The organism is Synechococcus sp. MU1617 (genome assembly GCF_020514235.1).
Classification (GTDB): Bacteria; Cyanobacteriota; Cyanobacteriia; order PCC-6307; family Cyanobiaceae; genus Parasynechococcus.
Map to the genome: position 1 here is coordinate 164,289 of NZ_VTLB01000003.1, position 56,107 is coordinate 220,395.

Annotated in this window: 54 protein-coding genes, 2 tRNA genes and 1 pseudogene (2 of these 57 only partly in view); 28 read left to right on the top strand and 29 right to left on the bottom strand. The window is 59.8% G+C overall.

Going from position 1 to position 56,107, the window contains the following annotated elements; translation table 11 throughout:
* Nucleotides 1–893: the 3' portion of a circadian clock protein KaiC gene (gene kaiC / locus FZZ90_RS08065; protein WP_226425186.1), read on the top strand. The gene continues 646 nt to the left of window position 1, outside the view; the window shows 893 of its 1,539 coding nt (coding positions 647–1,539); the start codon falls outside the window, past its left edge; the stop codon is at nt 891–893.
* Between the two features lies 1 nt (nt 894).
* Here the strand turns inward: kaiC and FZZ90_RS08070 are convergent, their stop codons facing one another.
* Both FZZ90_RS08070 and purD read right to left on the bottom strand, forming a co-directional pair.
* The gene (locus FZZ90_RS08070) at nt 895–2,961 is read right to left on the bottom strand and encodes an ATP-binding protein (protein ID WP_226425187.1); all 2,067 of its coding nucleotides are present in this window, start codon (nt 2,959–2,961) and stop codon (nt 895–897) included.
* Nucleotides 2,958–4,265 (bottom strand): phosphoribosylamine--glycine ligase, encoded by a 1,308-nt coding sequence (purD, locus tag FZZ90_RS08075; RefSeq protein ID WP_226425188.1) that lies wholly within the window; start codon nt 4,263–4,265, stop codon nt 2,958–2,960. The genes FZZ90_RS08070 and purD overlap by 4 nt, the downstream gene beginning before the upstream one ends.
* Before the next feature lie 58 nt (nt 4,266–4,323).
* Between purD and FZZ90_RS08080 the strand changes: the two genes are divergently transcribed.
* The 8 genes from FZZ90_RS08080 to msrA are packed head-to-tail and all read left to right on the top strand — an operon-like array spanning nt 4,324 to nt 12,118.
* Nucleotides 4,324–5,232 carry a hypothetical protein gene (locus tag FZZ90_RS08080; RefSeq protein WP_226425189.1) on the top strand — a complete coding sequence of 303 codons (909 nt, stop codon included), beginning with the start codon at nt 4,324–4,326 and terminating at the stop codon, nt 5,230–5,232.
* A complete protein-coding gene (gene purC / locus FZZ90_RS08085) occupies nt 5,229–5,981 on the top strand; it encodes a phosphoribosylaminoimidazolesuccinocarboxamide synthase (RefSeq protein WP_226425190.1) in 753 nt (250 codons plus the stop codon). Before FZZ90_RS08080 ends, purC begins: the two co-directional genes overlap by 4 nt.
* 43 nt (nt 5,982–6,024) lie before the next feature.
* Nucleotides 6,025–8,208, top strand: coding sequence for a BamA/TamA family outer membrane protein (locus FZZ90_RS08090; protein WP_226425191.1), 2,184 nt, complete (start codon nt 6,025–6,027; stop codon nt 8,206–8,208).
* Nucleotides 8,208–9,035: a UDP-3-O-acyl-N-acetylglucosamine deacetylase gene (gene lpxC / locus FZZ90_RS08095; RefSeq protein WP_226425192.1), complete on the top strand. Its 828-nt coding sequence runs from the start codon at nt 8,208–8,210 to the stop codon at nt 9,033–9,035. Before FZZ90_RS08090 ends, lpxC begins: the two co-directional genes overlap by 1 nt.
* Nucleotides 9,032–9,487, top strand: a complete 456-nt coding sequence (gene fabZ / locus FZZ90_RS08100; protein ID WP_186513804.1) for a 3-hydroxyacyl-ACP dehydratase FabZ — start codon at nt 9,032–9,034, stop codon at nt 9,485–9,487. The genes lpxC and fabZ overlap by 4 nt, the downstream gene beginning before the upstream one ends.
* Nucleotides 9,488–9,492: 5 nt before the next feature.
* Nucleotides 9,493–10,317: an acyl-ACP--UDP-N-acetylglucosamine O-acyltransferase gene (lpxA, locus tag FZZ90_RS08105; protein ID WP_226425193.1), complete on the top strand. Its 825-nt coding sequence runs from the start codon at nt 9,493–9,495 to the stop codon at nt 10,315–10,317.
* On the top strand, nt 10,317–11,498 hold the full coding sequence (lpxB, locus tag FZZ90_RS08110) for a lipid-A-disaccharide synthase (RefSeq protein WP_226425194.1): 1,182 nt from the start codon (nt 10,317–10,319) through the stop codon (nt 11,496–11,498). Before lpxA ends, lpxB begins: the two co-directional genes overlap by 1 nt.
* Nucleotides 11,495–12,118: a peptide-methionine (S)-S-oxide reductase MsrA gene (gene msrA / locus FZZ90_RS08115; protein WP_226425195.1), complete on the top strand. Its 624-nt coding sequence runs from the start codon at nt 11,495–11,497 to the stop codon at nt 12,116–12,118. Before lpxB ends, msrA begins: the two co-directional genes overlap by 4 nt.
* An 18-nt stretch (nt 12,119–12,136) precedes the next feature.
* Here msrA and FZZ90_RS08120 read toward each other — a convergent pair whose 3' ends face one another.
* Both FZZ90_RS08120 and FZZ90_RS08125 read right to left on the bottom strand, forming a co-directional pair.
* Nucleotides 12,137–12,445 carry a hypothetical protein gene (locus tag FZZ90_RS08120; protein ID WP_226425196.1) on the bottom strand — a complete coding sequence of 103 codons (309 nt, stop codon included), beginning with the start codon at nt 12,443–12,445 and terminating at the stop codon, nt 12,137–12,139.
* A 216-nt stretch (nt 12,446–12,661) separates the two neighbouring features.
* The gene (locus tag FZZ90_RS08125) at nt 12,662–12,814 is read right to left on the bottom strand and encodes a hypothetical protein (protein ID WP_226425197.1); all 153 of its coding nucleotides are present in this window, start codon (nt 12,812–12,814) and stop codon (nt 12,662–12,664) included.
* Between the two features lie 230 nt (nt 12,815–13,044).
* On the opposite strand from FZZ90_RS08125, the gene FZZ90_RS08130 reads away from it, so the two are divergent.
* The 5 genes from FZZ90_RS08130 (at nt 13,045) to FZZ90_RS08150 (ending at nt 14,740) form a co-directional block, all read left to right on the top strand.
* The gene (locus tag FZZ90_RS08130) at nt 13,045–13,335 is read left to right on the top strand and encodes a DUF3104 domain-containing protein (protein WP_226425198.1); all 291 of its coding nucleotides are present in this window, start codon (nt 13,045–13,047) and stop codon (nt 13,333–13,335) included.
* Between the two features lie 154 nt (nt 13,336–13,489).
* Nucleotides 13,490–13,657: a DUF4278 domain-containing protein gene (locus FZZ90_RS08135; RefSeq protein WP_226425199.1), complete on the top strand. Its 168-nt coding sequence runs from the start codon at nt 13,490–13,492 to the stop codon at nt 13,655–13,657.
* A 128-nt stretch (nt 13,658–13,785) separates the two neighbouring features.
* Nucleotides 13,786–13,938, top strand: coding sequence for a hypothetical protein (locus FZZ90_RS08140; protein ID WP_226413453.1), 153 nt, complete (start codon nt 13,786–13,788; stop codon nt 13,936–13,938).
* 227 nt (nt 13,939–14,165) lie between these two features.
* Nucleotides 14,166–14,333 (top strand): hypothetical protein, encoded by a 168-nt coding sequence (locus FZZ90_RS08145; RefSeq protein ID WP_226425200.1) that lies wholly within the window; start codon nt 14,166–14,168, stop codon nt 14,331–14,333.
* A gap of 224 nt (nt 14,334–14,557) precedes the next feature.
* Nucleotides 14,558–14,740, top strand: a complete 183-nt coding sequence (locus FZZ90_RS08150; RefSeq protein ID WP_115010059.1) for a hypothetical protein — start codon at nt 14,558–14,560, stop codon at nt 14,738–14,740.
* 15 nt (nt 14,741–14,755) lie between these two features.
* On the opposite strand, the gene FZZ90_RS08155 is transcribed toward FZZ90_RS08150, so the two are convergent.
* From FZZ90_RS08155 to FZZ90_RS08180, 6 genes are read right to left on the bottom strand one after another with little or no spacing between them, the layout of a single operon-like run.
* Nucleotides 14,756–14,992: a hypothetical protein gene (locus FZZ90_RS08155; protein ID WP_226425201.1), complete on the bottom strand. Its 237-nt coding sequence runs from the start codon at nt 14,990–14,992 to the stop codon at nt 14,756–14,758.
* Nucleotides 14,989–16,458 (bottom strand): leucyl aminopeptidase, encoded by a 1,470-nt coding sequence (locus tag FZZ90_RS08160; protein WP_226425202.1) that lies wholly within the window; start codon nt 16,456–16,458, stop codon nt 14,989–14,991. Before FZZ90_RS08160 ends, FZZ90_RS08155 begins: the two co-directional genes overlap by 4 nt.
* Before the next feature lie 55 nt (nt 16,459–16,513).
* Complete coding sequence (locus FZZ90_RS08165) at nt 16,514–17,086, bottom strand: GIY-YIG nuclease family protein (RefSeq protein ID WP_226425203.1); 573 nt, start codon at nt 17,084–17,086, stop codon at nt 16,514–16,516.
* Nucleotides 17,086–17,655, bottom strand: coding sequence for a hypothetical protein (locus tag FZZ90_RS08170; protein ID WP_226425204.1), 570 nt, complete (start codon nt 17,653–17,655; stop codon nt 17,086–17,088). The genes FZZ90_RS08165 and FZZ90_RS08170 overlap by 1 nt, the downstream gene beginning before the upstream one ends.
* Before the next feature lie 48 nt (nt 17,656–17,703).
* A complete protein-coding gene (locus FZZ90_RS08175) occupies nt 17,704–18,018 on the bottom strand; it encodes a hypothetical protein (RefSeq protein ID WP_226425205.1) in 315 nt (104 codons plus the stop codon).
* A gap of 37 nt (nt 18,019–18,055) precedes the next feature.
* Entirely contained in the window at nt 18,056–18,763 is a 708-nt protein-coding gene (locus tag FZZ90_RS08180) for a response regulator transcription factor (protein ID WP_226425206.1), read from the bottom strand.
* A 200-nt stretch (nt 18,764–18,963) separates the two neighbouring features.
* On the opposite strand from FZZ90_RS08180, the gene FZZ90_RS08185 reads away from it, so the two are divergent.
* Genes FZZ90_RS08185 through pyrF form a run of 3 tightly spaced genes read left to right on the top strand, consistent with a single transcriptional unit; the run spans nt 18,964 to nt 21,309 of the window.
* A complete protein-coding gene (locus FZZ90_RS08185; RefSeq protein WP_226425207.1) occupies nt 18,964–19,293 on the top strand; it encodes a DUF1825 family protein in 330 nt (109 codons plus the stop codon).
* Nucleotides 19,294–19,339: 46 nt separating this feature from the next.
* Nucleotides 19,340–20,587, top strand: a complete 1,248-nt coding sequence (tyrS, locus tag FZZ90_RS08190) for a tyrosine--tRNA ligase (RefSeq protein ID WP_226425208.1) — start codon at nt 19,340–19,342, stop codon at nt 20,585–20,587.
* Nucleotides 20,587–21,309, top strand: a complete 723-nt coding sequence (pyrF, locus tag FZZ90_RS08195) for an orotidine-5'-phosphate decarboxylase (protein ID WP_226425209.1) — start codon at nt 20,587–20,589, stop codon at nt 21,307–21,309. Before tyrS ends, pyrF begins: the two co-directional genes overlap by 1 nt.
* 13 nt (nt 21,310–21,322) lie before the next feature.
* Here the strand turns inward: pyrF and FZZ90_RS08200 are convergent, their stop codons facing one another.
* Nucleotides 21,323–21,631: a hypothetical protein gene (locus FZZ90_RS08200; protein WP_226425210.1), complete on the bottom strand. Its 309-nt coding sequence runs from the start codon at nt 21,629–21,631 to the stop codon at nt 21,323–21,325.
* 332 nt (nt 21,632–21,963) lie between these two features.
* Between FZZ90_RS08200 and FZZ90_RS08205 the strand changes: the two genes are divergently transcribed.
* Entirely contained in the window at nt 21,964–25,221 is a 3,258-nt protein-coding gene (locus FZZ90_RS08205) for a tetratricopeptide repeat protein (protein ID WP_226425211.1), read from the top strand.
* A gap of 56 nt (nt 25,222–25,277) precedes the next feature.
* Here the strand turns inward: FZZ90_RS08205 and FZZ90_RS08210 are convergent, their stop codons facing one another.
* Together FZZ90_RS08210 and FZZ90_RS08215 are read right to left on the bottom strand one after the other, a co-directional pair.
* Nucleotides 25,278–26,447, bottom strand: a complete 1,170-nt coding sequence (locus FZZ90_RS08210) for an autotransporter outer membrane beta-barrel domain-containing protein (protein ID WP_226425212.1) — start codon at nt 26,445–26,447, stop codon at nt 25,278–25,280.
* 51 nt (nt 26,448–26,498) lie between these two features.
* On the bottom strand, nt 26,499–26,702 hold the full coding sequence (locus tag FZZ90_RS08215) for a hypothetical protein (RefSeq protein ID WP_226425213.1): 204 nt from the start codon (nt 26,700–26,702) through the stop codon (nt 26,499–26,501).
* Between the two features lie 267 nt (nt 26,703–26,969).
* Between FZZ90_RS08215 and FZZ90_RS08220 the strand changes: the two genes are divergently transcribed.
* On the top strand, nt 26,970–30,290 hold the full coding sequence (locus FZZ90_RS08220) for an autotransporter domain-containing protein (RefSeq protein WP_226425214.1): 3,321 nt from the start codon (nt 26,970–26,972) through the stop codon (nt 30,288–30,290).
* 41 nt (nt 30,291–30,331) lie between these two features.
* On the opposite strand, the gene plsY is transcribed toward FZZ90_RS08220, so the two are convergent.
* The 5 genes from plsY to FZZ90_RS08245 form a co-directional block, all read right to left on the bottom strand.
* On the bottom strand, nt 30,332–30,943 hold the full coding sequence (gene plsY / locus FZZ90_RS08225; RefSeq protein WP_226425215.1) for a glycerol-3-phosphate 1-O-acyltransferase PlsY: 612 nt from the start codon (nt 30,941–30,943) through the stop codon (nt 30,332–30,334).
* Complete coding sequence (locus FZZ90_RS08230) at nt 30,940–31,959, bottom strand: DUF3086 domain-containing protein (protein ID WP_226425216.1); 1,020 nt, start codon at nt 31,957–31,959, stop codon at nt 30,940–30,942. Before FZZ90_RS08230 ends, plsY begins: the two co-directional genes overlap by 4 nt.
* A 107-nt stretch (nt 31,960–32,066) precedes the next feature.
* Nucleotides 32,067–32,492, bottom strand: coding sequence for a DUF3119 family protein (locus tag FZZ90_RS08235; protein ID WP_226425217.1), 426 nt, complete (start codon nt 32,490–32,492; stop codon nt 32,067–32,069).
* Entirely contained in the window at nt 32,489–33,238 is a 750-nt protein-coding gene (locus FZZ90_RS08240; protein WP_226425218.1) for an ABC transporter permease, read from the bottom strand. The genes FZZ90_RS08235 and FZZ90_RS08240 overlap by 4 nt, the downstream gene beginning before the upstream one ends.
* The gene (locus FZZ90_RS08245; protein ID WP_226425314.1) at nt 33,235–34,563 is read right to left on the bottom strand and encodes an MFS transporter; all 1,329 of its coding nucleotides are present in this window, start codon (nt 34,561–34,563) and stop codon (nt 33,235–33,237) included. The genes FZZ90_RS08240 and FZZ90_RS08245 overlap by 4 nt, the downstream gene beginning before the upstream one ends.
* Nucleotides 34,564–34,694: 131 nt before the next feature.
* Between FZZ90_RS08245 and FZZ90_RS08250 the strand changes: the two genes are divergently transcribed.
* Nucleotides 34,695–34,765, top strand: a tRNA-Gly gene (locus FZZ90_RS08250).
* A gap of 119 nt (nt 34,766–34,884) precedes the next feature.
* Here the strand turns inward: FZZ90_RS08250 and FZZ90_RS08255 are convergent.
* From FZZ90_RS08255 to FZZ90_RS08270, 4 genes are all read right to left on the bottom strand, one after another.
* Complete coding sequence (locus tag FZZ90_RS08255) at nt 34,885–35,151, bottom strand: hypothetical protein (protein WP_226425219.1); 267 nt, start codon at nt 35,149–35,151, stop codon at nt 34,885–34,887.
* A 34-nt stretch (nt 35,152–35,185) separates the two neighbouring features.
* A complete protein-coding gene (locus tag FZZ90_RS08260; RefSeq protein ID WP_226425220.1) occupies nt 35,186–41,650 on the bottom strand; it encodes a YadA-like family protein in 6,465 nt (2,154 codons plus the stop codon).
* Nucleotides 41,651–41,867: 217 nt separating this feature from the next.
* The gene (locus FZZ90_RS08265; RefSeq protein WP_226425221.1) at nt 41,868–42,224 is read right to left on the bottom strand and encodes a hypothetical protein; all 357 of its coding nucleotides are present in this window, start codon (nt 42,222–42,224) and stop codon (nt 41,868–41,870) included.
* Nucleotides 42,225–42,595: 371 nt separating this feature from the next.
* On the bottom strand, nt 42,596–44,701 hold the full coding sequence (locus tag FZZ90_RS08270) for a glycogen-debranching protein (RefSeq protein ID WP_226425222.1): 2,106 nt from the start codon (nt 44,699–44,701) through the stop codon (nt 42,596–42,598).
* 41 nt (nt 44,702–44,742) lie between these two features.
* On the opposite strand from FZZ90_RS08270, the gene FZZ90_RS08275 reads away from it, so the two are divergent.
* From FZZ90_RS08275 to FZZ90_RS08295, 5 genes are all read left to right on the top strand, one after another.
* Nucleotides 44,743–45,402 (top strand): MBL fold metallo-hydrolase, encoded by a 660-nt coding sequence (locus FZZ90_RS08275; protein WP_226425223.1) that lies wholly within the window; start codon nt 44,743–44,745, stop codon nt 45,400–45,402.
* Between the two features lie 133 nt (nt 45,403–45,535).
* Nucleotides 45,536–45,811: an HU family DNA-binding protein gene (locus tag FZZ90_RS08280; RefSeq protein WP_006850925.1), complete on the top strand. Its 276-nt coding sequence runs from the start codon at nt 45,536–45,538 to the stop codon at nt 45,809–45,811.
* 66 nt (nt 45,812–45,877) lie between these two features.
* Complete coding sequence (gluQRS, locus tag FZZ90_RS08285) at nt 45,878–46,759, top strand: tRNA glutamyl-Q(34) synthetase GluQRS (protein ID WP_226425224.1); 882 nt, start codon at nt 45,878–45,880, stop codon at nt 46,757–46,759.
* Nucleotides 46,760–46,825: 66 nt separating this feature from the next.
* Complete coding sequence (locus FZZ90_RS08290; protein ID WP_226425225.1) at nt 46,826–47,014, top strand: hypothetical protein; 189 nt, start codon at nt 46,826–46,828, stop codon at nt 47,012–47,014.
* 218 nt (nt 47,015–47,232) lie between these two features.
* Nucleotides 47,233–47,505 (top strand): hypothetical protein, encoded by a 273-nt coding sequence (locus FZZ90_RS08295; protein ID WP_226425226.1) that lies wholly within the window; start codon nt 47,233–47,235, stop codon nt 47,503–47,505.
* 9 nt (nt 47,506–47,514) lie between these two features.
* On the opposite strand, the gene FZZ90_RS08300 is transcribed toward FZZ90_RS08295, so the two are convergent.
* The 5 genes from FZZ90_RS08300 to FZZ90_RS08320 form a co-directional block, all read right to left on the bottom strand.
* Entirely contained in the window at nt 47,515–48,246 is a 732-nt protein-coding gene (locus tag FZZ90_RS08300) for a prohibitin family protein (RefSeq protein WP_370631044.1), read from the bottom strand.
* A gap of 161 nt (nt 48,247–48,407) precedes the next feature.
* Nucleotides 48,408–49,136: a succinate dehydrogenase/fumarate reductase iron-sulfur subunit gene (locus FZZ90_RS08305; RefSeq protein WP_226425228.1), complete on the bottom strand. Its 729-nt coding sequence runs from the start codon at nt 49,134–49,136 to the stop codon at nt 48,408–48,410.
* The gene (locus tag FZZ90_RS08310) at nt 49,133–51,052 is read right to left on the bottom strand and encodes a fumarate reductase/succinate dehydrogenase flavoprotein subunit (RefSeq protein ID WP_226425229.1); all 1,920 of its coding nucleotides are present in this window, start codon (nt 51,050–51,052) and stop codon (nt 49,133–49,135) included. Before FZZ90_RS08310 ends, FZZ90_RS08305 begins: the two co-directional genes overlap by 4 nt.
* A complete protein-coding gene (locus tag FZZ90_RS08315; RefSeq protein WP_226425230.1) occupies nt 51,049–51,675 on the bottom strand; it encodes a succinate dehydrogenase cytochrome b subunit in 627 nt (208 codons plus the stop codon). Before FZZ90_RS08315 ends, FZZ90_RS08310 begins: the two co-directional genes overlap by 4 nt.
* A complete protein-coding gene (locus FZZ90_RS08320) occupies nt 51,675–52,619 on the bottom strand; it encodes a bestrophin family ion channel (protein ID WP_226425231.1) in 945 nt (314 codons plus the stop codon). The genes FZZ90_RS08315 and FZZ90_RS08320 overlap by 1 nt, the downstream gene beginning before the upstream one ends.
* Nucleotides 52,620–52,699: 80 nt before the next feature.
* Between FZZ90_RS08320 and FZZ90_RS08325 the strand changes: the two genes are divergently transcribed.
* On the top strand, nt 52,700–53,737 hold the full coding sequence (locus tag FZZ90_RS08325) for a hypothetical protein (RefSeq protein WP_226425232.1): 1,038 nt from the start codon (nt 52,700–52,702) through the stop codon (nt 53,735–53,737).
* On the top strand, nt 53,734–54,822 hold the full coding sequence (locus tag FZZ90_RS08330; protein WP_226425233.1) for a hypothetical protein: 1,089 nt from the start codon (nt 53,734–53,736) through the stop codon (nt 54,820–54,822). The genes FZZ90_RS08325 and FZZ90_RS08330 overlap by 4 nt, the downstream gene beginning before the upstream one ends.
* Before the next feature lie 43 nt (nt 54,823–54,865).
* Here the strand turns inward: FZZ90_RS08330 and FZZ90_RS08335 are convergent.
* Nucleotides 54,866–54,938: transfer RNA gene (locus FZZ90_RS08335), tRNA-Thr, on the bottom strand.
* A gap of 139 nt (nt 54,939–55,077) precedes the next feature.
* Between FZZ90_RS08335 and FZZ90_RS12880 the strand changes: the two genes are divergently transcribed.
* Nucleotides 55,078–55,254 carry a photosystem II assembly family protein gene (locus FZZ90_RS12880; protein WP_370631045.1) on the top strand — a complete coding sequence of 59 codons (177 nt, stop codon included), beginning with the start codon at nt 55,078–55,080 and terminating at the stop codon, nt 55,252–55,254.
* Between the two features lie 360 nt (nt 55,255–55,614).
* Here the strand turns inward: FZZ90_RS12880 and FZZ90_RS08345 are convergent.
* A pseudogene (locus FZZ90_RS08345) lies at nt 55,615–56,107 on the bottom strand (low-complexity tail membrane protein) (its annotated part continues 68 nt past the right edge of the window); the annotation flags it as partial.

Genomic DNA, 56,107 nt, shown 5'->3' on the forward strand with positions numbered 1-56,107 from the left:
TTGAAATCCTCAAGCTGCGGGGCACCACCCACATGAAGGGCGAGTTCCCTTTCACCATGGGGACCCACGGCATCAGCATCTTCCCGCTGGGGGCCATGCGCCTAACTCAGCGATCGTCCAACGTGCGGGTGAGCTCTGGTGTGCCCCGTCTGGACGACATGTGTGGTGGTGGTTTCTTCAAGGATTCGATCATCCTCGCCACCGGAGCCACAGGAACAGGCAAGACGATGCTCGTCTCCAAATTCATCGAAGATGCCTGCCGCAACAAGGAACGAGCGATCCTGTTTGCCTATGAGGAATCGCGAGCCCAGCTACTGCGGAACGGCACCAGCTGGGGCATCGACTTCGAGCAGATGGAGCAGGACGGTCTGCTCAAGATCATCTGCGCTTACCCCGAATCAACGGGCCTTGAAGATCACCTGCAGATCATCAAGACGGAGATCAGCCAATTCAAGCCCTCGCGGATGGCGATCGACTCCCTCTCTGCCCTGGCTCGTGGTGTGAGCCACAACGCCTTCCGACAGTTCGTGATCGGTGTGACCGGTTACGCCAAGCAGGAGGAGATCGCTGGTTTCTTCACGAACACTTCCGAGGAGTTCATGGGCAGCCACTCGATCACCGACTCCCATATCTCCACCATCACCGACACGATCCTGCTGCTGCAGTACGTGGAGATCCGCGGGGAGATGGCCCGAGCCTTGAACGTGTTCAAGATGCGTGGCTCCTGGCACGACAAGGGCATCCGCGAATTTGTGATTACGGGCAATGGTCCGCAGATCAAGGATTCCTTCTCCAACTTTGAGCGGATCATTTCCGGTGTGCCCCATCGGGTGACCACCGATGAGCGCAGCGAGTTGTCGCGAATTGCCCGCGGTGTTTCCACCGAGGACTGACCTAGAGCTCTGCGGACTCTGCGATGGCATTGCGGCTGCGTCGTTCCGCCTGCAGTTGCAGCTCATCCTTGTCGGCTTCTGCTAGCGGAAGCTCAAACCAGAAAGTGGTGCCGATCTCGGGCTCGCTCACCATTTGTACTTGTGCACCGTGCTTCTCGAGGATGCCCCGCACGATCGAGAGCCCCAGTCCGGTGCCCACTTCCGTGTGAACGGCATTTTCCACTCGGAAGAAACGATCGAAGATGCGTTCCTGATCGGAGTTACTGATCCCGCAGCCCGTGTCGGCGATCTCCACCCTCAACTTGGGCAGCGGTGAGGTGAGGGCGCAGGTGGGTCCGTCACTTCCCGTGATCGCTGTCCCCTCCACCGAACATGTGTCGGGCCAGGGATAGGCCCGCAGCGCCAGGGGACCACCGGGTCGGCTGAACTTGAGGGCATTGCCCATCAGGTTGTCGAGCACTTGGAGCAGCAGGTCCCAGTTGCCCAACACGTCAGGCAGATCTTCGGGCGCATCGAGAACCAGTTCCACCTGGCGCTCTTCCGCATTCAGCCGGTAAGTGCGCAGGGTCTGTTCCATCGCTGGTCGCATGCTGATCGGTTCGAACTGCAGGGTTCGACCCGACTCCAGCCTGGAGAGATCCAGCACATCGTTCACCAGCCGGGTGAGCCGATCGGTTTCATCGTTGGCAACTCCAAGAAACTCTTTCTGCTCATCGGGGCTGAGCTGGTCGCCGAGGTCATGCAGGGTTTCGACGTAGCTCTTGATGTTGAACAGCGGCGTGCGCAGTTCATGGGAGACGTTGCTGATGAAACGGCTCTGGGCTGCATTCAGCTCCACCTCCCGTGTGAGGTCCTGGATGGTGACGGCGATGCCTTTGAGGGTTTCACCACTGGCATCACGCACGGCCTGCAGAACAATGCGCAGTGTGCGGGCTGGTTCCCCCACGCTGCAGCGAAGGTCTTCACTATCTGAGCCGCCACCGAGCAGGGCATCGAGGGGGCTGTGCAGCTCGATCGCCAACAGTTCAGGCAGTTCCCCCACCAGCTCCTGGCCTTCCAAGCTGCGCCCTTCCCAGCGGAACAGGCGCCGCGCCGTTGGATTGGCCAGCACGATGCGGCCGTCGGCGTCGAGCAGCATGGCGCCATCGGCCATGGTGGCGATCAACGACTGCTGCTTCACTTGCGCGGCCGTGAGCTCCTCGATGTTGGCTTCGTCATATGCCTCGAGCTGGGAGGCCATGGCGTTGAAGCCGGTGAGCAATTCCCCCAGTTCTCCGCCCACCGGCAGGTCAACCCGGGCGCCGAAGTTGCCGGAGGCGACGGAGCGCACCCCCCGCAGCAGTTCCTTCACCGGTCGGGTGATGGTGAGGGCATTGAACACCGCGCCCAGGATCACCAACACCCAGATTGAGATGAACACAGCCACGGTCACCTCCCGGGTGAGGGCGGCACTGGCCAGGGCGGTTTCATTCGGGTTCACCCCGAGGCCGAGAACGCCGTAGTACTGCCCCCCCCGGATCAGGGGGACGAACACATCGGTGACAGCACCCTGGGGCGTGAGATGTTGCCGCACCAGGGGGTTCTGGGGGCGTCGACGCAGCTCATCGGGCAGTTCCAGCCGTCGGTTGAGACGGAGCTCGCCATCGCCACTGCTGGGGGTGGCGCTGATGGGGATTCCCAGATAGACGACGCCTTCGGGATCGGCAAAGAAGATGTAGCGGACGCTGCGGCTGGAGCGCCAGAACTTTTCGGCGACGTTGGCCAGCTCACGGTCCTGCCCCTGCGCCACCAGCTCGGTGACGTTGCCGGCTAGCAGCAAGCCCAGATCCCTGGCGTAGCGCGTGTCGTTCATCACGGCATCGCGCTGGATTCCGTTCAGCGCGAAGAAGGTGATGCCCGTCATCATCAGGCTCACCACAAGTGTGGCAATCGCCAGCAGCTTGGTCTGAAGGGTGAACTCCGCCCACCAGGCGGTGATGCGGTCCCAGAGGTTCTGGTCTTCCCCCGGCGGTTTGCCATTGGGGGGAAGTGCCCAATCAGCGATCGCTGCTCCGCTGCCGCTGCTCATCCTCCCGAGCGCACCTGATGGCCGATGTCTCGACGGTAGGTGATTCCGGCGTAATCCAGCTGATTGAGGCCGTTGTAGGCCCCGGAAAAGGCTGCATCGAAGTCATCGCCTTGGGCGACGACGGCCAGCACCCGGCCCCCTGCGGTGAGCAGTTCGCCGGAGCTGTTGCGGCGGGTGCCGGCATGAAACAGCTGATGGTCTGGGCTGGGGGCAAGGGCGATGCGAATCGCATCACCCTTGCGAGGAGCCTCCGGGTAGCCCTCTGCAGCCGCCACAACGCAGGCACTGCAGCGTTCGGCAATGCTCAGTTGCGGGGCCAGATCGAGGCGGCCCATTGCACAGGCCTGCAGCACGGCGCCGATCTCAGGGCCGAGCAGAGGCATCAACGTCTGGCATTCGGGATCGCCGAAGCGACAGTTGAACTCGATCACCTGAGGGCCATCGGCCGTGATCATCAGGCCGGCATAGATCACGCCGCGGTAATCAATGCCGCGTTGGCGCAGGGCCTTGAGGGTGGGCTCGAGCACGATGCGGCGCACCTCCTCCAGACCCTCGGCATCCAGAAGTGGGGCGGGGGCATAGGCGCCCATGCCGCCGGTGTTGGGACCGCGATCGCCGTCCTTAAGTCGTTTGTGGTCCTGCGCCGGTGGTAACAGCACCATCCGCTCCCCATCGCAGAGAGCGAACACCGACACTTCAGGCCCCTCCATCCGCTCCTCCAGCACCAGCTGGGAGCCCGCAGCACCGAAACGCCCTTCAAAGGCTTCGCGGATGGCGGTTTCCGATTCCTCCACGGTGTCCGCCACCGTGACGCCCTTGCCGGCGGCCAAGCCATCGGCTTTGACCACTAGAGGACGTTGGACTTCCCGCAACACCGCCAGAGCTTCGGCTTCATTGGTTACCGCCCAGTGGCCAGCCGTGGGGACCCCCGCCTCTTGCATCAGCTGCTTGGCCCAGGCTTTGCTCGCCTCCAACTGGGCACCCTCTGCTCCAGGGCCGAACACGGCAAAGCCCGCATCACGCAGGGCATCGGCGATGCCAGCGGCCAGAGGAGCTTCCGGACCCACAACCACCAGGTCGACGGCGTTCTGCTGGCAAAGCGCAATCAACCCAGCGCTATCGGTTTCGCCCACCGCCAGGGTGCTGCCTTCAGCGCCACCGTTGCCAGGGGTGATCCAAACCGTGTCCAGGCCCGGACAACGGCCCAGGGCCCAGGCCAGGGCCTGTTCCCTGCCGCCGCCACCGACGACGAGGGCACGTTGGAGGGCGGGCAGCGTGTTGGGACGGGTGGACGACATGGCCATGGTTGTGGGAGGAACGGTTTGGGCCTCGTAGGTTTTCCTTTGTAGACCGCAGCCCGCCATGGGGACCCCTCTTTTCCCCTTCGCCCTCACCCTTCTGGCTGCTGTCACGGCAGCCCCTGATCCCCAGGTGATGCGCGAGGAACCCTTTCAGAGCGCGCTGGCCTCCATGGATGTGGCCGCGGCGGAGCAGGCCTGTCTCGACCCCCGCATCGCCAACTCCGATGGCCGTCGCCAGGCCTTGCGCGATCGGCTTCTAGCGCTGCATCCGGTCATCGATTCGTTGGAGCTGGTGCTGGCGAACGCCGAAGCTCTGATGAGCTGCGGAGCCCCCGAAGCCGCGGCGGTGGTGCTGAACCGGTATGTCCCGCTGGTTGGCGATGAACGGAGGCAGTGGTTGGTGTTGCGCTGGCGGGCTGCCGCCGCCGCCCTGGATCACCGCCAGGCGGTTTTGGCGCTGCGCCGTTTGGTGGATGGCAACTTGATCGCCCTTGACGCGCCTTTATTTCCTGATCAGCCGTTGCCGGATCAGGGAAATGGGCTGGATCAGTTGGCTTTCCATGAAGCGGCCTTAGGCCGCAACGCTGTGGCTGTGGAGGTGCAGCTGCTGGGGGACCTGAAAGGTCTGCAGGGGGCGAAACGACTGGCGCGGGCGGCGCAATGGCTGGATGCGGATCAGTTCGAGCAGGCGGATCAACTGCTGGAAACCGCTTTGGATCAAGCGGCGGCAGCGGAGGCCTGGGGACTGGCCATGGACCTGCTCCATCAACAGCTCCAGCTGCAGTTAGCGGCTGGTGGCGATGGCGAGCGCCCGCGTCAGCGGATGCAGCGGCTCGCCAGTGTTCTGAATGACCGCTATGCGCTTCAGCAACTGAATCCTGAGGCCGAGCCCGATCCCCTGCTGCGTTCTCCCCGGCATCCTGGAGGCCATGCTGATGTAAGACCGTCAGCCGTTGCACCGTCGCCATGACGCCCGATCACGGAGAGTTGCTCTACGAAGGCAAGGCCAAGCGGGTGTTCGCCAGCACGGATCCCGACCGGGTGTTGGTGGAGTTCAAGAACGACGCCACCGCTTTCAATGCCCAGAAGAAAGCCCAGCTGGACGATAAAGGTCGGCTGAATTGCCAGATCTCAGCGCGGTTGTTCGAGCTGCTTGAGCGTGAGGGGGTGCCGACCCATTACTGCGGTCTGGCCGGGGAGACTTGGATGCTGGTACGTCGGGTGGAGATCATTCCCCTGGAGGTGGTTCTCAGGAACACCGCCACCGGATCGCTGTGCCGGCAGACGCCGATCGCGGAGGGCACAGCCATCGAACCCGCCCTGTTGGATCTCTACTACAAGGACGATTCACTTGGCGATCCGCTGCTGACTGAGGCGCGCGTGCAGCTGCTGGGGGTGGCGGACCCTGCTCGACTGTCAGCGATTGAACAACTGGCCCGCCGGGTGAATGCGGTGCTGCTGCCGTTCTTTGAGGGACTTGATCTGCAACTGGTGGATTTCAAGCTGGAGTTGGGGCTTGCATCGGATGGAACACTCCTGCTCGCCGATGAGATCAGCCCTGACACCTGCAGGCTCTGGGATCGCCGCAGTAGCAACGTTGAGGACCGGATTTTGGATAAGGACCGCTTCCGTAAGGATCTCGGTGGGGTGATGGAGGCCTACGGGGAGGTCCTTAAACGGGTCCAAGGCAGCTGCCCCAATCCCAGCAACTGCCTGTAAGGTCAGCGCACGTTTTTGTGGCTTCGGCCCAGCCTGCGTCTAGATGACCCGCCGTTCGTCCCGCCGCTCCTCGGTTGCTGTTCGTCACACGGTTCTGGGTCTGATGCTCGGGATCCCCCTGGTGGCTCCGCCCGTGATGGCTCAGGAGGCCGCGCCTGCGAACCAATCCGTAGAGGCGGAAGAGGTCGTGGTGGAAGACACCGTGGTGGAACAGCCTCGGGTGCTGATCTCCGAGGTGTTGATTGAGGGCATCGATGGGCACCCGGAAGAAGAACGTCTTCAGATCTCCACTTACGACGCCATGCAGGTGCGTCCGGGGATGCGTGTCACCCGCGAGGAGCTCCAGAACGATCTGAATGGCATTCAGGCCACGGGTTGGTTCTCTGATGTGCGGATCGTTCCCCAAAACGGACCGCTCGGGGTTCAAGTGGTTGTTCAAGTGGAGCCCTTTCCTCCGCTGAGTGCTGTGGAGATCAGCGGCGACGATGAGGATCTCCTTTCGGATGAGGTGATTGAGGAGACGTTTGCCTCCGATTACGGCCGCACGCTGAACCTCAACGATCTGCAGCAGCGGATGAAGGCCCTGCAATCCTCAGTGGCCGATCAGGGCTATTCCCTGGCTCGGGTGTCCGGTCCAGAACGGGTCAGCCCTGAGGGTGTGGTCACGCTGAAATTGCTCCAGGGCAGCGTGTCTGGTGTTGAGGTCAAATTCCTCACCAAAGAGGGTGATGACACCGATGAGAACGGCAATCCCATCCGTGGCAAAACCAGGGAGTGGGTGATCACCCGGGAGGTTTCGATTCAGCCCGGCGATCCGTTCAACCGCAACCAGTTGGAGCGTGATATCAAGCGGCTGTACGGCACCCAGCTGTTCAGTGATGTGAAGGTCACTCTGCGGCCTGTGCCAGAAATGCCCGGCGATGTGGTGATCGTGCTGGGCATCGTTGAGCAGTCCACCGGTCAGCTCTCTGGCGGTCTCGGCTACAGCCAAAGCCAGGGTGTGTTTGGCCAGGTGCAGCTGCAGGAAAGCAATCTTTTTGGTCGTGCTTGGAATCTGGGCACCAACATCACCTATGGCCAATACGGCGGATTGGCCAACCTCAACTTCACGGATCCCTGGATCTACGGCGACAAGCACCGCACCAGCTTCCGCACTTCGGTCTTCTTGAGCCAGCAGGTGCCCCAGGTCTTCCAAAGCGAAGACAACGGCAACATCCGCACGGCGAAGGACTATGTCGACAACGGCTCCAACAAGGCTTATGAGACCGGCCGCAGTTACGGGTTCACCGATGGAGATAAGGCTCCGGGTGAGGTGAACAAGGCCGACAGCGATTACCCCAACCGCAGTTGGTTCGACTACGAGGGCGACACGGTGGTGCTGCGCAAGATCGGCGGCAACTTCTCCTTCTCCCGGCCCCTGAACGGTGGTGATCCGTATAAGGACAGCAAGTGGAATGTGCTGGCAGGTATGTCGTTCGCTGAAGTGCGGCCGATCAACTTTGCTGGTGATACGAGGCCCTATGGCGTGTCCAACAACAAATTGCGCAAGGGCAAGGTCAACAACGACGACGTCATTTGCGTGTCGTACAACTGCGCCGACACCAACAACCTGGTGGGGGTGCGTTTCGCCACCACTTACAACAACTTCAATAACCCCCGTAATCCCACCAGCGGCAACTTCTTCACCGCCGGAACCGAGCAGTTCCTCGGCATCAATAACGACTCTCCCACCTTCAACCGGCTAAGGGCGAGTTACACCCAGTTCTTCCCCGTGGATTGGCTGAAGATCCACAAGGGCTGCCGTCCCAAGCCCGGTGAGCAGGCCGATTGCCCCCAGGCCATCGGTGTGCAGATCAAGGGTGGCGCGATCATGGGCGAAGCGCCTCCGTACGAGGCGTTCTGCATGGGTGGATCCAACTCGATTCGGGGTTGGTACGACTGCGATCTTGCAGTGTCCAAGGCCTTCAGCGAACTCACGATCGAGTACCGCTTCCCGCTGATCAGCATCTTCTCTGGCGAGGTGTTCATGGACGCCGGCACCGATTTCGGTACCCAAAAGGATGTGCCCGGTAAGCCTGGTTTGCTCTTGGGTAAGGACGGCTCCGGTGTTTCTCTCGGTACCGGCGTGATCGTGACCACGCCGGTTGGTCCAATCCGCGTCGAGGTGGCCACCAAAGACTTCACATCCGATTACCGCTTCAACCTGGGCGTGGGCTGGAAGTTCTAGTGAACAGCTGGCCTCAGGACTACTCCGCTGCCTGGACACTGGCGGCGGAGACATCACGCTCTGGCGTCGGCCTCCACAGTGGAGCTGAGTCCACGGTGGAGCTGCGGCCGACCGATCAGCCTGGGTTTCACATGCGTTTGCCGGGGATGGAGCAGCCGATCCAGCTACGGCCGGATCAGGTGCGCGACAGCCCGTTATGTACAACCTTGGATCTGGGCTCCAGCACGGTGGCCACCGTTGAACATCTGCTGGCGGCCCTGGCTGGTTGTGGGCTCAGCCATGTGGAGATCGGTCTCAGCGGCCATGAAGTTCCTTTGCTGGATGGTTCAGCCCTGGGCTGGGTTGAGGCCATCTCCGCAGCTGGTTTGGCCCCTGCAGCGACACCAAGGCCGGCTCCTCCGCGGTTGGAGAAACCCCTGCTGCGCACCCGCGGCAACAGTGTGATCACCGCCACCCCGTCGGATCGCTTTGGTGTTGTGGGCATCATCGATTTTCCGCAGGCGGCCATCGGCCGTCAGCAGTTCGCCTTGGAGCTCACGCCCCAACGCTTCGTCGATGAGATCGCTCCGGCACGCACCTTTGGTTTCCGGGAGCAGGTGGAGCAGCTGCGTGCTGCCGGTTTGATCCAGGGCGGAGCCCTGGACAATGCCCTGGTCTGTGACGGTGATCAGTGGATGAATCCACCGCTGCGGTTCGAGGATGAACCGGTGCGCCATAAGCTCTTGGACCTAATCGGCGACCTGGCACTCGTCGGTTTTCCCCAGGCACAAGTTCTTGTGTACAAGGGATCCCATGGTCTTCACACCGATCTCGCAGCCGCTTTGTGACTGAATCCACCACCCCAGATGTCGTGCTCACCAGCGAGCAGATCGCCGGTTTGCTCCCGCACCGTTACCCCTTCGCTCTGGTGGATCGGGTCATCGCCCATGAGCCCGGGGTTTCGGCCACGGCAATCAAGAACGTGACCATGAACGAGCCCCAGTTCCAGGGGCATTTCCCCGAGCGTCCGCTGATGCCAGGGGTGCTGATTGTCGAGGCGATGGCGCAGGTAGGTGGTCTGATCGTGACCCAGATGCCCGATCTGCCGAAGGGACTGTTCGTTTTTGCTGGCATTGACGGGGTACGCTTCCGGCGCCCTGTGGTTCCTGGAGATCAGCTGGTGATCCGCTGTGAACTGCTCAGCCTCAAGCGCAAACGCTTCGGCAAGGTCAAGGCTGAGGCCACAGTGGACGGCGATTTGGCCTGTTCCGGTGAATTGATGTTCTCCCTGGTGGACTGAGCGTGATGTCGCAGCAAACGGCGTCACAGCAGATTCACCCCATGGCGGTGGTGGACCCAAAGGCCGAGCTGGCTGCCGGCGTGGTGATCGGCCCTGGTGCGGTGGTCGGCCCCGAGGTGGTGATCGGAGAGAACACCTGGATCGGTCCCCATGCCGTTTTGGACGGACGGCTGACTCTTGGTCGTGACAACAAGGTGTTCCCGGGTGCTTGCCTGGGTCTTCCGCCGCAGGATCTCAAGTACCGCGGTGCCAACACCGAGGTGTTGATCGGTGATGGAAACACGCTGCGGGAATGCGTGACGATCAATCGTGCTACCGAAGAGGGTGAGGTGACCCGCATCGGCAACGGCAACCTGCTGATGGCCTATTGCCATCTGGGGCACAACTGCGATTTGGGCAACAACATCGTGATGTCCAATGCCATTCAGGTGGCGGGCCACGTGGTGATCGAAGACCGTGCGGTGATTGGTGGCTGTTTGGGAATTCACCAGTTCGTTCACATCGGCGGGATGGCGATGGTGGGCGGCATGACCCGCGTCGACCGAGATGTTCCCCCCTATTGCCTGGTGGAAGGCCATCCGGGCCGGGTGCGGGGTCTGAACCGTGTGGGGCTGCGGCGCAGTGGCCTGTCTGCCAATCACGATGGCGCTGAACTCAAGCAACTTCAGGAGGTCTGGACCCTGATGTATCGCTCTGACCTGGTGATTGCCGACGCGCTTCAGCGGGCCCGCAGCCAGCCGTTGCTGCCGGCGGCTGAACACTTTTGCCGGTTCCTTGAAGCCTCCACTGCGCAGGACCGACGTGGGCCGATGCCTGTGCAGGGGCGCTGATGGTTCGGCTGCTGATCAGCACTGGAGAGGTCTCCGGTGATCTGCAGGGCAGCCTGTTGATTCGCGCCCTGCGGTTGGAGGCGGACCGACGGGGGCTGGAGCTTGAGGTGCTGGCCCTGGGAGGCCCGCGCATGGAGGCGGCGGGTGCGGTGTTGATCGCCGACACCGCTCCGATGGGGGCGATTGGCCTGTGGGAGGCCGTCCCATTGATTCTTCCCACGCTGCGGCTGCAGGCCCGGGTGGATGCGCTGCTGAAGGCCCGGCCCCTTGATGGGGTCGTGTTGATTGACTACGTCGGGGCCAATGTGCGTCTGGGCACACGGCTGCGGAGACAGCGGCCCGATCTGCCGATCACTTACTACATCGCCCCCCAGGAGTGGGCCTGGCGCTTTGGCGATGGCAGCACCACCCGTCTTCTTGGGTTCACCGACAAGATCCTGGCGATCTTCCCGGCGGAGGCCGAGTTCTATGCCGCCCGTGGTGCGGATGTGAGCTGGGTGGGCCATCCCCTGTTGGACAGCTTCCAGAACCTGCCCGATCGCGCCAGCGCCCGCCGCCAACTGGGTCTGGATCCTGAGGCGCCGGTGCTGCTGCTGTTGCCAGCCTCGCGGCCCCAGGAGTTGCGCTACCTGATGCCACCGTTGGCCCAGGCGGCGGCCCTGTTGCAGCAAAGCCACCCTGATCTTCAGGTGCTTCTGCCCGCTGGGCTTGCGCAGTTCGAAGCGCCCTTGGCTGCAGCGCTGCAGGAGGCCGGCGTGCGCCAGAGCCGGGTGATTCCCGCCGCTGAAGCCGATGGGCTGAAGACCACCTTCTGTGCGGCCGCGGATCTCGCTTTGGGTAAATCCGGCACGGTGAATCTGGAACTGGCCCTGCAGGGGGTGCCCCAGGTGGTGGGGTACCGCGTGAGCCGACTCACGGCCTGGGTTGCCCGCCACGTGCTGCGCTTCCAGGTTGATCACATCTCGCCGGTGAATCTGTTGCTCAAGCAGCGGTTGGTGCCGGAGCTGCTGCAGGACGAACTCACCGCCGAAGCCCTGGTGGAGAGGGCTCTTCCTCTGTTGACCGCCACCCCTGAGCGCCACGCCATGCTGGAAGGCTATGAGCGGCTGCGGGCCACCCTTGGTGCTCCTGGAGTAACCGAGCGGGCGGCCAAGGCCATCTTTGATCAGGTGCTCGGATGAAACGAACGCTGCTGCTGCTGTTCACCTGCCTGATGCTGCTTAGCTGGCCCCAACAGGCCATGGCTGAGTTGCAGACGGCGGTCTTTGCCGGTGGCTGTTTCTGGTGTCTGGAGCACGACCTGGAGGATCTGCCGGGGGTGCGGGAGGCCGTGAGCGGCTACAGCGGCGGGCAGCTGGAGCGCCCCACGTACCGGCAGGTGAGCAGTGAGACCACAGGTCACCAGGAAGCGGTGCAGGTGCGTTTTGACTCGGATCTGATCAGCTATGCGGAGCTGTTGCGCAGCTACTGGCGCAATGTGGATCCTCTGGACGGCGGCGGTCAGTTCTGTGACCGCGGCGACTCCTATCGGCCGGTGATTTTCACGGCCGATCCCGTCCAGGCTCAGGCCGCTGAGGCCAGTGCTGAGGCGGCGGCCCGCGAGCTCGGGCAATCCCGGTCTGCTTTGAAGGTGGAGCTCAGGCCGGCGGCTCGCTTCTGGCCCGCCGAGGGTTACCACCAGAACTACGCGGAGAACAACGCCGTCAAATACAACTTTTACCGGTTCAGCTGCGGTCGTGATCGCAGGCTCGACACCGTCTGGGGGGACAACGCTCGTTCCGGTAACGCCTGGGGGAATTAGAGCTCAGTTCCGGTGGCCTTAAGGCCTCAGCCTTCCGACGCCATAGCCGAGCAACAGGCCAACAGCTCCTCCAACGGAACCAGCTGTCAGTTGCATGCGTTGAGTCGAGCTGAGCCGGTCTGCGAACACCAGTACGGCTGAGACAACGAACAGCAACAGCGCCGTGACAAGCACGGCATCCAGCGATCTGTTGCCTGACTTCCCTGTCTGTCCTCCACCACCCTGACCACCGCCTCGCTTCACAGGTGGTTCCCCTCCAGGTTGGTTGTTCGCATCCAGCTCACGTTCAATGCGGTTGAGCTCTTTTTCGGCAGGAGATCGGTCCATGCCTAAAGGATGGCAGCCTCAATCCTCGGCAGAGCGCCCCCGGGTGCGCGCACGGTCGCTCAGCCAGATGATCACCCGTGTGATCGCCCACGCGAGCGCGAAACCCAGCAGGATCGAGAGCAGTGACTCCACAGCACAGCACTTGAGGACACCGGCAAGTGCCGGATGACCCTCAATATGCCGATCTGATCAAGGAATGCGTGAGGACTGTTGCGATCAGTCGCTTGCTTTGGCGTCCTTGTCGTTGTCTTTGGCTGGCTGTGTTGTGGCCTGAGGCTTGGATGCCGTTTTGCAGGCCAAGGAAGCTTCCAGGCGCTGCAGCTGCGCTTCGCGCAGTGCATCGGAAATGCTGAGAGTGCGGTCAGTCATCGATTGGCGTTCTCGACAGCGGCAGGCTCAGGGCCTAGTGCGATCGAAAGTGGACCTACAGATCTGAAGACTGACGAAACCTAGACGCCCGTGGGCCTACGTCCAGGGAGCAAAAGTGCTTACGTCAGTGTCTGGCAACACACCCGCACCAAGACGCCAGCGCGATCCACGGGTTGCCAAACCTGGACCGCTATGGCTATGAGTACAGGAGTACTATTCATGGGCGGCGTATGTCTATTGATCACAGCGATCTCGCGGTGAAGGCGGAAGCTCCATTCCTCCATGTCCGCCCAGGGCACTTTGTGATCGTTGGTGGAGACCAGCTCGATCAAGGGGATTGGTGGATGGGGCAGGTGATCTTCTGTGAGGGGAGTGCGCGTCACCCCAGGCTCCCGTCTCTGTTTCAGGTGGCTGATGTGGACACGGGCGTCATCACGTGGATCAATGCCGATGCGATTTCTGATGTGATCTGGTCGATGGATGGATGGCCGGCCAGTGCGCTCGTCCGTGAAGAGCGTTGATCAAGGGGCCGTATGTGTCCGCGTCAATAACGCGGGGTTGACGGTTGTCCTATAAAGGCTGTGTAGCAGTTGCTACAGAACGTTCACCCCTTTAGAGGGGCGCAGACGCTCCAAGCCACGGAACGGGGACTTGGATTTCTTCGAGGAACTTCCAATGACGGCACTTCTTTATCGAGGTCACGCCTACGCAGCAGCGGTATCAGCACCCAAAGCCTGCGTTGAGCTGACCTACCGACGCGAGCACTACAACACCTGTCGGGAGGAGGTCGCGCGCGACGTGCACCCCACCCTGACCTATCGAGGCGTCTCCTACACCAAGTAGGCCGAAGCTTCTTTCAGGCCTTGCCCCTGCCATTGGCGGGGGTTTTTTATTGGGCCGCTTGGTGGATGGCCGACCACGATCCAAGCGGGATTTCGTCATTGTGTGCGCGAAACAGTCAAAGCCCGCCAGTGGGAACGGACCTCACCGCCATCGTGATCTCCTCGGTGTTTCTTGGGGTGGGATTTGTGATTGCCAAGTTCTTCCCAGAAGCCGCGTTGTTGGCGGCGGTGTTCTTGGTGGGGCTGGCGATTCTCAACATCGCCCTTGTCCTTGTGGCCTGATGCCAAAAAAAAGGGGGGTGTTCCCTAGGCACCCCCGCGTTCGACGCGTTGCCCCTTCACCGAAAGAAGCCTCCGCAGGATGGCCTGGACTCCCGTGGCTGGTCGTCGCCATCACGACAAAACGGTTTTGGTGTGAGGGACCCAAGAAAAAGGAGTCGTCCTCTGCGGACGGTCCCGTTGCGTTGACAAGGGTTGCACCATGAACATGTTCACTGTGAACTTTCCCCATGGCAAATGTCCGCGAGATGATTAACACCCATCTGCCTGTCGCGCTCAAGTTGATCAACAGCGCCGCCCTGGTCGCGATCGCGCTCTCGACCCTCTGCGCTGCGGGTTCTCTGCGCGAAATGTCAGGCAGGTCTGCTGCTTCAGCGGCTGTGACTGACGTCAACTGAGCCCAATACCCCTGGAGTGATACGAGGTCTCGCTCCAGGGGGGCGAGCCGGCCGTTACCTGATCAAATCCGGTCGAATTCCTTAAGAAACCAACACTCAACCTGTTGAAAAGATTAAGCGCGGCGACCTGAATGATTCAGCAAGTTCTCAGTGAACAGACGGGTTTCCAGCCATCGACCAAGGTGGAAGCCATGCTTACGATCTGGCGGTGAGAGGAGGGTTGTATGTATTTGCTGACCATTAAGGATGGTCTTGGCACCCGTCATATCGGTCCCTACGCGTCGCCGAAGCATGCGTCGGATGATCTCGATCGGGTGTTGGAAACTTGCTCCGAGCGAGCAAGGTGGCAGATCCATGCGCTTGAAACACCCGACCGTTCCCTTGAATTGCAAGCGGTTGCATCCTGATTGGGCGCGTCCCGATCAGCCCTGACGTCGCCCTGGAAAACCACGGGTCAGCCCGCTGTCGATCATCAGGCCGATTCCGGCGTTGATGCAGATCAGGCTGAGGGTGCCGTACCAGAACCAGGGGCCTCCATCCTTGCCCAGCATCTGAACCACCTTGCGGCTCACCGCTTCGCCGAACAGGCAAAGCCCTACCGGGAGCAGAAGTACCCCCAATTGGGCCTTGATGTACCAGCGCACCGGGGAGCGGCTCATGACTGGGCCAGCACCCAGTTCACCAGGGTGCGCACGCCGTAGCCGGTGGCTCCAGCGGGATTGACCCCTTTGCCCTTGTCACTCCAGACCGGTCCGGCGATGTCGATGTGGGCCCAGGCGGTGTCTTTGGCCACGAACTCCTTGAGGAACAGGGCGGCTGTGATCGAACCGCCTGGCCGCGGGCCGGTGTTCTTCATATCGGCTAGCAACGACTTCAATCCATCCCTGTAGGACTGCCGCAGTGGCATGCGCCAGAGGCCTTCCCCACCCGTCTGAGCAGCGGCATCGAGGGCCTCCGCTAGGTCGTCATTGTTGGACCACAGCCCGGCCATCTCATCACCCAGGGCAATGACGCAGGCTCCGGTGAGGGTGGCCAGATCCACCACGGCATCGGGCTTCTGCTCGCAGGCGTAGAGCAGCGCATCGGCGAGGGTGAGGCGGCCTTCGGCGTCGGTGTTGTTGATCTCAATCGTCATGCCGTTGGCGGCCGTGACGATGTCTCCGGGGTGGACGGCGGAGCCATTCACCATGTTTTCGCAGGAGGCCACCACCATGTGAACCTCAACGCCGGCAGGCTTCAGTTCAGCGATGCTGCGCATGGCACCGAGAACAGCGGCACTGCCGCCCATGTCGAACTTCATCATGTCGATCTGGGCTGCGCCCACCTTGAGGTTGTAACCGCCGGAATCGAAGGTGAGGCCTTTGCCCACCAGGGCAACGCGGCGTTTCACTTCGCCCTCGGGGCGATAGATCAGGTGGATGAACTTGGGGGGCAGATCAGAGCCCTGGCTGACGGCTAGGAAGGCGCCCATACCCTTGGCTTCACAGTCGCTGCGCTCGAGCACCTTGAGCTCAAGGCCATGGTCTCGAGCCATGCCAGCGGCCGTGTCTGCGAGGGCTGCAGGGGTGACCACGTTCGGGGGGGCAGCCACCAGCTCTCGGGCCAGTTCCACACCGGCGCATGTGGCATTGACTGCCGTAAAGCCGCTGGCGGCGGCGGGGTCGAGGTCGATCAGCTCCAGGGCATCGGGGATCCGGCGCGGGTCCGGTTCCTTGCGGAAGCGCTGGTCTTTGTAGAGGCAGAGCCGTACCGCTTCAGCGCAAATGCGGGCTGCTTCTGTTGCATCGGTTCCTGTCCAGGGCAAGTGCAGGCCGAGGTTGCCCTCACAGCCGATGGCGGCTTTGGCAGCCCGGGCGGCGGCGGCGCGCAGGTGGTCGGTATCGATTCCATCGCTCTCGCCCAGGCCCAGCACCACCAGGCGCTGCGGGCCCCCGCCCAGTGGCGTGATCACCAGCTGGTCCCCAGGCTTGCCTTTGAACTCCTGCTGCTTGAGGGCATCGGTGATGCCGGTAAAGCGTTGTTCCAGGGCTGTTGCCGTGGCATCGACATCGCCCTGGGGCAGCCCCACCGCCAGCACATCGCCGTTCCACTCCTGCAGGCCGGTGGAGGACAGGGAGAAGCGCATGGGTGGACGCATCAACAAAGGACGAGCGTAGCGATCCCGCGTGTTGGCTTCGGCCTTAGAGCTCTGCGGTGAAGGGGGTGGCCCAGCGTTGGCGGGTTTCCTTGTTGAAAGGCGGCCACCAGCGTTGGATCAGCTGTTGTTCCAAGGCTCGCCGGGCCCGGGTGGCCCGGGGCACATCGCAGCTGAAGCGGATGCTCAGCTGAGCGCTGAGCTCACAGCGCTGCAGGGCTTCGCCGTAGGCAGCGAGGTAGGCCTTGCAGTCGTGATCGCCTTTCCAGCGGCGCTCGGCGGCCAGGGTTTCGCCCACATAAAGCAGAAGCGGGTGCTCCAGCTGTGTTGGCCTGTCCATCACCAGGTAGATCGCTGCTCCGCGGTGGGAGGGTTCCGGCCAGCGCCAGAAACTCATCGCCAGGGGTGTGAGGGCCAGCGGATCGATGGCCGCAGCAGCGTCATCGGGGTCGGAACCGAATAGATCCCCCTGGGTTGCTCCCGCGCTCTCCCCCCGGAACAGCGGCGCCTGATGGGCATGCAGACGCTCCTGCCACGCGAGCAGCTGCTCCCGTTGCAGGGGCAGGTCAGGCCCGTTGCTGAAGGCCAGTGCGCCGGTGGAGAACAGATCCCCCTGCATTAGGGCAGCGGCAGGCTGGGCCCGGCGCGTCGGCTGCCGAAACTCACCCGGCCGATCAGGGCTTCAACGCTGCTGGCGGGTAGGCAGAGTCGCTCCTGCAGATCAGCCAGGTTCTTGAAACCGGCGCGTCGGCGCTCCCGCATCAGGTTGGCCAGTCGTTGTTCCGGCCAGCCGAGCAGCGTCAGCTGATCGGCGCTGGCGTTGTTGATGTCGAGGGGAGCGGCCTGGGGCTGCTGTGGAGCATCACCGTGCCACTGGAAGAGGAGATGGGGTGTCCAGAGCCTGATCAGATCGCTCGGCAGCTCCAGCAGCCGGAACAGATCATCGGCGCAGGCGAATTGCACACCCCCCTGTTGCAGCCGCACCAGCAGATCGGCTGTGTCCTGACTGCAGCCCGGCAGTTGCAGCCACTGATCGCGGCTGGCGCGATTCACATCCATCACCCAGGCGGGCGGCTCGGGGGCGATCGGTAATGGCAGAGCTTGTGGTGGACGGGCTGGCGCCGGCAGCTGCCCTGTGGCCTGCAGCACCCGCCTGGCTAGGGGATCCAACCAGTGGCTGCGGGGCATGCGGCTCAGCAGAGTTGGGCCGACATTAACGAGGGTCCTGGGGCTGCGTCAGCGCAGCTTTCGGACGAGATCCTTGCAACCCCCCTGTTGGTCGATGTAACTGCGCATTAGATCGTCGTAGCCAGGAGTGGTTTTCACCTCGTCCCGGTCGGTGTCGCTCACCCCCTTGCTGAGCAAGAAGCGGTTGGCGATGTCTTGGGCTTGGGCGGGTCTCATCTGCTTGGTTTCGATCAGGCAGCGGGCATTGGCTTCGGCGATGGTGACCAAAGCTGTGGTGCGCTCGCTGGCGGCGAAGCTTGCCTGTTGAACGAGGCTGCTGACGCTGAGAACCACCAGGGCTGTGGTGGCGGCGCGTTGGACCATGGCGTCAGGATCCTTGGACTTGCCTCAGGATGGACCTTCAGGGCGAAGGGGTCCAGCGGGGAATCGGCAGCGGTGGATCCACCAGGTTGCGCTGAAATGCGATCAGCACAGCCTGGGTGCGGCTTTTGGCATTGAGTTTGCGCAGCAGTGCTGTGACGCAGTGCTTGGTGGTTTCAATCGAGAGGTGCAGCTGATCGGCAATCTCCTGATTGCTGAGGCCCTTGCAAAGACCGCGCAGCACGTCTTCTTCCCGCAGGCTCAGCACGTCGCTGAGGGGATGGTCGATGTTTCCTGAACCGCGGCCGTGGTTGGCCACCCCGGCAATCACCGGATCCATGTGGCTGCCATCGCTCTCCATGGCGCGTAGAACGCTGAGCAGGCCGCCGTTGCCGATCCGCTCATGGCTGCAGAGCCCCTCGCATTGCGCCTTGGCTGCGGCGTGAATTGTGCTCAGCAACGGGCGCTGAATCAACATCAGGCACCGCAGGGAGGGTTGGCGTGCCTTGGCGGCTGCTACCAGGGAGGGGCCATGACCGCGCTCGAGCTGATCGCTGCAGATCAGTAGATCAGCGGCCGTGCTGCTGAGGCAGGCGAGGGCTTCCGCTTCGGTGCTAGCGGCCCCCACCAGGGAGCCAATGCCAGCGAGGCTATGAACCAGGCCGCTGATCAAAACGCGATCGGCGGAGGCGACCACGATGCGACGCCCCTCCAACAAGGGCCGGTGGCGTTGAGGAAGCTCACGCATCGCGGCCAGCTGAGGGGTGAAGTCCACATCCTGAAGGCAGCCCGAATCTCACCATGAATCGGATGCCGCAGGAGGGCGGTGCTGGTCAGCAAGACCGTACAAAAGGCTTCAGTGCAGGCCAACGCAAGGTGCGGCGATCACCCCCGTTGCCACTTGCGAATCCTTGGCAAACTTTGCCGAAGCAGTGATTCACGCCGACGATGGCCTTCTTCGATTCCGACATTGTTCAGGACGAAGCCAAGCGCCTGTTCAGCGACTACCAGCAGCTGATGCAGCTGGGCAGTGAGTACGGAAAGTTCGATCGAGAGGGCAAGAAGAAATTCATCGAGACGATGGAGCAGCTGATGGGCCGCTACCGCGTGTTCATGAAGCGCTTCGAGCTCTCGGAGGATTTCCAGGCCAAGTTGACTGTGGAGCAGCTGCGCACCCAGCTCAGCCAGTTCGGCATCACCCCCGAGCAGATGTTCGAGCAGATGAACTCCACCCTCGAGCGGATGAAAGCTCAGATCGAGGAGCCCCCCTCCAGCTGAACTAGCACTCGTACGATCGCCAGCGCCCGCTTGATGCGCCTCCCCCATGTCGGACTCCACCCCGTCGTTGCCGGATTGGCTGTCCCGGGGCATGGCCGACCTGTTCCCGGCCGGGGATCCCAGTGATGCGGATCAGGCCCTGGCGGCCCGATTGGCCCAGGCCGAAAAGGAGGGTCGGCCGCTGCGGGTGAAGCTGGGCATCGACCCCACTGGCAGCAACATTCATCTGGGCCACAGCATCCTGTTCCGCAAGTTGCGGGCCTTCCAGGACGCGGGCCACACGGCGGTGCTGATCATCGGTGACTTCACGGCGCGGATCGGGGATCCCACCGGCAAGAGCGCCACGCGGGTGCAGCTCAGCAAAGAGCAGGTGGCCGCTAACGCCTCCACCTACCTGCGCCAGTTGGGGCAGGACCAGCCCAAGGAAACGGCGCTGCTCGATTTCGAGACCCCTGGCCGGTTGGAGGTGCGTTACAACTCCGAGTGGTTGGAGGGTATGGACCTGCCGGCAGTGATCGGCTTGCTCGGCACCGGCACTGTGGGCCAGATGCTGGCCAAGGACGACTTCTCCAAGCGCTACGGCAGCGGCACTCCGATTGCCCTGCATGAATTCCTCTATCCGCTGCTGCAGGGCTACGACTCGGTGGCGGTGAACGCTGATGTGGAGCTGGGCGGCACGGATCAGAAGTTCAACGTCGCCATGGGCCGTGATCTGCAGCGCCATTTCGATAAGGGCACCCAGTTCGGCCTACTGCTGCCGATCCTGGTGGGTCTCGACGGGGTGCAGAAGATGAGCAAGAGCCTCGGCAACGTGGTGGGCCTGGAGGAAGACCCGCTTTCGATGTACTCCAAGCTGGAGAAGGTTGGCGATGGGGCGATCGATGACTACGTCACGTTGCTGACCAACCTTGATCTGTCCTCATTACCGGAAAATCCGCGCGAAAAGCAGAAGGCCATGGCCCTGGCGGTGACCGCCAGCCGTCATGGTCCGGAGGCTGCCTCCAAGGCCCAGAGCGATGCCGCCACCCTGGTGGGAGGAAGCGGTGATGCCGGCGCGGATGTGCCCGAGGCCTCCCTGGCAGAGGTGAACTTTCCGGCCAAGGCGTTCTATCTGCTTAGTGCCGTGGGGATTTGCGCCAGCAGCAGTGAGGCCCGCCGCCAGATCAAGGGCGGTGCGGCTCGTTTGGAAGGTGAAAAGATCACCGACCCCAACCATGAGTTCGCCTCAGCGGCGGAACTGGAGGGCAAGGTGTTGCAGCTGGGTAAGAAAACTTTTCGGAGGCTTGTTGCTTGATGGAGAACCTGCATCCTGCCGATCGGATCATCGTGGCGCTCGATGGCATGGCACCCGAGCAGGCACTGCGCTTTGCCGCTCAGGTGAAGGGGCTGCGCTGGGTGAAGGTGGGCCTGGAGCTGTTTGTGCAGGCTGGGCCGGTGGTGGTGGAGCAACTGCGCGCGCAGGGGCTGCGGGTGTTCCTTGATCTCAAATTTCACGACATCCCCGCCACCATGGCTGGAGCCTGCCGGCGGGCAGCGGCGCTGGGGGCGGAGTTGATCACGGTGCATGCCTGCGCTGGCAGCGAAGCGCTGCAGGCAGCCGAGGCCGCGGCGGTGGAAGGGGCCCAAGGCGCTGGCCAACCCGCCCCCACCCTGTTGGCGGTGACGGTGCTCACCAGCTGGGAAGAGCAGCGATTGCAACGGGAACTCGCCATCACCCAGGCCATCGCCGAACGGGTGCCGGCGTTGGCGCAGCTGTCGGCAATCTCCGGCATTGGTGGTTGTGTGTGTTCTCCCCTGGAGGCCGCGGCGTTGCGGGCGCAGCACCCCGAGCCGTTTGCCTTGGTGACTCCTGGCATTCGCCCTAAAGGCGCTGCCTTTGGTGATCAGGCCCGGGTGATGGGTCCCGCCGAGGCGATTGCAGCGGGCGCCAGCCAGCTGGTGATCGGCCGGCCGATCACCAAAGCCGACAACCCCAGCGTTGCTTTTGCCCAGTGCTGCGCTGAGCTGATCGATTAGGGCGCAGCCCGGATCAATACTTTGCAGAACATGCCCGTGTTTCTGGAGCCATCATCAGGTTGATAATGGTCGGACCATTGTCTCCAAGCACAGCGATCGAATTGCTGATCGCCGCGAGTTCCTGGCCGCTGTAGCGCTTGCCGTAAGCGTTGGCCATGCAACGGCAATAGCCTCTTTGGTTTTCGACGCCGGATTTTTTGCGTTGATTGCAACCCTGCTCGAAGCCCTCTTTGAACTGCCTGGTGAGTTGCCTGTCGCTCTGGGCCTGTACTGGAATGGTGAAAGCGGCAAGAACAAGGACGAGCGTGGTGAATCGTCTCAAGGGATTTGAAGTCAATGAGGCAAGGTTGGCAGCGTTTTGGGGATCTTCAGCCCTGTTGAGCAGATTGTTGCTTGGCCAGCAGTCTTAAAGCGATTTCATCAGTATTGGTTTCACAACGCCCATGTTCTGGGCTGTTCATCGCTCATCGAAGCCCAGCATTCAGCTGGATTAAGGCTGTAACAGGCAAAAATGCCCGAGAGAATCATGTCTTTCTGATCAGAAGTAATTGCACTCTTTTTGATCCCTGATCAAGGTTGAGTGGCTTAACAATTCAACCTTTTTTGTTCAACCGCCCTTTAATGGCGGGGTAATGGCTGCTTTGGGTTGCGGTGGTGTTGATTGCAAACACGTCGCAGGCAGCATTGGTAGTGGAGCGTGCCCGCTGGTTGCTCTGTCCCCTCCCCAAGGTGGCTTCAACCCTGCTCAAACGATTGGCGGTCATCGCCGATGGAGGCGAGCCCTTTGAGGGTGCAGCCCTCGGTGAAACCCGGCCGGCTTTGGCGATTCACCAACCTTGGGTTCATGGCCTGCCGGCTCTGGCTCAACTCTCTTTGGTTGATCAGAAGCAGTGGAGAGATGATCCCCATGCCCTTCGCCTGGCGGTGACCCGTCATCCCGGAGAGCGGTTGTTGTCGTTTTGGCACGACAAGCTTCACCTGATGGATCCCGCTTATGCACCGTTGAATGCGTCGGTGCAGGCGTCCAACGGGCTGGCCCCTGAAGAGGCCTGCAGCTTTGTTGCCTTCCTCAACCACCTAGGCGAGCACTGGGAGTTGTTGCGGGGTGATGGCCATCTCACTCCGCAGCATCAGACCCTCGCTGACGCTGAGCTGTTCAACCTGCGCCTGGATCGCAACCAGCTGGTGCAGGAGCTGCCCAGGTGCTTGGAGCCATTGCTGGCGGCCGATCGGCTGGACCGGATCAACCAAGAGTTGAAAACCTACGGCCAGCAATGCCAACAGCACTTGAGTCGTCGCTGGCAGGACGCCTACAACAAAGATGGATTGGCCCTGCTGGATCGGCTGTACGGCCAGGACTTGGAGGCCTATGGCTACAGCCTTCCCCGCCGCCGCCGTGCTGCCTTGAAGCCCTTGGCGCCCGTTGATGGTGATGCCCTGGTGGATCCGCTTCAGCAACTGCGTGATCGCCATCAGCAGATTGCCGGGTTGCAGCAGCAGGTGATCGAGCTTCAGCAACAACTGGCGATGGCTCAGCAGTCCCTGGCCCAACCCCCACTCCCAACGCTGACGCCACCAACGGGAACTTGGACGGATCACAACGCACCGGAGGCGGGGCTGGCGCACCTCTATGAGGCATTGGCCCAGGACCGTTTTCAGGAGGTGCTTGATCAGATTGCCGCCCTGGAGGGGCATTCCCATCCAGGCGAAGTGGCCTACATCGAAGGTCTCGGCCATGCCGGAGTGGGCTGTCATCAGTTGGCCCTGAGTTGCTTTGAGGCTGCTCAAGCCGCTGGCTTTTTCACACCGTTTGTGTTGTTCAACGGTGGCAATGCCTGCCGTGCACTCGGCAATACCTCAGAAGGGCTGCGTCTGTACCGGGAAGCACTGGAGGTGCATCCGAGCTTCAGTGAATGCCGTCACAACCTGGCCCTTGCGCTGTTGGAAGCGGGTCAGCCGATGGAGGCCGAACGCGAATTGCGGCTGTTGCTGCGCGATCAACCCAGTTATGCCCAGGCCGCTTTCTGCTTGGCCAATCTGCTGCGGGATCACAAACGCATCCCAGAGGCGATTGAAGCCTTCCGCCTCTGCCTGGAGCATGCGCCCAGCTACCCCGATGCCTGGAACAACCTTGGGCTGGTGCAGGCCGGTATTGGCGAAATCGATGCCGCCATGGCCAGTTACCGCCAGGCGCTTTCTCTGGATGCCGGGTTCCAGCCCTCCCGCCAGAACCTGGCTCAGGCCCTGGTTCAACAAAAACGCCACAGCGAGGCCCTTGAGCAGTTCGAATGTTTGCGACAGACCGCCGACCTCTCCGTGATGGGGCAAGCGGTGGGCCTGCAGGGCCAGATTGCCTGCCTGATGGAGCTGGATCGCTACGGCGATGGCTTAGCGATTGCTGATGGCTGCCATGGGGATCGCCGGGTGCAACTGATTGCACGGCTGCATGTTTTGCCTGTGCTTTACGCCTCTGACGAGGAGATGCGGGAGGTACGGCAACGCTGGAGTGACGATGCCCATGAGCTCTACGGTTTGCTGAAGGACATCAGCCGTGAGGATCCCGTCTGGGACCTGCTCTATGCCCATGCCTGGTCGCTCACCAACTTCTATCTGGCCTATCAGATGGAAGACGACCGCTCCTTGCAGGAGCTGTATTCCGGCATCATCGATCGCATCCTGCGGCCGCGTCTGGGTGCATTCATGCAGCCGCTGCCCCAACGGAACCCTGCTGATAGCAGCCCGCTGCGGGTTGGGGTGATCTCACCGCACCTGCACAACCACAACGGCGCCATCTGGGCGCTCGGCTGGCTGGAGGGCATCGCCGGTAATCCCGATTACGAGATCTTCAGCTACAACCTCGCCGACAGTGAAGATTCGGGGACCCAGCGCTTTGCCGCACTGGGCACGTACCGCCATCTTCCGCTGCAGGCCGAGAACCCGGAGCCGATGCTGCAGCAGATCCGAGACGACAAGCTCGATCTGCTGATTTACACCGACATCGGCATGCACCCCGTCAGCAAGGTCACCTCGGTGCTGCAATTGGCTCCGGTGCAGGGCCAAGGCTGGGGGCATCCGATCAGCAGCGGTTCTCGCACCATCCACTACTACTTTTCGGGCGAGGGGATGGAACCGGAGGGCAACGAGGCCCACTACAGCGAAACGCTCTATCGGCTTCCCAACACTGGGCTCAATTACGAGGTGCCGGCGGCCCTTCATGACGGCCAGCTGTTGTTTGAGACCTTCGACCTTCCCCGAGACCGGCCGATCCTCAACTCGTTGCAGAGCACCTTCAAGTACGTGCCTCGCAATGACTGGACGTACGCCGAGATCGCCAAGCGCCATCCCGATGCCTTCATCGTGCTGGTGGGTCACATGGGCAATGGTGGTATTGCCGATCGCCTTTATGCGCGCCTACGCCCCCACTTTGAGCAGCGAGGCATGGAGATTGAAAACCACCTGCGCATCCTGCCGCGGCTCGACTATGGCGACTTCATGGGCCTGTTTGCCATCAGCCACCACACCATCGACACGATCGACTGGAACGGCGGCAACAGCTCGATGCAGTCGTTCTCGCTCGACTGTCCTGTGGTCACCCTTCCCACCGCCTTCATGCGTGGGCGACACACGGTGGCGATGTTGGAGCTGCTGGAGTTGCCGGAGCTGATCGCCAGGGATGCCGATGACTACGTCGCCATCTCCTCACGCCTGCTCAGTGATGACGGCTTCCATGCGGAGATCATGCAAAAAATTCAGCAGCGCAAATCTCGGCTGTTCCAGGACACGAGTGTGGCGGAGGCGTTTCAGGTGGCGGTTGAAACGGTGTGCCGTCAGGCCCCAGCAGTGGGGCAGCAACCTGCTGGGGTCATGCCCCTGCCAACCAGACTTTCGGATCAGGCTTCTTCTGCCGCATGACCTTCAACCTTGAAGCCAGTGATCTCCCCTACCCAACATTCGGGTAGGGGTTGAACTCAGAATTTGAAGCTGAGGCCGCCCTGCACCTGCCAGCTGGTGCCGCGGTCACTACCCCAAACCAGCGCACCGCCGCGGGCATAAACGCCCACCGATGTGCCGTTGACGTTGTATGTGGTGTAGTCGAGGCCGAGTTCGATCAGGGCGGCATGGTCATCGCCTCCGTTCACGTCCCAGCGCTTGGACTTGCCGGATTCGCGGTAGGTCACCTTCTGATCGCCGCCGCTGGTGCCCCAGTCAGCGGCCCAGCCCAGGCGCAAGGACGGTAGGAACAGTGAGCGTTCGCCATCCCGGATCGGACGACCGAATTTCAGTGAGATCTCACTGCCCATCTGATCCACCTCCATGGCGTGGTACTTGAGCCGATCCTCACGGTCGGCACCGTGCTCGCTGAACTTGTCGAGGCTGGTGTTGGTGTAGCTGATCTGGGCCTGCGGCTCGATCAACCAGTCGCCGCTCTCCAGAGGGGTCGCCACACTGACGACGCCGGTCCAGGAGTTGCCGCTGCGGTTGCCCTTGGCGGTTTCGCCGTTGATGGAGCGGCGATGTTCACCGTCGTAGCCACCGGCGCTGATCATGCCCCGCAGCACCAAGGATTGGCTCCAGTACTCGGCATAGGCACCACCGCCCCAGCCATCGGCATCCCAGCTGCCGCGACCACCATCACGGCCGTTCATCACCGCATAGGTGCCGAACAGGCCGATCCGGGTTGTGTCGCTCAAGGGGATGTCGACACCGAGTTGGGCTCCGCCGTTGTCGAAGTCGGCGGTGCGATGACCCGCAGCGCCGTTGCTGCTAACGCCGCCGAAACCGCGCACCCAGGCATTCACGGCGGGCTTGTTCACCTCATTGGTGAATAGCAGGCCATGCGGATTGATGATTTCGCGATAGCGAACCCCTTCAACCTCGATGAAGACCGTGTCGGCGTCGGCATCGAGAACCACAGCATTGGCCTGTGCCTGAAGCGTTCGTTCCAGATAGACCTCACCAACACCGGGATCGAGTGAATCGCTCTTCATCCAGAGCGGACGGATCGGTTCGGCTGGTTCCAGCGCTGGTTCAGGCCCTTGCGCAGGAGTGGGTTCGGGTGCTGCTTCCTCCGCGAATTGCCGGTAGGGGGGAGCTGGCGGGAACTGGGCGCAGGGCCCAAAGCACGGGGGAATGATCACCGCAGGGAGCTGTTCCCTGCTGCTCTTGGATGTCTTGGAATCGTCGCGATCTTACCGATCATCGTCGTCGTCAATGTCGTCGTCATCGGGATCTTTAGGTTCTTCCTCAGGCAGACAAACCTCACCGCCTAGCGGGTCAAGGGTGCAGCTCTGGGCAGGCGCCTCAACAGGCTGCAACAGTTCTATGAACAGGAGTCCAAGGCTGCCGAGCAACAAGGTTCGGAGCACACGCTGAGCGTGACAGCTGGACGTCATGCTGATGGAGAAAGTTAAAGGTCATTTTGATATGACTTGCCTCGATTTGTGAACTCCCTAGAAGACTAGATTTCAAACCATATGGCTGTGGGGCCTCATCAGTTGTGTGTTGTTGTTTAATTTGCTCGATCCGTACCAGGTAAGGGGTTGCAATCTGATTCGAGGTCTCTATAAAAAATATAAGTCTCATTTCAGCTTGTGCCCCGCGTTATTGGCAATCGCTCAGTCAACACTGCCCTCTTTGGGCTGCTGCGAAACAACCTGCTGTTGTTTGCGTTGCTGTTGGGTGGAGCCCAGGCGTCATGGGCTCAGCAAGAAGGTTTGGAATGCGATCCAGAGATTACGGCCGCCGAGAGTGTGAAGCTTGGAACCGGTAATCTCACTTGCACCGGCCCTGGTTCGCAAACCGTAAATTCGATTGCGGGTCAGAATGGCAAAGTTAATGTAATCACCCTCCAGGGCGGAGCTGAGCTGACTGTTACTAATAATGTGGCGCTAGATCAACAGGGGGGTAATAGTGGGAATACTAAAAAGGGGAATACGATTGACATCGATAGCAATTCCTCGTTGCTGATCAAGGGCAAGCTCAAGAACCATAAAACTAATACCCAGGGCAATCCTGATGTGATCACCAATGCTGGCACCCTCACAGTTGAGGGGGCCACAGATATGTATCAGTGGAATGATCAAATCACGAACAGTGGTACAGCTGAATTCACAGGGCTTGCCATGGGCTCTGGCGATGACACGGTCACCAATGAGGCTTCCGGTGATTTAACGGTGACAGGCGATCTCAACTTGAAGATGGGTGCCGATACAGTTGCCAATCACGGTGAAATGACTGTTACAGGAGATATTACTGATGTTAATCAAGGCTCATGTGGAGGAGCTGCTGATAGCGATCAATGCGGAAACTCGAATGACGATACGATTATTAATAATAAGGCTCTCGCGGTGAGCGGTGATATCGTCCTTGGCTCCGGTGCGCCATGCACAAACTGCGGAAAGAATAACGAGAAGGAGGACCCTAAATTCAAAAACTGGTCTGACAATGATACGCTTAACAACTCAGGCACCCTGACCGTTGCCAATATCAATTTTGAAAAACAGGTAGCCACAGGAACTGATGCTGACACCCTGATTAACAGCGGCACGCTGACGGCCACTGGAAATATCACCTTCGGGCGTGATGGCGACACATTAACGAATACTGGCGCCTTGGATGTTGATGGAGGTATCGACTTTGGCTCCGGTAATGACACGTTTAGCACCGGTTATGGCTTCAATGTGGGTGGCATTATCGATGGTGGTAGTGGGACGAATGCGCTCGAGTTTGGAGAAAAGCTTGACCATTATTTTGATGGTGGAAGCGAGGCTACTGGCGAAGTAAAGGCTTCTGACTTTAAAAATTGGACTAAGGGTTATCAGCTTGGGGGTAACTGGGACTTCGACGGCGATTTCTCTGATGATGGTGCAGATAACCCTAGGATCCATACCTTTATTCTGCGCGATGGCACATTTCGGGCTCGCGATAACAACCCTCCGAAATTTAATATTTTTGAGATGGATGGTGGCTACATCGACTTCGTTAAAACTGTGGACGACAAGCCTTCTCTTTCTGTGAAAGAGTCTTTTGAATACAAGAAAGGCGCGCTCTACATTGATGCTCGTGATGTTCCTAGTTCGCCTGATAATGCGCCTGTATGGAAAGTGATTGAGGGTCCCATGATTAATGCCGAAGGGCTGGCTAATAACACGTTACTGGTCACCAGTAGTGGTGCACGCAATGGTGGAGCAGCTTTTAGATTTACGGGGTTGGCGTCACAAGGATATCTCACAAATGAAGGAGACAGCGGAACAGTTGCTGAATACCCCTTTCACTATGCCTACCTCGCTAGTGATTCTGTTGGTCGCGCCGCTTGTGAGGATGGTGATTGTGGAAAAGACTTTGATGTTCGCTTAGTGCCCAGGCAAAGTCCGATTGATCCTGATCCGGAGACTGAATACTGCGAAGAGAATCCAGATGATCCCCTTTGCAACGGCACTATCAAGCCTGATCCTGATCCAGAATTTTGTGAGGAAAATCCAGATGCGGAGGAGTGCAAGGAGAAGCCAAAGCCTGAGCCTGATCCACAGCCGGAGCTGCCTGGTTGTGAAGACGAAGGCCTTTGTGAGATTTTCCCGCCTAGCCCTGATCCCGAAGATCCCGATCCAGAGGATGATGAAGTTGAAGAGATTGTCGACATTTTGGTCGAGGAAGTTCATGGCCCGGATCCGGATTTTGAACTCCCTCTCCTGATGGATTGGGGTGAGTTAGCCAGGTTGATCGGAAGTGGCTTGGCACCGCGAAATGTTGATGCCGCTGGACGTGGCTTGGCGCTCTACAACAACCTGCTGGTTGATGCGGTGTTTGATCGCCAGCCTTTGCGTCAGTTCGAGGAACTTCTGATTGCAGAAGAGGTTGTTGAGGGGAGCGTTGTGGAAGAGGAGGCCGTGATTGAGGAGGCGGCTCCGGTGCAACCGCTGTGGCTCAAGAGCGATGAGCTCGCTGATGAGGCAGCAACGGCCTATGTCGAAGGAGCCGTTGCAGAGGTTGAGGACGCCGATGCCGCTATTGCCAGGGGAATTGAGGAAGAAGCAGTCATTGTTGAGTTCGATGGCGTCAGTTATGTCGATCTGCAGGACGTCGAGCTCGATTTAGCCAAGCGTGATGGTGTCAGCGCTTGGGTGAAGGGATTTGGCGGCAATAGCCGCGCCGATGATTCGTCAATTCTCTACAACGACTACGACTTGGATGCCTACGGCACCAGTTTTGGTGTGGATGTAGCGCTGAGCGAGACGTTCCAAATCGGTGCTTACGCCAACTATGGCGATGTGAATGTTCACCACCGCAGTGGTGATACCGGTGGCGGCAGCTGGAACCCCGAGGGCTGGGGAGGTGGTTTGACGGCCCAGTACTCCACCCGCCATTTCTATGTGCAGGGCCTGCTGGGTGCGAGTGAATTCAGCGGTGAACAGTCCCGCAACATCTTGCAGATCAACAACGATCTGGGTGGGAATACGGCCAAGGGCGACAAGAGCGTCACCAGTTATCTGGGAGCGCTGCGGATTGGTGCACCGTTCAAGACCGGTGGTGTTGTGCTCGAGCCGCAGGGTCAGGTGGTGTGGACCCGCAACCACGAACAGGGCTTCTCCGAAAGCCATGGAACGGAGAAGAACCTGAGGTTGAAGTACAAGAGCCGCACGACGAACTTTGCCGAGACGGAGCTAGGGATGAAGCTGTCGGTGCCGATCCGCACCGGCGATCGTGCGCTGTTGGTGCCGAGTCTGCGGGCGGCCTGGCTGGCGGATTGGAACCAGGGAAATGAAGGCCAGGAGATTGGCTACAACTTCACCAAGAAAACGGTGAATTTCGATTCACAGCTGGGCACCGAGAACGGCGCCTTGCTTGAGGCGGGTCTGGACTACACGGTGCAGAACTTCAACGGCATCTCGGTGAAGCTGTACGGAAGAGGTGGCATGGAGTTTTGGGCCAGCGACCGTGGCACCACATGGCGCGCGAGCGGAGGTGTCACCTTCCAGTTCTGATGTTCGACTTTTAGGCATCTCGAATTGGAGGTGCCTAAAAATCAGCCCTTGGCTTTCTGCCCGATCTTGGGTTCGGTGCCCGCCAGCAGCCGCTCGATGTTGCTGCGATGGCGCCAGAGCACCATCAAGCTGGCCACGAGCGATACCACCACATAGGCACTGCTGCCGCCGGAGAGCAGCATCAACAGCGGCAATCCGATGGCGGCCACCACGCTGGAGAGCGACACGATCCGGAAGATCGAGATCACGGCCATGAACAGGCCAAAGCAGGCCAGCCCCACCGGCCAGGCCAGGCCCAGAAACATGCCCAGGCCGGTGGCCACCGCCTTGCCGCCCTTCCAGCCCAGCCACACCGGCCAGATGTGACCAGCCAACGCCGCCAAGCCCGCCAGCACCTGCAGCCAGTCGCTGAGGCCAACGATTTTCGCCAGCAGCACCGCCAGGGCGCCTTTGCCCACATCAATCAGGAACACCACCAGGGCCGGGCCCTTGCCCACGTTGCGCAGCACGTTGGTGGCGCCGGTGCTGCCGGAGCCGCAATCTCTGAGGTCGATCCCCTTGAGCCAGCGGCCGGCGAGGTAACCGCTGGGGATGGCTCCCAACAGGTAGCCGATGGCCAGGAGCAGCAGTGAGGTGAGGGCTGTCTGGATCACAGCAGGTCGTCGTCGTCGAGGCGTTCACCTGGTCCGGCCGCGAAGGCCAGCCAGAGGGGGAACTGAAGCACAGGGATGGAGACGCTGCGCTCGGCCGCGTCGATCAGGATCAACGGCACTTCGCCCCGCTCCTCTAGCCGGTCGGCCCGCTCCACCAGGGCTTCCGGGCGCTCGAACAGCACGATTCCGCTGCTCGGACCGAAGTCTTCCCGGCCCAGGCCGAGAGCATCCTGCAGGCCGCGCCGCCACTCGCCGAGCCGTTCCGGGCCGCCGGCCAGCACCAGGCACTGGAACTGATCGCCGTACAGCTCGCCGATCACCGCGATCAGAGCCGCACTCACCAAGATGTTGCGGGGCCGGGTGCCGCGGCTGGGCTGGGCGCCGCGTCCACCCTGATTGAAGAACCAGTCCTCCAGCAGGGCCGTGTCGCGGGCGTCGATGCTGCGTCGCAGGTTCCAGGGGTCGGCGTAGACGTCGGGCTGCTTGAGGAAGCGCTCCAGGGTCTGGCGGATCAGGTCTTCATCGGGGCGGAAGGTGTCGGCCACCGCTGGAGGCGGAGTGCTCTCTCCGGGCTTCTCCGGCGCCGCTGCGTTGTCTGGCGCCTGATCGAGGGGGGAGGGCTGCACCACCATCGGCTGCACCACCAGCTCCAGGTTTTCCACGCTCTGCACCAGGTCCTGCAGGGCGCCGCCCAGGTACTCCTGGAAGCCCTTCACGCGGCGGGCAATGGCATCGGACTGGCCGGCGAAATTGGCCTTCAGCTCGGTCTCGAGTTGCTGTTTGCGGGAGCTGAGGGCGGTGATCTCCACCTGCAGGGCATCGCGGCGCTCCTGCAGATCCTTGAGGGCCAGCTCCATCACGGGATTGGCCTCTGCCGCGGCTGGCTCGGCACCGGTGGTGCTGGCGGGTTCAGTGGTGGTTTCGCCGCTGGATTCGGCCGGGGCCTGCTCCGGTTCAGGCGCCTGGGGGGTCAGCTCGGTGTCGTCGGGCATTGCGTCAGCTGCCGTGCTCTCCATCCCTCCATTCCAGCCGACTGGGCCGCAGAAAAAAAGGTGGCATCACAACTGAGACAAAGGTGCACGAAATTGCATGGATATCAGCACGAAGTCAACACGAAATCGTGCTATTGCTCGCCTGCTTTCGTCTTCTCTTCGAGGTCGTCTTTCGGTACTTCCAGTGCTCCAACCCGCAGTTCCAGCTGTTCTCGCAGCTCCTTCGGGCTGAACAGGATCGGCAGGAAGTGAATGCTCTGGGTCTCGCGGAAATAAAACAGGCCTGGCAGCCCAGGGGCGAACAGCCGCCAGCTCAACCATTGGTCGTAGGGGAAACGCCTTAGCTCGCGGCCGTTCTGCCACACGATTAGAGCGTCTTCTTTGAATTCCAAGCGAAGACTTGCGCTCTGGATCAGCAGGAACAGGCCGAACAGTGCCACCACCAGCGTGGGCCAGGGGGACAACGGCAGCGGCAACAGCGCCAGGCCAAGGGCCACCACCAGCAGTGGCAGCCGAACGTCCGGCTTAAGGGTGACGGGGGCGGGGGTTGAACTCATGCTCCGAACAGCACCTGGGTAAGAACGACATCCATCAGGGCCACCAGGATCAGGATCATCACCACCGCGCCGGTGGTGCTGGTGCCCACTTCCTTGGGGCCGCCGCGGGTGGTCAGTCCCCAGCCGCAGGCCACCGTCGCGATGATCAGTCCGAACACCAGGGCCTTCACCAGCATGAACGGCAGGTCCAGCGGATTCATCCAGGTGCGCACCGAGGTCCAGAAGACCGCCGGCGGAATGTTGTAGAGGGCCGTGCTGGTGAGTTGGCCCGACCACACCGCCACGAGGAAGAAGAAAAAGCACTGCACCGGAGCCATCACCACCATCGCGATCATCCGGGGCACCACCAGGTACTCCACCGGATCGGTGCGCAGCATCGTGATCGCGTCGATCTGTTCAGTCACCTTCATTGTGCCCAGCTGGGCGGCGTAGGCGGTGGCAACCTTGCCCGCTAGCAGGCAGGAGGTGAGCAGGGGGGCGATCTCCCGCGCTAGGCCGATCGCCAGGATGCCGCCCACCGTTGATCCCGCCCCCTGGCGTGTGAGTTCCGCGGCCACCTGAATGTTGAACACCGAGCCGGCTGCCACCGAGATGATCAGCACGATCAGCACGCTGCCCGGGCCAGCGTCGAGCATTTGCTCAAACAGCTCCCCCCGATCAATGCGGCCGCGCAGGGTGGCGGCCACGGCCTGGCCTCCGATCAGCAGGCTGGCGCCCAGGCGTTTGATCGAACGGGGCGTGTTCATCCGGCGGCCTTCTGCAGGTGGGCTCCACGGTCGGGCCAGCCTCGCATCACCACAAGACCAAGCAGCACAAGGATGGCGGGAATCAGGCCCATGCAGAGCCGGATTGCTAGCAGGGCTGAATCCGGCTGTTCGATGAAACTCAGCGCCCCGCTGCAGTTGCCTCCCTTGGCGGAGATATAGCCCGTGAGCGAGAGCAGGCTGCCGAACACCGACATGGTGAGGCCGATGATCAGCTTCTGGCCGAACACCATCCAGGCGGTGTAGAGCCCGGCGGGTTTGCTCGGGTCAGCGTCGATCGCATCGGGCAGCAACGACCAAGGGATCAGATAGGCGGTGGCGGCCCCTACCCCCACCAGGGCAATCAGCCCCACCAGCGGCAACAGCTGCAGCAGGCTGGGATCTGTCGCCAGTGGCGGGAATAGCATCGATAGCAGGCAGGCGCTGATCCACAGCCCTGCGCCCCAGCGCAGGGTGGCGACCCGTCCGATGCGGTTGCAGAGGTTGCTCCAGAGCTGAAGGCCCAGCAGGGCAGCGATCTGAAAAGGCAACAGGATCCAGGTGGAAAGGTTGGTGGGCACATGCACCACCTGCACCAGCCAGATCAAGGCCACCACCTGCATCAGTTGCAGGCCGAACCAGAGCAGCAGATACAGCCCCAGCACCTGGCGGAAGCGGGGGTTGGCCATCACTCGTTTGAGCTGCTGCATCGGCGGCTCGTTGTTGGGCACTGGCCGTTGGGCCCGCTTGGCGTACGGGGCCAGCCCCCAGCAGCAGAGCAGTGTTGTGGTGGCAGCGATGCTGCCGGTGATCCGGCCCATCGCCAGGTAGCCCCCGCCCCCATCGGTGAGCACCACCGAGGCCACAATCAGTCCGCTTAGGCCGGCCAGGATGGAGCCGGTGAACCGTGCCGCATTGAGGCGGGTGCGAATGGCGGTGTCGGGCGTGAGCTCGGTGCCCAGGGCGGCGTAGGGCAGGTTGACGCTGGTGTAGGCGGTCATCAGTAAGACCGCCATCACGGCGTAGTAGATCGTGCGCTGCACCGTGTTGCCCGGTGGCACCCACCACATCGCCGCCAGGCTGATGCCCAGAGGTAGGGCTGCCGTCAGAATCCAGGGCAGGCGCGGGCCCCAGCGGCTGCGGGTGTGATCGCTGAGCCAGCCGATCAACGGGTCATTCAGGGCATCCCAGACCTTGCTCACCGTGAGCAGGGAACCGGCGATGAAGGCCGGCAAGCCCGCGGCGCAGATGAAAAAGGGGAAGAGATAGAAGCCCAGCTGGGTGGCGGCAAGTCCGGTGCCGGCGTCGCCCAGGCCGTAAGCAAGCATCAGCCTGCGGCGGGATCCCTGCAGGGATGCGTCGGTCGGTGTCACGCGGAGGCTTCAGGCAGGCGGATTGCCATAATGAATGCGTGCATACGTCACCACCACCCCCTTGGGCAGTGGTGTGTTTGTACTACGCGGGTGTTGTGTAATGGTAAGACCTCAGCCTTCCAAGCTGATGACACGGGTTCGATTCCCGTCACCCGCTTAAAAATTCAGCCTCAGTTTCTTCTCGATAAACCTCTTCAAAGGTTTGGATGATTTTTATTGATAGGGTGAAGTAGCTCTTGAAACTTTTATCTCTAGCGTGTGCTGATCATGCAGGATTTATGAGTTTTCCTCAATAGTTTCTTGAACCTCTTTGCTGATCGTCGAAAGTCCAAGTTCGGCCAAAGCTAGCAACTCTTTGAATTGGCTTACAATAGAGCTGTCATTGATGTAGATGAGGGCCAGTTTTTTTGTTTTGTCTGACAGCTCAGATGTTTTGTATTCAGTCCCGTCGATGATTAATGTCTTGGGCAGCTTTTTTGATGCTTCTGACCAGCTGTCCTCGGTATTCGGGTTGATATGGAAAGTGCTTTCTTCTTGTTCCATTATTTGTTTGGAATAAGGTTTGGATTAGGGTAACTCAATTTTCTGTCTTCAGCATGCCGAGCTTTTGCATGATCCTTTGCGTGAATTCCTTTTGTCGTTTCAGCTCGGTCTGAAGGAGCCGGATGGTCGCGCTTTGCTTGTCATGGCTTGTTTCCGAATCTTGTCGCTCGAGGGCGAGTTGTTCCACGAGGTCTTTGATTTGATTCTTGAGATTGGTGATCACTTCTTCGGACTCTTGTCCCTCTGATTGATTGATCAGTTGATCGAGTTTGTCCTTGAGGCGATCGATTTCAGCTTGTTTTGATTTGGCTTCAAGCTTGAGCATCTCAATGTCGCCTCGCATAGCGATCTCAATGCTTTCGGGTTCAGCAGCGTTGCTCAAGATGGGGGTATTAGTGTCGCCTCTCATGCTGTACACCTGCTTGCTATCTCCATCACCGAACTGAGTTAAAAGCTCCCCAGATTGAATGTTTGAAAGCGTATTTGGCAGCTTGCTGATCTCGCTTGTTGTTTCTTTGGAAGGGCTGCCGCCAAAGCCAATGGAGAAGCCAACACGCCCCATGGGACCATTGAGGATGGTGTCTGTTGTTGTTGCTGCGATCCCTGCATTAACGAACACACGGTCTTTAAGTTTCGCGGCACATCCCACGGAGCCTGCGAATTGGCTTGAATAGATTCCAGTTCCAATCCCGCAGCGGAATGTCTCGTCGGGAAGCAGAATCGTGGTTGGTAGAGAGCCAATGGCGGCGCTTAAAGCACCAGTAGCTCCAACGGTATCCAGGAGTTTGTCGACGCTGAAATCTGTGGTGCCGAGTGCTCCGGAGCTGTCCGTTGTCACCATCCGCTTCTCGCCGGAATTTTGATATTTGCTTCCCACAAAGTTTCCACCGGGAGCTAATCCTCTCAGGCGGTAGCTGGATGCTCCCGTGCCAATTGCAATTTCGTTATCACGACGAGCCTTTGCTCCAAAGCCTAAGGCCGTTGAATGAAAGCCAGTTGCCTTGCTTTCGCTACCAATCGCTGCACTCCGCTGACCCGTTGACTTGGACTTTCTTCCTATTGCAATTGATTGATCGCCAGTGGCTCTGGCTTTTGTTCCCAGGGCCATGCTGTTCCTTCCAGAGGCAACAGATTGTTTGCCCATGGATGAAGAATCGATACTGAAAGCCCGAGCTCCTTGTCCGATAGCAATTGCGTTGCTCTTGTAGGCCTTCGAAGCAGTGCCGATAGCGAGCGTGTTGGCAGCGTTGGCATTTGCAGCTGAACCAACTGCAACTGAATTGACACTGATTGCCTGTGAAGTTGTTCCAAGAGCGACTGCAGCTTCTCCACTGGCAACTGAATTGCTGCCCATTGCGGTTGCATTAATGCCAATGGCTTGGGCGTCGGCGCCAATCGCAATCAGATTTTGGCCATCAGAGAAATCAGCATCGATTTGCTTGCGGCGAACCGACCCCGCAGAAATTTGATAGTCATTTGATAAAACCTGAACTCTTTCGCTTGTAGAAATGCTGGAGATGTTGGCTGCCGTTGCTCCTGCGCCAATGGCGATGGTGTTGGAGCCTTTGGCGATGGCACCAGATCCAGAAGCAAAGGAGTTTGTTCCATTGGCGATGGATTGGGTGCCAATCGCAAGTGCATTATTTTCCTTCGCAAAGCTTTCTTCACCAATGGCAACTGCTGCTGTTGATGTTGTGCCTGCTATCGCTTTTGTACCGATCGCAACAGAATTATTCGACCGCGAAACAGCATGCGTGCCATAGGCAAGAGTGTTGGCATTGGTGGCATGGGCGAACGTGCCCATCGCATGGGCATTGACACCGAGTGATCTGGATTTGGTTCCGGTTGCATAGGCATTGGATTGTGTTGCCAGGGCGTTGAATCCAAATGCGGAGGATTCAACACCTTCCGCTGTGGCGTTATCACCAGCAACGAGGGCACCAGCAGCATTGGCGGTCGTCGTTGATCCATCACCAAAGGCAAAGGATTCATCTCCATCGGCGACAGCATTAACCCCGATAGCAAAAGCGTTGTTGCCGTTGGCCTGTGCACCAGTGCCTAATGCCAGTGCATTGACGCCATAGGCAAAGGAGTTAACGCCGATCGCTAAAGATTCATTCCCATAGCTGTTGGCTTGATAGCCAATGGCGGTGGCATAAGGCCCTTCTGCACTTGCATTGGTGCCAATGGCGAGATCCTGTTTGCTGGTTGTTTTGGCGCTATGGCCTAGGGCCATGGAGTCGGTGCCTTTAACGCTGGCGTAGGGGCCAATCGCAACGCCGCGCAGGCCTTGTGCGTTTGCGAAGTATCCGAGGGCTTGGGAATCGATCCCACTCGCATTGGCACTGGTGCCAAAGCTGGTGGAGTTAGCGGCAAGTGCTCTTGCGCTCACGCCAACGGCAAAAGCGTCGACACCTGTTGCTTTCGATTTCGAACCGAGTGCGGTGGCATTCGGCCCTGTGGCTTGGGCGCAATAACCAGCAGCCCATGAATCAGTGTTACTGGCAGTCGCCAATGTTCCAAGAGCCATCGAGTTCGGCCCAGAAGCAGTGGCCTTTAAGCCAGCGGCAAAGGAACCAACTCCAGATGCTTCCGCAGAACTGCCTAAAGCCAAGGAGTTAACGGCCGATGCCTCGGCAGAACTGCCTAAAGCCAGTGCATTGGCTGCCGTTGCTGAAGAATTGAAGCCAGCAGTAAAAGCATCATCCCCAGTGGCGAAGGCGTTGGAGCCAATGGCAATGGAGTTCACGCCATTGGCTTTGGCGAGAGATCCCGCAGCCAATGAACCATTCCCTGCTGCATTGGCACTCGAGCCCAGGGCCATGGATTGTGTGCCTGTTGCCTCAGCGAAAGGGCCAAATGCAATTGATTTGGTGTTGTTGGCCAGGCTGCCGACGCCACTGGCGATGGAATCAGTGCCACTGGCACTGGCATTCGTGCCAACCGCCATGGCATTCATGGCTGAAGCCGTTGCTTCGGTGCCAAATGCAATGGTGTTGGCCGATGTTGCATTGGCGAGGGAGCCGACGGCAAACGAGTTGGTTCCTGAGGAAACAGACAACATGCCAAGGGCGGTTGCATTGACTCCGTTCGCCGTGGCCTCCAAACCAGCAGCAAAGGCATCGAGCGTTGATGCACTGGCGCGGGTACCAATGGCCATTGCATTGGTGGCGAGGCCTTGGGCATTGGTGCCAATGGCCATGCTGTTGATGGATGTGGCATTGGCGCCTGTGCCAACAGCGATGGCATTGGCATTTCCCGCATTGGCATAGGCGCCCGCAGCGAGGGTGTCGTCCGCCAAGGCTTGCGCGTTCATGCCAATGGCTACGGCGACATCGCCTGAGGCAACGGCGAAGAGACCCAGTGCCATTGCATTGGCACTGGTGGCCTGAGCGGATCGGCCGATGGCTGTTGTGTTGGCTGCGTTTGCGATGGCGTTGGCACCCATCGCAATGCTGGTGATTCCAGAAGCCTCGGCGGCGGGACCAAAGGCCATCGCGCCATCGGCAGTGGCACTGGCATTGGTGCCGACAGCGATCGCATTGGTTTGGGTGGCCTGGCTCGTCACACCAATGGCCATGGCGTCATCGCCATTGGCCAGGGCTTGGGTGGCGATGGCCACAGCATTGGCTCCTGAGGCGTTGGATTGCACGCCAAAGGCCATGGAGTTTGCACCGGACGCCGTTGCATTGGCCGAGAACGCCGTGGCATTGACCCCTGAGGCGGCGGAATCCGTGCCAAAGGCCATGGCACTGGATCCCGAGGCGTTGGCTTTTACCCCAAGGGCAACGGAGTTATCCCCCGTGGCTGAAGAGAATGCTGAGATGGCAGTGGCATTAGCCCCATTGGCATTGGCTTGGACGCCCGCAGCCAGGCTGTTGGCACCGGAGGCAACAGCATTGATGGCAATGGCTGTGGATTTTGATCCTGTGGCATTGGCATTGGTGCCAAGGGCCATGGATGAATCCTGTTTTGCGAAGGAGCCAACTCCCAGAGCGATGGAGTTCGCTCCATTGGCGGAGGCAGTGACGCCAATCGCCAGTGAATTGGTTGCATTGGCGACAGCTGCGGCACCGATGGCTCCTGAATTGACGCCGCAGGCTTGCGCTGATGAACCAACGACAAATGAATTGGCTTGATCGGCAAGGGTATGGGCGCCAAATGCAAGAGCGTTGGTGCCACTGGAGGTTGCATTCGTACCAACAGCAACTGCATTGGTTCCGCTTGCAGCGGCATTCACGCCGAAGGCAGAAGCATCAATGCCAGAAGCAGCCGCATTGGTGCCAAGGGCAAAACTGCTGGTGTTGGATGCGTTGGCATTGACGCCAACGGCCATGGCATCGCTACCTAATGATTGAGCGCCTGCTCCGATGGCACCCGCCCCAACGCCATTGGCGACAGCCCCTGTACCAAGAACAAACGAATTTTCATACGTTGCTTCTGCTGCGTATCCAATGGCAATGGCATTGGCACCACTTGCTTTTGCTTCTGCACCAAGAGCCAGTGCTCCTGCTTCTGAGGCATTGGCGCCAGATCCAAGAGCAGTTGCTTCTTTTTCGCTGGCTTCTGCTTTTGCACCTAGAGCGATCGCGCTTTCACCGGAAGCAGTTGAAGCAGAACCAATGGCCAATGCTTCTTGGCCTGCTGTTTCTGCTTCTGAACCAATTGCAATGGAACTCTCCCCGCTTGCAGTGGCACTAACCATCGCCAAAGCATCTTCTCCACTTGCTTTGGTTTCAGCACCAATAGCAATAGCACCTTCCTCAGTCGCATTTGAATTATCGCCAATTGCAATTGTGGAGTCGTTAATAACTCCAACGTTGTTGCCAATTGCGATTTGATTGATGCCCAAAGTTGCACCAGCACCGTTGCCAATTGCGATGCTTCCGGCCGCGGCCACGCCAACGCCAGCACCATTTCCCATCGCAATCGCACCTGATGCACCTGCGCCAACTGCGGCTACGTTGCCAATCGCAATTGATGTTGTTGTGGCTCCAACGACAGCGGTATTTCCGATGGCGACGTTAAGGGCTCCACCTGAGCCGACTGCATTTCCTAAAAGTACGCTGCCAGAACCTATGTTTCCAATATTATTTCCCATAATAAGGTTTCTGCTTCCCGTGCTGGTTATATTGTTGCCTGCGATAATATTTTGGTCTCCAAGTGTATTTGTAATGGAGTTGCCCTGTATCAAGTTGCTGGAGCCGGAAGTATTTAATACGTCATTTCCTTGCAAGATATTGTAAGAGCCCTCGACATTATTCAGGGTGTTGCCAAGTAGTAAATTATTGGAACCAGCTGCATTTGTAATGTTGTAGCCACCTGCAAAGATTTTCTCTCCTGCAGCAATGTTTATGACTTCTCCAATCCCCACCGAATGTGCACCTGCAATTGAAATCTCGCCCCCGAAAGCTATGCTTCCAGTTGCTTCTGTATCAATGATCTTTGCCTCGGAGCCAATCGCAATACTGTTTTCTCCGAACGCTGAAGAGCTGTTGCCTATGGCAATGCCTTCAATACCTCCTGCATATGAATCTGAACCGATTGCAAGTGCATTTTCAGCACTCGTAGCAGCAACAGAATTCAGGCCAATTGCAAGGCTTCCCACTCCTCCAGACGAAGCATTAGATCCTAAGGCAAGGGATGATGTACCAACAGCTTTTGATGTATTGCCAATTCCGATAGCGTCAGATCCCGAAACTTCACTTTCAACTCCTAATGAAATGCCTCCCGCGGCTTCTGCCGTAGTTGAGGCCCCCCAGCCAATAGCGATACTTGCCGACCCATATCCAAGGGATTCTGATCCGATTGCAATTGCTTGCTCGCCGTCTTCGAGTGTGGTGGCTTCGTCTCCAATCGCAATACTGAAACTTCCTGTTGCTTCTGAGGGGCCTATCGCGATGGCACCTTCTCCTGCTTTACCTCCAAGGTCTGCATAGCCATCTCCAGTTCCACATTCCCTGACCTCAAAAGTTTCGGGAGCTTCGATGGTGAACCCTAATTCCGATCCGGCGCCGAGGATTGTGCCGACCAGCCCCGTCAATGCCGATCCAACTCCTGTGCCTCCACCTCCCCCACCTCCTGCTGCTTCAACCATCGCAATTCCTTCCCCTTCAGCTTCCCCATAGACCGTTACTTCGACAGTTACATCAACCTCTGTATTTACATCCAGTAAATCTTCTTGAGTCCCTTGGAGAGTAAATTCTTCAAAGACAGCTTCGCCACTGACTGAACCTGCTCCAGTACCGCACATTCCATAAACTTGTGCTGATAATGGATTTGTGCTGATTAGACTACCGCCTAGAGTTATTGCTGAAGTAGCTAGTGAGATGCTAATTCTCTTGTAATTGATATGGCCAGTGCCTTCATGATCTTGGCTGCAATTTTTTCTTGGTTTTGATATTCTTTCTATTGCTGAGTCTTCCTCGGTTGATGCTAAAAGCTTTTTTGATTCACGCACGATGTGCTTTTTAGAGCCTTGCTTCGAGGGTTGATTCAAGGCTCTTCGTATTAGACTAGATTTAGGATAGATTGGGAACGGTAAAAGTCACTAATGATCGGAAGTATTTAATGATTTTTTCCATATCTGATGGCGCCCTCTTTTCTTGGTCTGCAGGCCTTTAGGCGAAAAGTAAGAGTGTATTTAGAGCTTTTTGGGCTGGCGCTCTAGGTCGTTCTCGGTATGCTTCATTTCTGTATGCATGCTCTTTGATGAATCAGTTTTTGTTATCCATGCAATACAAAAGTTCTGGTGAAGTTGTAAGAAAAAACATTTCCTGGTTGGATTTATTTTTTATCATTTTTTGATATATAGAGACAACTTGGATCTCATTGTATCGTTTGATAATTTTGTCTGCATAGCACTTGCAGGTCTCTTTTGGCATCTTTTTCTCGCAGCTTTTGCGCAGGGCCTTCGCGAAATTGGCGTGATTTTGTGTGGAATCCGCTGAGAGTGCTGGGTTCGCTTGGTGAGTGGTTAAAAGGCCGCATATAAGATATCCTATTGCATAGATAATCTTTCTATTGTTGTTGGCTTGTGCAGCTGGTTTTGTTGTCTGAATGCTTTGCTTCATTTTGTCTGCCGGCTTCTGTGGCGCTAGGGCTATACATATTCGACTAATCATATGTTGAGATTATTGATCGGCTTGTATCGCCCTTATTTTTTCGTTTTTGGCTTGGTCTCTCCTTGGTGAGGTTATGCCTTTCCCTAAAGGTCGTCAGAAGTGGTTTTGGTTCAACGCAGAAGCCCTGGTGGTGTGGCGATTGATCTATATCTTTTTTGCATATTTTTATGCAACGCATCGCTTTGCCGCTTGGTACGAGGTTTTGTGGATTTCTAGCTTTTCTGGCAGGCGGGATGTCATTAATTTTTTCCAGGAATCGTTTCGCTTAAAAAAATGCCCCAAGCTTTGTGCATGTGTTCGATCCCCGTCACCCGCTCTGATCACAACCGCAGGCCTGAGGTTTCCTCCTCGGCGAGCAGCAGCACGAAGCTCCGACTCTGCAAGGGAATCTCCACGCCGCTGAAGCTGGCTGGCTCGGCTGGGAAATCCTTGGGGCTGGGCAAGGAGGTGTCGATCACCCGTTTCCAGGGGGAGGCCGGAACCGGCAACTCAAAGCTGAGGCTTTCCTTGTAGGCGTTGAAGCCCATCCACAGAAGAGCCCCGCGGCTGCCGCGGTGGAGGCTTGTGGCCGTCGTGCGGCTCCAGGCGGCCCAATCGGGTTTGGCCAGGTTCACCCCGTGCCATTGACGCCAGAGATCGCTGCGCTGCTCCGATGGTTGTTCCGCTGATTTGCGGTTGCTTTCCCGCGGCGGCACCAGTGGATTGAACAGTTGCGGCAGGGCTTGGCGCAGCCGCAGGAGCCGCTGCAGAAATTGCTTCAGCTCCAGGTCGCACTGGTCTTCATTCCAGACCATCCAGCCCAGGGGACTGTTCTGGCACCAACTGTTGTTGTTGCCCCCTTGGCTGCGGCCCACCTCATCGCCCATCAGCAGCATTGGCACGCCACGGGCCAGCAGCAGCGAACTGAGCAGGTTGCGTTGCTGACGCCGCCGCAGGCTTTGCACCAGAGGATTACTGCTGGGGCCTTCGATGCCGTGGTTCCAGCTGTTGTTGTGGTTTTCGCCGTCGCGGTTGTCTTCGCCGTTGGCCAGGTTGTGTTTGCGGTTGTAGCTCACCAGATCCGCCAGGGTGAAGCCGTCGTGGGCGGTGATGAAGTTCACCGAACGCCCCAGGGCCACGGGCTTGCCGTCATAGAGATCAGGGCTGCCCTTGAACCGCTGGGCCAGGCTCCAGGTGCTGTGCTCGTCTCCTTTCCAGAAGCGCCGCACCCCGTCGCGGAAATGGCCGTTCCAGGTGCCGATCCGCTTGGCGGGGAAGTCGTCCAGCCGATAAAGACCGCCGCAGTCCCACGGTTCACTCACCAGCTTGAGATCGCTTAGGTGCGGATCGGCCTCCATCGCTGTGAATAGTGGCGGCTCGTCCAGGGGTTTGAGTTGATCGCTGCGGCTCAGGGCGATGCCCAGGTCGAAGCGGAAGCCATCCACCCCCAGCTCCAGGGCCCAGCAGCGCATCGACTCGAGGATCAACTGGGTGCTGATCGGTGCATTGGCGGCGATCGAGTTGCCGCAGCCGCTCACGTCCTGATAATCGCCGTCGTCGTTTTGGTGGTAGTAAACGTTGTCGGCACAGCCGCGCCAGCTCAGCGTTGGGCCATTACGGTTGCCCTCGGTGGTGTGGTTGTAGACCACATCCAGCAGCACCTCGATGCCGGCGTCATGGCAGGCGGCAACCAGTTGGCGCACCTCATGGCGGGCCTGCAGCGGATCGCCGCTGCTGCAGAAGCCGTGGTGGGGTGCGAACCAGCTCAGGGGGCTGTACCCCCACACGTTGTCGCGCCCCGGGGGGGCATCGGCCGGGTCGAAGCAGAACACCGGCAACAGCTCCACCGCCGTGATGCCCAGCTCCTTGAGGTAGGGCAGCTTCTCGATCAAGCCGAGGTAGGTGCCGCGGTGCTCTACGGCGACCCCGGCATCCTCCCGGCGGGTGAAGCCTCCCACGTGCAGCTCGTAGATCACCGTGCGTTGCCAGCTGTGGCGTGGGCGCGGATGGGCCTGAAAATCGAACAGGTCCCGTTCGCACACCACCGCCTTCAGGCAGGCATGGGCGTTGGGTGAGGGCCCCGTGGCCAGCACCCGGTCGTAGACGTCCCAGCCACTGATGGCTCGGGCGGCGGGGTCCAGCAGCACCTTGGAGGGCTGGAAGCCATGGCCCCCCGGCGCCAGCGGCCCGAAGACCCGGTAGCCGTAGCAGCAGCCTTCGCTGAGCCCTTCGACCTCGACGTGCCAGTAGTCGCCTGAGCGGTGACGTCGACCATCCAGTTCGATCACCCGCTCTGGGCTGCGTTCGTTGCTGTTGCTGTAAAGCAACAGCTCAATGCGGTCGGCCCCGGGAGCCGCCAATACAAAGTTCACCCCTCTGTTGGTGAGGCTGCTGCCCAAAGGCCAGGGAGAACCGGGGTGAATGCCACTCAAGGCCTGTTGGGGCATCTCGACTTCAAACTAGTGGTTTGGTCCGTTGTTTTGAACCAATGGCGATGACCACCACACTTGAGGCTGGTCGGCCGCCGCAGCAGCTGCGCGACGACCTCTGGTTGTTTCCACCCAACCGCGACAGCCAAGGCGGCAGTTCCTGGTGGCTCGATCTCGATCCCGAGCCCGTGCTGGTGGACTGTCCGCCGTTGACGGAGGCCAGCCTCACTGCACTGCGCCAGCTGGCGGGAACCCGCAGGCCAAGGATTCTGCTCACCAGTCGTGAAGGGCATGGGCGCCTGCGTCGCGTTCAGGAGCGCTTGGGATGGCCGGTGCTGGTGCAGGAACAGGAGGCCTATCTCCTGCCCAATGTTGAGCCGTTGGAGACCTTTGCCGAGGAACACACCACGGCGAGTGGATTGCGGCTGTTGTGGACGCCAGGACCGACGCCGGGGAGCTGTGTGGTGTTCGCTCCGGCACCAAATGAGCTGTTGTTCTGCGGGCGTTTGCTGACGCCATGGGCTCCAGGGCAGCTCGCACCGATGCGCCATGCCCGCACATTTCATTGGCCCAGACAGCTGAATAGTCTGGCCAAACTCAGGGGTTGGATTCCTTCAGATACCAGTCCCCAACTGCTTTCTGGGGCTGCTCTTGGTGCCTTGCGTGGAGAGCGGCTCGTGCCCTTCAGCGGTTGGAGTGATGTTGCGGAGAACTGCTAAAGCGTTGCGGCACAGCACGTTTCGCTTGCAGCAACCGGTTGCCCTCCATACGATTGGGCCGCTTGGGGAAGGCAGCGGCGAGCCCACGACGCCGTATCTGAGCCGTCTCCCGCCCCCCGACTCTCTCTAACCAATGAACAAAGCTGATCTGGTGAATCTGGTGGCTGCTCGCACCGAGCTCACCAAGACCGACGTCTCCATGGTTGTCGACGCCGCTATCGACACGATCATCGACTCCGTGGTGGAAGGCAAGAAGGTGTCCATCCTGGGTTTCGGTTCCTTTGAACCCCGTGAGCGCTCCGCCCGTCAGGGTCTGAACCCCAAGACCGGCGAGAAGATCGCGATTCCCGCTAAGCGTGTTCCCGCCTTCACCGCCGGCAAGATGTTCAAAGATCGCGTTCAGGGCTGATCAAGGCCTCAACCTCGTTCTCCAGGCGGCCCAGTGGGTCGCCTTTTTTGATGGCTGTTCGAGATGATGGTTGTTCCGGAGCATCTGCAGCAACATCTGGCGGCGGGGCGAGCCTTGGCTGCCGCAGGTGACTACCGCGGACGTTTCGCCCCATCGCCAACGGGGGTACTTCACCTCGGCAACCTGCAAACGGCTCTGCTCTCGTGGCTGGCGGCGCGTCAGGCCGGTGGTGCCTGGTTGCTCCGCATCGATGACCTCGACACACCGCGCAATCGCCCTGGTGCCATCGAGGCGATCCAAAGCGATTTGCTCTGGCTGGGCCTGGAGTGGGATGGCCCGGTGGTGCTGCAGAGCGAACGGCGTGGCACTTACCACTCCTGGTTGTCGTGGTTGCGCCGCTCCGGAAAGTTGTTCGCTTGTCGCTGCTCCCGGCGGGAGCTTGCCGATCAGCCGATCTACCCCGGCTTCTGCCGGACGGCTGGGCACAGCTGGGGCTTGCAGCAACAGCGGCTTCCCAGTTGGCGCCTGCGGGTTGCCGATCACGATCCCCACGGCAGTGGCGATGTGGTGCTACGGCGAGCCGATGGCTTCATCGCTTACCAACTCGCCACCGTGATCGACGAACTCAGTTTCGGCATCACCGATGTGGTGCGTGGTGGTGATCTGCGCGAGGCCCTGCCAGCCCAGCGCAGCCTGTTCGCGGCCCTTGGTGAATCTCCTCCCCAGTTCCGCCATGGGCCGCTTTTGCGCGATGCCAAAGGTCAAAAATTATCCAAGCGTGAGGCCAGTTCAGGCCTGGAACCACTCCGCACCGCTGGGTTGGATGCGGCCGCTGTGATCGGGCGCTTGGCTTCAGGTCTTCAGCTGCTTGAACCCGGTGCACGCCTAAGTGCAACAGAGTTGCTTGAACACTTGACGCAGCAGAAGATCAATGCAGTGATTTCTTAAGGAACACTTCGGGATCAGTGGCGGGTTTTCGACCCACACTGATTCCATCGTCTGATCCTTGGGATCATGTGCACGTGCACCGTCTGTGGTGGCAGTGGAATGCAGAGGATTTCGGGAGATCGCTTCCGAACCTGCATCGTCTGTCTTGGAACCGGTCAGCTCAGTTCCGCGGTGCAATCCGCACCGTTGAACCACCAGCCCCTCAACACCCCAGGCCTGGCCAGACTCAGCTGTCCGACCCGTCCCCTGGCTTGATTCTCAGCCCAGGGGAGTCTTCTGATCGTTCTGGATGACGAAGTAGGTGGCCGTCGCCACAACGATCAACAGCGGCACCGCGGTGAACAGCAGCAGGGCAATGGCGGTCCAGTCGGTGTACACGGCGGTGCGATAAGTCGAAGTTGAGGCATCATCTCAGTAAATCGCCCCCCTGAGACCTGCTCGCGCGCTCCGTCACAGTCCTGCTGGTTCTTGGCATGGCAGCCCCTGTGGTGCGGGCTTCGCCTTTGGCAGCCTTTCAGGCCCGAGCAAGGCTCTGCCTCGAGCAGGGCCATCCTCAGCTGTGCGAACAAGCCTTGATTGAAGCGGAGGCGCTGCAGCGACAGGCGTCGGCTCGCAGTGCCTATCCGTGCCAGACCCTTTTGCTTGGGGTCCAGGCGGATTTGGTGATGCAGCAGCTGCAGGCGGGCCGCGGCGCCCAGGCCGTTGCCGACCTGCAGGCTGCGACCCGCGGCTGCGCTGGGCTCTGACGCATCCCGTTATTGCCCGACAATCACCGGCGGCGTGCTCCCCCCGCGAATGGGCGGAACCACCTTTGTTTTTCCGTCCCACTTGTCAAGGAACAACTTGTAGAGAACGCTGTCATTGAGCGAGCGGGTCAAGGTCTGAAACTTCAGGGCCTCTTGCTCGGCGATCTGTACCTCTGTTTTGGCGCGCAGAAGTTGCTGTTGAGCAATTTGCTTCTGCTCGATTGCTGCTCGGTATTCCTCAGCAATCTTCAGGCCAGTGATGTCCAAGCCTTTGACGGCTACATAGTCGAATTTGCTCAGTTCATTGGAGACGCTTTCTTGTACAAGGGTGGAAATGTTGTTCCAGTCGGTGGCGATGGTGTCGAGTTCATACTTTGAGAACACCGACTTCAGGGATTTCAGCAGTGATGGCTGAATCACCCTTGCGTAAATCGCAGAGTCATCGGTGGCAATCGTGCTGTAGATCCTGGGGGCTTCGCCGGGCTTGACCGCATATTTCACTGTGGCTGTGGCTTCGATCACCTGCAGGTCTTTGGTGAGTGTTGAGAATTTTTCGGGGATGACCTGCGTTCTGACGCTGAAATTGTGGGTCGACTGAATGAACGGAAGTTTGAGGTTCAGGCCCGGCTCTCTTGGGGTGTCGGAGACTTTTCCAAGGGTGGTGACAACCCCAACTTCACCGGCGGGAACAACGAACACGCTGGAGAGCAGGGCGATGCCGCCAATGAAGATGGTGGTCATGCCCACCACCGTTTTGGTGATTTGCTCCGGCTGGGGGTTGGATTGCATGCTGCTGGCTTGGATCGATATTTAAAACAGTAGTGATTCGTTGTTGATCATCAGGAAAAAGTTTCTGATGATGTCTGGTCTGGTGCACCAGCGATTGTGGTGTTCTTGCGCAGTCAGCTTCTGCGTTCCCGGTGCATCCAGCTAATCCAGTCTGCGGAAATCTCTTGAGGACAGACCGCCTCGCATTCGAGGTTGCTGCTGCAGCTGCCGAAGCCCTCTGCTTCCATCTGGCGTTGCATGGCGTCGGCGCGGCGGGCCCGCTCCGGTTGTCCCTGCGGCAGCTGCCCCAGGTGCGCCAGCTTGGCGGCCACGAACAGGCTTGCTGAGGCATTACGGCAGCTCGCGACGCAGGCGCCACAACCGATGCAGGTGGCTGTGCTGAAGGCGCTGGTGGCTTGCTCCCGGCCCACGGGCATTGCATTGCCGTCCGGGGCCTGGCCGGTGCCTGTTGAGCAGTAACCGCCGGCGGCGATCAGCCGGTCAAAGGCGGAGCGGTCCACCATCAGATCCTGGATCGGAGGAAAGGCCTTGGCTCGCCAAGGATCCAGGGTCAGCACCTCGCCATCGCTGAACTCCCGCAGGTAGAGCTGACACACCGATGTGGCGGCCCGAGGGCCATGGGCCTGGCCATTCACCAGGAAGCCGCAGCTGCCGCAGATACCTTCGCGGCAGTCGTGTTCGAAGCTCACCGGCCGTTCTCCGGAGCTGATCAGTTGTTCGTTGAGCTGATCGAGGGCCTCCAGCAGGGAGAGGTCGGGGGAGACGTTCTCCAGCCGATGGCTCTGGTAATCACCGGGTTGGTCGGCGCTGCTCTGGCGCCAGATGCGCAGGGTGAGTTTCATTTGTAGCTCCGGGTGCTGGGTTGCAGCGCGGTGAACTGCAGAGGTTCGCTGTGGCGGATCGGTTCACCGTCTGCCCTGTGTTCCCAGGCCGCGATATGGGCGAAGTTCACGTCATCACGTCGTGCTTCGCCCTCGTCACTTTGGTGTTCCTCGCGGAAGTGGGCACCGCACGACTCCTCCCGGGCTAGGGCATCCCGCAGCATCAGCTGAGCTAGCCCGAAGAAGTCCTTCACCCGCAAGGCTTTCTCCAGTTCGGCATTGGGGCCGCTGGCCTCGCCGGGCACCCGAACTTCGGCCTCGAATCGCTGTTCCAGCGCCTTCACCTGCTCCAGCCCCTCCCGCAGATCATCGGCATGGCGGCTAATGCCGCAGCGGTCGATCATCACGCTGCCTAGCTGGCGATGGAAGCTGTCCACCGGGGTGCTGCCATCGCTGTTCAGCAATTGGCTGATGCGGCGGCGGGTGCTTTCCAATGCCTCGCGGCAAGCAGGGTGATCGGTGGGTACATCCTGCGCCGGGGTGCCAGCCAGCCAGGCCGTAACCGTGGACGGCGCGATGAAGTAGCCATCGGCGAGCCCTTGCATCAGAGCGCTGGCGCCGAGGCGGTTGGCACCATGTTCGGAGTAGTTCGCTTCCCCCAGCACAAACAGGCCGGGGATCGAACTCATCAGGTGGTAGTCAACCCAGAGGCCGCCCATGGTGTAGTGGGGGGCGGGGTAGATCCGCATCGGCTTTTTGTATGGATCGTCTCCGCTGATGCGCTCATACATCGTCATTAGGTTTCCGTAGCGGGCTGCAATGGCACCTTTGCCTTCAGCTTTGATCGCATCGGTGAGGTCGAGGTACACCGACCGGCCCCCTGGGCCAACGCCCCGCCCCGCGTTGCAGAGTTCTCTGGCCCGCCTGGAGGCAACATCCCTTGGTGTCATGTTGCCGTAGGTGGGATACAGCCTTTCAAGGAAGTAGTCGCGTTCCGCTTCGGGAATCGCATCGGGTTGGCGTGTCTCGCCAGGGTTCTTGGGCAGCCAGACCCGCCCGTCGTTGCGCAGGCTTTCGCTCATTAGCGTCAGCTTGCTCTGGAAGACATCACCACTGGGAATGCAGGTGGGATGGATCTGGGTGAAGCAGGGATTGGCGAACAGTGCCCCTTTGCGGTGGGCCCTCCAGATCGCACTGGTGTTCGACTTCAGGGCATTGGTGGAGAGGAAGTAGACGTTGCTGTACCCACCGCTGCAGAGCAAAACAGACCGGGCGGTGTGCACCTCCAGTTCACCGCTCAGCAGATGGCGCGCCACCACACCGCGGGCGACCCCATCCACGGTGATCACTTCGAGCACGTCTCGGCGGGTGAGCAGGTGAACGCGGCCCAGCTCCACCTGGCGCATCAAGGCCTGGTAGGCGCCATAGAGCAATTGCTGGCCGGTTTGCCCGCGGGCGTAGAAGGTGCGGCTCACAAGGGCTCCGCCAAAACTGCGGGTGGCCAGGCTGCCGCCGTATTCGCGCGCGAACGGCACCCCCTGTGCCACGCATTGATCGATGATGCCGCTGCTGATTTCCGCCAGCCGCTGGCAGCCCACTTCCCGGGCGCGGAAGTCGCCCCCTTTGAGGGTGTCGGCGAAGAGGCGGCTGACGCTGTCGCCATCCACCGCCACAGAACGTGCGGCATTGATGCCCCCCTGGGCCGCTACCGAGTGAGCGCGGCGCGGGCTGTCGTGGAAGCTGAGCGCCGTCACCCGGTAGCCCTGTTGGGCCAGAGTCGCAGCTGCGGAAGCGCCCGCCAGGCCGGTGCCCACCACGAGCACATCCATCTGCCCTTTGCGGAGGGGGCTGATCAGCGGCAGTCCTTCGCGGGTCCTTCGCCAGGCATCGGCGATCGGACCAGCGGGAATCCTGGGATCAGGCAGTCCGTTCGTCATGCCAACCCTCCGAGGGCCAGTCCCAGACTGATCAGCAGGAAGCCTCCACCGATCCCTGACGCCAAGAGCCGACCCCCCGAACGGATGCTTGAGCCGTTAGCCGGGGTCAGTAGACCCAGGTTGCGGTGTGCTGCTTCAGTGCCATGCAGTAGGTGCAGGCCGATGGCCAGGCTTCCGGCGGCATAGATCACCAGGCTGATCGGGTGCTGCAGCACCTGCTGCAGCACCTCTCGTTCCAATCCATCGGCTGGGCGTGACCAGCGCAGTTGCTGCAGGTGCAGGGCCAGAAATCCCAATGTGACCACACCGGCAGCAACCTTGCTGCGGCTGGCAAGCGCCTGGAGCGGTTGACCGCGACGGCTGTTCAGCGCAGCTGTGTTTCCAGCACCCCGATTCCGTAGCGTTTTGGCGACGGTGAAGCTCAAATGCACGGCTGTGGTGGCGGCCAAGCTGACTTCCAGCCCGGGCAGCCATGGCTGGTGATGAAGGGCCGTGGCGTAATGCTCGAACTGCACCGGTGCGATCAGGGCCGGCAATAAACCGGCCAGATGAACCACAAGAAAAAGCACCAGCAGCAACCCGCTGAGGGCCGATCCAATGCGCATCACGGTTGGCACCTGCATCAATCCCAGAACACAGGGTTCCGGGTGGGACGATACCTGCCGTAGTCGAGTTCTCTCGGCATCAGGTCTTCACTAATTCCCACGCAGATCGTATTCAGGGGCATCGAAAAGCTGCTGCCGTCTTGATCGAAAGGCCCTTCCACATAGGCCCCGATCCGCTCAGCAATCAGGAACCCGAAAAACAGCAGAATTCCAGTCAGTCCTGAACCCTGGCTTTCAAACGACAGCAGCAGTTGGGTACCGAACACCCAGTTGATCACCCGAACAAAGAGGTCATAGGGCGGTGGAATCGGGGTGTTGCGGATCCGTTCGAGACCACCGACGGCATCGGTCATGGCATCACTGATCTCCAGTAAATGGTTCCGCCCTCGCTCGCTGATCCACTGATCCTCGGCCAGTTTCTGAATGCCCATCATTCTTTGAACTGAAAGACTTCGAACTGTGCTGTCGGCTGGCAGTGCGAGTTGATCCAGCAGTTGTTGTCGCATCAGCTGCAGATCCGGATGCCAGAAGTTGCGCAACTGAAAGTTCAATTGCCAAACGATGGCCACCTGAAGCTGAACCAACTGCTGTGTTCGTGAACTGCGCCATTGCTGCTCGTTGAGCAACCCGCGCAGGCCGTCAGCCCAAGTTCGGCTTTTGTTCACAACCGTTCCCCATAGTGTTCGCGCTTCCCACCACCGGCTGATGGCTTGGGTGTTGCGGAAACCGATGAAGATCGACATGGCGATGCCCAATACCGCCACTGCCTTCGTGCTGAGCAACCAGTCTTTGAGGTGAATATCGAGTGGGATCAGCACGGCACTCATCAGCACCAACATCCCCAGATCCCACTTCGCTCGCTTCACCAGTTGCAACGCCACCCGCCAGTAGTCGCGTTGGTTCGTTGCTGCTGGGTTCCCGTAGCTGCCGATGAGTGGCGTGAGTCTTTGCCGTTGCGTCATCTCCAATTCCACCGCAGCAGTGGTGTCTCCTGTTCAACGTTGTCATGGTGGGGAGGTTGTGAACGCTTGCTGGCGTGAGGGTGTCGTCCCGTCCCTGGAGATGGCGGCTTGTCTGGGTTGCTCTGACCTGCGCGCTCACCTTGTCGATTGCGCAGTTGGGCTGGGGCGCCAAGGCTGCTGTTGACCCGAGGCCCTCTCCAATCGACTGGGGGACGGCCCCGGTTGAGGTGATTGAACCGGAAAGCCCGCCGCTTCGGATCGGCGCCTACATCACCAACATCAGCGATATCGATCTGCTGGATGACCAGTTCTCCGTGGAGATGTTGCTGTGGACCACCTGGACTGGTGAGCCGCAAGACGACCCCAGTGATCAGCTGATGATCCTGAACGGTATTTATGACGGCGACATCCAGCGTTTTGAACGGGTCAGCCATGAGCAAACCGCGGCCGGCTCATGGAATCTCTACCGGGTGCGTTCGGCCGTGGTCAAACGCTGGCGGCTGCAGCGCTATCCCTTTGACGACCAGATGCTGCATGTCCAGATCGGTCTGGCTGATCCGTTGGCTGCAGTGAACCTTGACGTTGACGATCCCGATCCATTTGCGGTGTCTCCAGGTCTCGTGTTGCCGGGTTGGACGCTTGAGCAGCCCGGTGCTTATGCCTCAAGCGTCAGCTTGATGAGTGAGCTTGGTCGCCCTTTGGGCGATGGAGAGGTGATTCGTCGTCAACCGGCCGTGTCACTGGATGTGCTGATCCGGCGCCGCAGCCTCCTGTACGTGGCACCGGACTTTTTGGGCTACATGCTCGCCGTTGGGTTGTGCTGCATGAGTTTGATGATTACCCACAGCCGGGATGATTTGATCTTGGCGTCTGTGGTGTCAGCGGGCGGCAATTTTGTCTACGTCGCCGGGAAGTTGCCGGTCACCGCCATGGCGGGCTTCATCGGACATCTGCAGCTGATTATTTTCCTCGGAATTTTGTACGTGGTAGCAGCGGATGAGTTGATTGATAGTCATCTGATTGTTCTCAACGAGCGCGTCTCCCAGGTTTTGCGTGTGTTGTTGTTGCCCAGTTATGTCGGCTTCACGCTTCTCGCCATTTTCTTGATCATTCCGTGACTGAACCATCCCGTACCGAGATCACGGAGTCGCAGGTCAAGGGGCTCTGGGCGCTTGTTAACGCTTCGCTGACGCTGTTGATCATGCTTCTGGGGGGGCTGTTGATTCAGCCTCGGTTGTCGGAACGCCGAGAGGTGTTGGATGACCGCTACGTCCTGACTGCAGATGAAGTAGCAGCACTGCCGCAAGGCACGCTTCCCGTGGTCTTGGATCGGCGCCTTGGTCAGGATCAACATGACTTTCGGTATCGCTTGCTGAAGCTGGTGCTTGAGCGCAGTGACACACCCTTTGCCCTGGGCTTCAGTGCTGCAGTGCAGCCTCAGGATGAGGCGATTGCGGCTCTCGCGGAGGGGCAAAAGGCTAGTCGGCGTAACCCCCTGCGGCTCTCGGTTGGTGTCTACGGAGCTGGCCCGGATTTGAACCGTCGTCTTCGGGCGGTGCCCATTCCGGTGATGGGTGGAGTCCTCGGGCTGCGGGCTGGATGGACCAATCAGGCATCCCTGGCCGAACTGCAAACGATTCGCAGCCTTCAGGACCTTCAACGCATCGTTTTGGTTCAAGGACTGGGCTGGAGTGATATTGAGATTTTTGATCGTGCTGGCCTACGCACCTACACCGCACGGTCGGAAAAATTGCTGCGCTTGGTGAATGACAACCGGGTGCAGTTGTTTCCCCGTGGTGTGGCGGAACTTGAAGCCGAGGATTCTGTTGTGACGTCGTTGTATCCGCAGATGCTTCTTGATCCCCATCTGTTGATTGTTTACCCCTTTGCGGGTTTCTTCTATGTGGCTCCAGAGAACACAGAGCTGGCGGCCGCGATTCAGACCGGTTTTGAACGGGTGATCGCTGATGGCTCGTACAAGCGCCTTGTTGAAGAAGCGATCATGACGCCCTGGTTAAAGCACCAGCTCAAACTGCGGTCGCGAAGGATTCTGGTGCTCCAGAATCCTGAGGTGGCTGAAGTGTTGGCTGATGTAAATCCAGGGCACTGGATTGTTCCCTGGAACGATCTTCTTAGCGGCCGGATCACCAGCGGTAATGATCTCTGCTCGTCTTCAGGATTGAAGGAGCTATGTGCTGATTAACTGTGCACTGAATCAGGCCGATTCAATGCGCCACTGCTGAAAAAGCCGATGACCTGACTTGAACAGGCGACCCACGCTTTACGAAAGCGTTGCTCTACCGGCTGAGCTACATCGGCGACAGTTTCAATTTAACATTTGCTCTGAATCCAACTTGGACGATTGTCCGATAAATCCCGCCCAAAATCTGGCTTGGATCCGGCGTTGAGGGAACGCTTGCTCAAGGAGTCACAGACCCCCTGGCGTGGGCTCAGACGGTTGGTCTGGTTCGCTCTCTTCGCTTCCGCTGGACTCGGCCTGTTCACGATGGTTTTTCGTGCTTCCGCCGGGGGCACTGTCGACCTGTCTGATTTCGGGATCCAGAGCGGTGCTCTTCTGCTCTTCTCCGGGCTGCTCTGGTTCGACCGGAATAGAGGCAGCAGCAGCGACGGTTGATTCCGAGGGGGCTGGGGGCTTTGCGTTTTGTTCTTCATCTCTATCGGCATCATCCACACCGATGTCTTCAGATGCATCGTTTTGGGCCTCTGCATCGACGGTGGCCGGTGCTTCGGCCTCAGCCTCCTCAGATACCTCAGCTGGCACCTGATTGATGGCTGAGCGCTCTTCGTCTGTATCTTCGTTTTTAGAAATGTCGTCGTCGCTGACATTTTCAGTGCTTGTCTCTTCAGCGCTTGCTTGACCAGTGCTGTCGTCCGTTTCCGGCTCGGCGACTTCCACCTTTATGGCCTCCTCGGCCCCTTGCTTGCTCGGCATTACTGCAGGCTCCGGCCATTCCAGGGCAGGAAGGTTGAGCAATTGCAGGCCAAGGCTGGTGCGTTGCGTTGCAACAGCGTCAGCACGAAAAGCCGAATCGGCAGGGGCAGCCGTTGCGCCCGAAGCCAACAACTGTGTTGCAGCTTGAACCAGCTGCTGCACTTGCCAGACCATCAAGGCCAGCAATGGACTTACCAGCAGCAGGGTGACCAGGCGGGATTGCCCCGAAACCGGGGAAAACTCACTCGCCAGCACGGCTGAATCATCCAACCACCAGAGCACGGGCAGCAGGATGACTGCGGTGATCACCACGGCGACGCGGCTGCTCAGGCCGCCGTGAGATGCACTGATGCGGAGTTGATCGCCCTTGCGGCTGGCCAGCGGCTGACGCACCAACAGCAGTGACCCCCAGTCGGCGGGGCGTCGCCACAACGCGACGGCTGGGGCCAATACCCCGACGCCCCAGATCAGAAATCGCTCCACACCAGGCACGGGGCCTGGGTCCGCACCGGCCAGGACCAGGCGGATCAGCAGC

Bases quoted from the DNA above. Each gene is read 5' to 3' on its own strand.
- FZZ90_RS08070 (WP_226425187.1), bottom strand. From the start codon at position 2,961: ATGAGCAGCGGCAGCGGAGCAGCGATCGCTGATTGGGCACTTCCCCCC.
- purD (WP_226425188.1), bottom strand. From the start codon at position 4,265: ATGGCCATGTCGTCCACCCGTCCCAACACGCTGCCCGCCCTCCAACGT.
- FZZ90_RS08080 (WP_226425189.1), top strand. From the start codon at position 4,324: ATGGGGACCCCTCTTTTCCCCTTCGCCCTCACCCTTCTGGCTGCTGTC.
- purC (WP_226425190.1), top strand. From the start codon at position 5,229: ATGACGCCCGATCACGGAGAGTTGCTCTACGAAGGCAAGGCCAAGCGG.
- FZZ90_RS08090 (WP_226425191.1), top strand. From the start codon at position 6,025: ATGACCCGCCGTTCGTCCCGCCGCTCCTCGGTTGCTGTTCGTCACACG.
- lpxA (WP_226425193.1), top strand. From the start codon at position 9,493: ATGTCGCAGCAAACGGCGTCACAGCAGATTCACCCCATGGCGGTGGTG.
- lpxB (WP_226425194.1), top strand. From the start codon at position 10,317: ATGGTTCGGCTGCTGATCAGCACTGGAGAGGTCTCCGGTGATCTGCAG.
- msrA (WP_226425195.1), top strand. From the start codon at position 11,495: ATGAAACGAACGCTGCTGCTGCTGTTCACCTGCCTGATGCTGCTTAGC.
- FZZ90_RS08120 (WP_226425196.1), bottom strand. From the start codon at position 12,445: ATGGACCGATCTCCTGCCGAAAAAGAGCTCAACCGCATTGAACGTGAG.
- FZZ90_RS08125 (WP_226425197.1), bottom strand. From the start codon at position 12,814: ATGACTGACCGCACTCTCAGCATTTCCGATGCACTGCGCGAAGCGCAG.
- FZZ90_RS08130 (WP_226425198.1), top strand. From the start codon at position 13,045: ATGTCTATTGATCACAGCGATCTCGCGGTGAAGGCGGAAGCTCCATTC.
- FZZ90_RS08135 (WP_226425199.1), top strand. From the start codon at position 13,490: ATGACGGCACTTCTTTATCGAGGTCACGCCTACGCAGCAGCGGTATCA.
- FZZ90_RS08145 (WP_226425200.1), top strand. From the start codon at position 14,166: ATGGCAAATGTCCGCGAGATGATTAACACCCATCTGCCTGTCGCGCTC.
- FZZ90_RS08150 (WP_115010059.1), top strand. From the start codon at position 14,558: ATGTATTTGCTGACCATTAAGGATGGTCTTGGCACCCGTCATATCGGT.
- FZZ90_RS08155 (WP_226425201.1), bottom strand. From the start codon at position 14,992: ATGAGCCGCTCCCCGGTGCGCTGGTACATCAAGGCCCAATTGGGGGTA.
- FZZ90_RS08160 (WP_226425202.1), bottom strand. From the start codon at position 16,458: ATGCGCTTCTCCCTGTCCTCCACCGGCCTGCAGGAGTGGAACGGCGAT.
- FZZ90_RS08165 (WP_226425203.1), bottom strand. From the start codon at position 17,086: ATGCAGGGGGATCTGTTCTCCACCGGCGCACTGGCCTTCAGCAACGGG.
- FZZ90_RS08170 (WP_226425204.1), bottom strand. From the start codon at position 17,655: ATGCCCCGCAGCCACTGGTTGGATCCCCTAGCCAGGCGGGTGCTGCAG.
- FZZ90_RS08175 (WP_226425205.1), bottom strand. From the start codon at position 18,018: ATGGTCCAACGCGCCGCCACCACAGCCCTGGTGGTTCTCAGCGTCAGC.
- FZZ90_RS08180 (WP_226425206.1), bottom strand. From the start codon at position 18,763: ATGCGTGAGCTTCCTCAACGCCACCGGCCCTTGTTGGAGGGGCGTCGC.
- FZZ90_RS08185 (WP_226425207.1), top strand. From the start codon at position 18,964: ATGGCCTTCTTCGATTCCGACATTGTTCAGGACGAAGCCAAGCGCCTG.
- tyrS (WP_226425208.1), top strand. From the start codon at position 19,340: ATGTCGGACTCCACCCCGTCGTTGCCGGATTGGCTGTCCCGGGGCATG.
- pyrF (WP_226425209.1), top strand. From the start codon at position 20,587: ATGGAGAACCTGCATCCTGCCGATCGGATCATCGTGGCGCTCGATGGC.
- FZZ90_RS08215 (WP_226425213.1), bottom strand. From the start codon at position 26,702: ATGACGTCCAGCTGTCACGCTCAGCGTGTGCTCCGAACCTTGTTGCTC.
- FZZ90_RS08230 (WP_226425216.1), bottom strand. From the start codon at position 31,959: ATGGAGAGCACGGCAGCTGACGCAATGCCCGACGACACCGAGCTGACC.
- FZZ90_RS08235 (WP_226425217.1), bottom strand. From the start codon at position 32,492: ATGAGTTCAACCCCCGCCCCCGTCACCCTTAAGCCGGACGTTCGGCTG.
- FZZ90_RS08240 (WP_226425218.1), bottom strand. From the start codon at position 33,238: ATGAACACGCCCCGTTCGATCAAACGCCTGGGCGCCAGCCTGCTGATC.
- FZZ90_RS08245 (WP_226425314.1), bottom strand. From the start codon at position 34,563: ATGCTTGCTTACGGCCTGGGCGACGCCGGCACCGGACTTGCCGCCACC.
- FZZ90_RS08255 (WP_226425219.1), bottom strand. From the start codon at position 35,151: ATGGAACAAGAAGAAAGCACTTTCCATATCAACCCGAATACCGAGGAC.
- FZZ90_RS08265 (WP_226425221.1), bottom strand. From the start codon at position 42,224: ATGAAGCAAAGCATTCAGACAACAAAACCAGCTGCACAAGCCAACAAC.
- FZZ90_RS08270 (WP_226425222.1), bottom strand. From the start codon at position 44,701: ATGCCCCAACAGGCCTTGAGTGGCATTCACCCCGGTTCTCCCTGGCCT.
- FZZ90_RS08275 (WP_226425223.1), top strand. From the start codon at position 44,743: ATGGCGATGACCACCACACTTGAGGCTGGTCGGCCGCCGCAGCAGCTG.
- FZZ90_RS08280 (WP_006850925.1), top strand. From the start codon at position 45,536: ATGAACAAAGCTGATCTGGTGAATCTGGTGGCTGCTCGCACCGAGCTC.
- gluQRS (WP_226425224.1), top strand. From the start codon at position 45,878: ATGGTTGTTCCGGAGCATCTGCAGCAACATCTGGCGGCGGGGCGAGCC.
- FZZ90_RS08290 (WP_226425225.1), top strand. From the start codon at position 46,826: ATGTGCACGTGCACCGTCTGTGGTGGCAGTGGAATGCAGAGGATTTCG.
- FZZ90_RS08295 (WP_226425226.1), top strand. From the start codon at position 47,233: ATGGCAGCCCCTGTGGTGCGGGCTTCGCCTTTGGCAGCCTTTCAGGCC.
- FZZ90_RS08300 (WP_370631044.1), bottom strand. From the start codon at position 48,246: ATGACCACCATCTTCATTGGCGGCATCGCCCTGCTCTCCAGCGTGTTC.
- FZZ90_RS08305 (WP_226425228.1), bottom strand. From the start codon at position 49,136: ATGAAACTCACCCTGCGCATCTGGCGCCAGAGCAGCGCCGACCAACCC.
- FZZ90_RS08310 (WP_226425229.1), bottom strand. From the start codon at position 51,052: ATGACGAACGGACTGCCTGATCCCAGGATTCCCGCTGGTCCGATCGCC.
- FZZ90_RS08315 (WP_226425230.1), bottom strand. From the start codon at position 51,675: ATGCAGGTGCCAACCGTGATGCGCATTGGATCGGCCCTCAGCGGGTTG.
- FZZ90_RS08320 (WP_226425231.1), bottom strand. From the start codon at position 52,619: ATGACGCAACGGCAAAGACTCACGCCACTCATCGGCAGCTACGGGAAC.